Genomic DNA, 56,606 nt, shown 5'->3' with positions numbered 1-56,606 from the left:
GAAAAAGAATATCCCGCGTTTGTTTGAGCGGTTCTTCCGTGTTGATAAAAGTGGTGCCCGAACCGAGGGTGGTTCAGGCCTTGGGCTTGCTATCGTAAAACACATTATTGAGGCGCACGACGAAAAAATGTATGTGGAAAGTAAATTCGGCGTAGGTTCAGAGTTTTCATTTACGCTCGAAAAGACAAAATAGGTCTTTCCATTTCATATCTCCTGCAATGTTTTTGAGGCCTTTATACTGGTTTACTTTTTTAAGGTCGCTTATCTTAAAATCATTTTGTGTTGCATAAGGCACCAATCCTGATTTTTTTAGTTTCTTAGCCAGGTATTCCTGCTCATAACGGCCGGGAGTAGGTATAAAAAAAGCTTTTTTGCCCATTTGGGCTAAATCCATAATGGTACTGTAGCCTGATCGGCACAGTACCATTTCGCTTTCATTAAAGGCCTGTTCCAGTGCAGCGCTGTTCATAAAGTTATAATAGGTAATGTTACCATCGTGGGTAATGTGCTCTTCCTGTTCAATTATACCTCTTACAAACAATATCTTTCCTTTAAACTTAAGCAATTCGGGTTTTAGTTTTTCTTCCAGCTCTGTTCGCTGCGGTTCGGTGCCCGAAAGTATAACCATAAGGTCATATTTCTTTTCTACCGGCTTTTTGTACAGGCGGCTCAATGGCCCTATATATTTAAGCGGAAGAAAACTCTCATAGGCATGGCCCAGCTTGCCCGATAGGTTAGGGGCATGCTCGATATCCGGAACCCAGCACTCATTGTACTTTTTTATAAAACGCTGGTGCAGCGGGGTAGTTATAAAAGTAGTTGTGCCTGTAAGCACATTAAGCTGGTGCGTGATAAAAGCGCAGGGTATAGACTTAGACCTCGCGCCAAGCCTGTTGTCAGATATTATGCCTGCAATGTTATGGTCTTTTATAATTTGGCGTACGGCTCTTTTTTCTTCGCGCACGGCTTTAAGCATTCGCGGCAGCAGCCTGAATATTTTCAGTTTAAAGAACATTCCTTTTTTGGTGTATTCTATATGATAGGCCGGAAGCTCAAGTGCAGTAAGGTGCGGAAACTCTTTTTTAAGGAATGCCAGGGCGCTGCCGTCTGATGCGATAATGGGTTCGTATCCGTGGTTTTCAAGAGCGTCAATAACAGGGATGCATCGGGTGGCGTGGCCAAGCCCCCAGTTGAGCGGGGCAACAAGTATTCTTTTAGGGTGCGACAAAGTGGTTGGTTTTTAATAACTATTTAATAAGTGCAATCTAAAATTATTTCCATTGTCGTATATTTCCCTAATTTTACCAAAAATTTAAATTAAGACGTGGGAAGCAAGAACAAACTGAAGAGGTTTAGGGAAAACGAAACATTTGACAACGTAATGCAGCCAACCAGAGAAGAGGCTGTGTCGGGCAATTTTGCGCTAAAAGGCAAATGGAATGAATTTTTTAAGAATGATAACCCAATAGTGCTGGAGCTTGGCTGTGGTAAGGGAGAGTATTCGGTGGGGCTCGCAGAGCGCTATCCCGATTCTAATTTTATTGGTATAGATATTAAAGGGGCGCGTTTTTGGCGTGGTGCCAAAACAGCTGTAGAAGGCGGTCTTAACAATGTTGCCTTTATACGTACGCAGATTGAGCTTATAGAGCATTTTTTTGCCGAAGGCGAAGTGTCTGAAATATGGATAACCTTTCCTGATCCGCAGATAAAATACAAACGTACAAAGCACAGGCTTACCAATTCTGAATTCCTTCAGCGTTATAAGAAGATACTTAAGGCAGAAGGTTTTATGAACCTTAAGACCGATAGCGAATTTATGCATGGCTACACATTAGGCCTTCTGCATGGCGAAGGGCACGAGGTAGTTTATGCTAACCATAATGTGTACCATAACGAGGGTGCTCCTGAGGTTGTTACGGCTATTCAGACGTTTTATGAGCAGCAATACCTTGAACAAAATAAGGCTATTACCTACATAAGGTTTAAAATAAAATAATATATGGATATCGTCCTTCCCCTGCTTTTAGGTATTGTTATTTCGGCTGCCGGCATTATGCTGCCGGGGCTTATAAATATGACCGCAGCAAAAATTGCTATAAAAGAGGGCAGGAGAAGGGCAATTGTTTTTGCCTTAGGCGCTACAACAATAGTGTTTTTTCAGACCTATGTTGCGGTGTCGTTTGCAAAATTCATCAACAGCAGGCCTGATATCATCAGCATACTTGAAGAAACCGGGCTTGTAATTTTTTCGGCACTAACCATCTTTTTTCTTTTTATAGCCAAAAAGAAAAAGCCAAAAGCCGAAAAAGAACTTATAAAGCAAAAGAGCTTTACGGGTAATTATTTTTTAGGAGCGCTGCTTTCGGCGCTTAACTTTTTTCCCATTCCCTATTATGTATTTGTAAGTGTTTCGTTGTCGTCTAACGGCTACTTTCATTTTACGCCGCTATTTGTATTCTTTTTTGTAATGGGAGTAGTAATAGGATCATTTTCGGTGTTCTACCTGTACATTGTCTTCTTTAAAAAGATTGAGAATAAAACCGATTTCTTTATGCAGAACATCAACTACCTTTTAGGTTCTGTAACAGGGCTTATCTCTATCATCACACTTATCAAGATATTCCGCAACCATTAATATAGCACCATGCCTGACAAAGACAATTTTTTTGAAAGGGTATATGATGTAGTAAGGCTGATACCTGAAGGCAGGGTAACCAGCTACGGCGCTATTGCCAAATTTTTGGGTGCTGCGCGTTCGGCAAGAATGGTGGGGTGGGCAATGAATGCCTGTGGAGGCCGTGACGATGTTCCTGCACACCGGGTGGTAAACCGTGCAGGGCTCTTATCTGGCAAGCATCATTTTGAAGGCACTAACCTCATGCAGCAATTGCTGGAAAGCGAAGGTGTAAAAGTAAAAGAAAACAAGATCGTGAAATTTGAGAAATACTTCTGGGATCCTGCAAAGGAACTGGAGTAGGTTTAGGTTGTTGGATTATTCAATTGTAGTTTGAGGCTGTCTTGGTTATAAAACCTATTTAATTATAAATTAAAAGTTTATGAAAAATATACTCGCTTCTCTTTTATTCGGTTTGTTCCTTACTGGCTGTAAAAAAGATGTTCCCGCAGAACAGGATTCTATAGTTACTGATAGTATTGCAGGTACGGATGCAGAAGCTGAACCTGATCTGAAAGTTGAAGACAGTAATGCCGCAGAATTTGCAGGTGGTACTGTTACTGCATTATTAGACGGATTTAAAAAAAGCACACATAAGCCCGACACATTGCTAAAACCGCCCGCGGTAATTAATACCCAGAAGCAAAAGCTTGTTTTTAAAAACATCAATCCGTATGCCCAAAAAGGATATCATGACGAAGATGAGATGTTTTATACAAATCTTGGCTACAGTAAAAAGATAGACAAGCATTTGTTGTTTGTAGAATATTACGAGGGGGACAGTTATTTTTTGATAGACCACGCTACCGCTAAAACAGACACTATTAACGGTATGCCTAATTTTTCTCCTGATGCTGGTAAAATGATCAGCTATTACATAAGTCCCTACAATGAGCGCAAATATCTTTTAAGTGCCGAGGTTACAGTTTTTGATCTCGCAAAAAATGGAACTGTACGACTGCATAGTGACACGTATGACTATATACCCTGCGAGATAAGGTGGAAAGGAAATAATACGATTTTGATAAAAGCACTTGAGGGGGATGACTATGATAAAATGCAGTCTGATACCATCTCTAAAAACAATTACAATTATCTGTATAAAAAGATAATACTTAAGTGATTTGAATAAATAAGCAGACTTGGATAGGCTAATTGTTTCAGCATTTTCTAAAAGTGAAGCCAAGGCCTTAAACTTTGATGTTAAGCAAATTATTGAAGGAGGTATTAAAAAAAATCCCTGTCTGAGCGCAGCGGTGCCCGCGCGGCGATAGAAAGGTTCAAATACTTTAGCCGATTGAGATGATTTGCAGCCTAAGAAGTTGGAGCCTTGAATTTTTGGCTCTTTTGTTTCAAGACAAAACAGCATTAAAGCTTTACCATATAAACTTTTCATACTATCTTTGCAATTTGAAATCAGTCTTAATAAGAGGCTGTTAGACTAATATAAATCATGAAGTTAGATAGAAAAGAGATACTAAGCGCCCTTGAAACTATAACACTTGCCGGAGAAGGGCAAAATATGGTAGAAAGCGGTGCTGTTAAGAATGTGCTTACCTTTGGCGATGAAGTAGTTGTAGAACTTGTAATGAGTACACCTGCTATGCACATACGCAAAAGGGCAGAAGCCGATATTGTAAAAACGATACACGAAAAAGTATATGCTGATGCCAAGGTTAAAGTAAACGTAAAAGTTGAAACACCGGAGAAAGCAGAGATCAAAGGAAAAGCCATACCAGGTATAAGCAATGTTATTGCAGTATCATCGGGTAAGGGTGGTGTAGGTAAATCTACCGTTACGGCAAACCTTGCTGTTACCCTTGCAAAAATGGGCTTTAAAGTAGGCGTGCTTGATGCCGATATCTACGGGCCATCTATGCCTATAATGTTTGATGTAGAGCGCGAGCGCCCTATATCGGTACAGATAGATGGCAAGTCTAAGATGAAGCCTATTACCAGCTACGGTGTAGAGATACTTTCTATAGGTTTCTTTACAAGCCCGGAGCAGGCCGTAATATGGAGAGGGCCTATGGCGTCTAAAGCGCTTAACCAGATGATTTTTGATGCCGACTGGGGCGAGCTAGACTTTATGCTGCTTGACCTTCCGCCGGGAACAGGAGATATCCACCTTTCTATCATGCAGTCGCTGCCTATTACCGGTGCGGTTGTGGTAAGTACACCACAGGCTGTGGCACTTGCCGATGCTAAGAAGGGTGTGGCGATGTTCCAGCAGGAGACAATTAATGTTCCTGTGTTAGGAATCATTGAGAACATGGCTTACTTTACGCCTGAAGAACTTCCTGATAATAAATATTACATCTTTGGTAAAGAAGGTGCGCGTAACCTGGCCGAAGATCTTGATGTGCCATTCCTCGGAGAAATTCCGTTGGTACAGAGCATACGCGAAGCCGGAGATTATGGCCGCCCTGCTGCATTGCAGACAGGTACGCCGCTTGAAGCTGCCTTTGAGGAGCTTGCCCGTAACGTAGTGCAGGAAACAGTAAACAGAAATGAGAACCTTCCGGCTACAGAGGCAATTAAAATAACTACAATGGCCGGATGTTCGGCTGTTAAAAAGAATTAAATAATGACTACAGAAGAAATTACACTTAATGTGGAGAAGGCACTGGATGAGATTCGTCCGTTCCTGGAATCAGATGGAGGCAATATTACGCTTATCGGTATAGAAGATGATAAGCATGTAAAAGTGCGTCTTGAAGGTGCTTGTGTGGGCTGCAGCGTAAACCAGATGACGCTTAAAGCCGGTGTAGAGACCACCATTAAAAAATATGTGCCACAGATAGAAACTGTGGTAAATGTTGCCTAAATAGCTTCATGTCATACGGCTTTGTATAGAAGCTGATAATTATCATAAATATAAAGAACAGTTTTAAAGACCTTTGAGCCTTTAAAACTGTTATCCTATATAAACAATGATCACAACCGATATACTTATTATAGGCGCAGGCCCTACAGGCCTTTTTGCCGTTTTTGAAGCAGGACTGCTAAAATTAAAATGCCATATTATAGACGCGCTTCCGCAACCGGGGGGGCAGCTGTCTGAACTTTATCCTAAAAAGCCCATTTTTGATATCCCGGGATATCCGTCGGTACTTGCCGGCGACCTGGTAGATAATCTAATGGAACAGATAAAGCAGTTTGAGCCGGGTTTTACGCTTAACGAAAAAGCAGAAACCATTCAAAAGCTGGAAGACGGCACGTTTATAGTTACCACAAATAAAGGTACAGAGCACCATGCCAAAGCTATTGCCATAGCGGGAGGCCTTGGCAGCTTTGAACCGCGCAAGCCCCTTATTGAAGATATTGAATTCTATGAAGATAAAGGGGTAGAATATTTCGTTAAAGACCCTGAGCTTTTCCGCGATAAGCGTATTGTTATTGCAGGTGGAGGAGACTCAGCACTTGACTGGAGTGTTTTCCTTGCCGATGTTGCTTCTCACGTTACCCTTATTCACAGAAGGAATGAGTTTAGGGGAGCGTTAGACTCTGTAGAAAAAGTACAGGAACTTAAAAAAGCAGGTAAGATACATCTTGTAACACCTGCGGAAGTAACAGGAATTGTAGGTGCGGAGAAGGTGGAAGCTCTTGACGTAGAAATTGACGGCGCGCACCAGCGCATTGAAACTGATTATTTTATTCCGTTGTTTGGGCTTACACCAAAACTTGGCGCCATTGCTAACTGGGGGCTTGAAATAGAAAAGAATGCTATTAAAGTAAATAACGCACTGGATTACCAGACAAATATTGAAGGTATTTATGCAATTGGTGATATCAATATTTATCCCGGTAAATTAAAGCTTATCCTTTGCGGTTTCCACGAAGCCACATTAATGTGCCAGAGTGTTTTCAATAAACTGAATCCGGGTAAAAAATACGTACTTAAATACACAACTGTAAGTGGTGTAGATGGATTTGACGGCACACGTAAAGAAGCCGAAAAACAAGTCGTTAAATCAATAGATTAGTTTTTAAAAGTCATAAAGTCACGAGACTGTAAACTGACTATGGTAAACTATTAGCTAAAGAATGGATATTACAATAAAGATAACCGATCGCGAAGGTGTAACCCACGAAGTACAGGCACCTACAGATATGTCTATGAATATCATGGAACTTTGCAGGGCTTATGAGCTTGCTCCAGAAGGTACAATAGGCGTATGCGGCGGTATGGCTATGTGTGCATCGTGCCAGTGCTATGTGCTTAACGATGTTGAACTGCCCGAAATGGGTCCGGATGAAGACGCTATGCTTAGTGAAGCTTTTAATGTAAAGCCTAACAGCAGGCTGGGCTGCCAGATCGTAATACTTCCTGAACTGGAAGGGCTTGAGCTGGAATTAGCGCCGGAGTAAGAATACAGATTAGATAAATCAAAAAAGGCGTCCTGAATTTCAGGACGCCTTTTTTGTGGTTTTATATCAAATTAGTTCTTGATGAACTTGATTGTTTTTGTTTCTGCACCTTTATCTATTTTGATGAAATAGATACCGTTGCTGTAAGAAGATGTATCAACTGTCAGATTAGCATCTGAAGTAACTTTGGTGTTTGCTATAAGTTGTCCTATGCTGTTGTAGATAGTGTAAGTATCAGGCAGCTCTCCATTTTCTACAGTAATGTTCAGCACATTTTGCGTTGGGTTAGGATAAACTCTTGTGCCTAGCAGTAATTCACGATCAGGAGTAGAAAGTATTCCGCATACGCCAGAGGTAAGTAATGAAGCTCTTCTAGGGGCATTTGCAAGGATAACGTGCATCCTGTCTCTTTGATTTGCTGTAAATACGCTCATACAGCCGTCGTTAGAGTAATCCATATAATCCTGGTAAAGGTCAAATCCTGCTTGCGGGCAAGTGTCAGTACCTTCGCCCGGGCATCCTGTCGTTTGATTAATTTGAACGGGTGTGTCATTACAATAGTCAGTACCCTGGCAGTTTGTCTGGTCTCCCCATATATGTCTCAATCCAAGAAAATGTCCTATTTCGTGGGTAGTTGTTCTTCCCAGGTTATAAGGAGCATTTCCGTTAAGGCCGCTTACCTTTTGCGCACTACCAAAGTTTCTGTAATTAATTACAACACCATCGGTCGCTGCGTCTGTACTCATCCCGCCCTGTTGTAATCCCGGGATGTTATAATCCGGGAATTGTGCGTAACCAAGAAGGTTGCTGATTGATCCGCTCATAGCTACAGTCCATATATTAAGGTATTTTTCAGGATCCCATATTGTAGCCGATTTTAGTAAATCTATATCATCCTGGCTTGTGTATGCAGCAACGTTTGATGGTTGTCTGTCTATCCCGTTTGTTATATTACCTTCCGGATCTATTTTTGCAAGGCAGAATTGGATTTCTGTATCAACCCCGTCTTCTAAATTTGGGTCATTGCCGTTTGTGCCTTCCATTTTTCTGTAATCCTCATTCAATACGTCAATTTGAGACTGGATTTGTGCCACAGACAGATTTCGTCCGAAACCTTCAATCTCAGAGCTGCCATGTATTACGTGAACTACAACAGGAATGATCATTATCTCATTTCCTGATTTTTGGGTAGAAGGCCTTCCTTTTCTTTCTTCCAGTTTTTTAGCCATCCATTCTTCAAACTGGGCTTCGGTAGGAAGTTTAGGGTTGTTGTCTCTGCGAATAAATTCATATTCTCTTGAGGCACAATTTACAACTCCGTTTTCATTAGGAGTTAAAGGATATTTACCAAAACTCTTTGGTTTTTCCTGGGCGTTTGACGCCAATGCAGCCGTTAAGAGTATAGTTGTAGCTATACCATTAAAAGTAATTTTTCTTTTCATTTTTTTCGTAGCATTTATTGCGTGCAATATATTTAAAATCTGTTAATTACAGGCAATAAATTGATGGATTTTTAAAAATTTGTCGGAGTTGTTGTTTTTAGCAATGATATTTTTGATAAAATTAACTGTTAACACTAAAAGTGTTTGCTTATTTCATCTTTGTAGGTATCACCGATAGGGATAACAAATTCTTCGATTTGTATTGTCTTGTTGTATAGTGTCTTAACCTTCTTTATGGGTATTATGTACGATCTGTGTACCCTTATGAATAACGCTTCGGGTAATTTTTCTAACGTAGCTTTCATAGAAAGGCGTGCGGTAATTGATGATTTATTTTTCAAGTGGATCTTAATATAATCATCAAGGCCCTCAATAAGCATAATATCGTCAAAGTCTATGCGGTGAAGCTTATAATCAGCCCTTATTACCAGATGATTATGGCTAAGTATGTGGTTACGGCTCTGCATTTCTTTTTTTGCCCTTTCGGCAGCTTCTAAAAAGCGCTCCTGAGAAAAAGGCTTAAGCAGATAATCCAGTGCTTTTATATTGAATCCTTCTACAGCATATTCGCTATACGCAGTCGTGAAAATTACCATCACGTCAGAATCAAGCTGCTTGTAAAAATCGATGCCATTTTTACCGGGCATCTGGATATCAAGAAAAAGAAGGTCTACGGGATATTTTTTTATATGGCGCAATGCCTCATCTGTCTTAGTGAAAGTTTTTTCCAGTTGAATAAAGTCTGCCTGCCTGCAAAAATGCTCAATGATTTTTAATGCAAGGGGTTCGTCGTCTATAGCTATGGCCTTTATCATTCCAGAGTGATTAAAAGATTAACAGTAAATGTGTTTTCATCTTCAAAGATAATCAAATTATGCTTGTTTGGGTAGAGGTAGGCTAATCGCTGACGGGTATTTTCGATACCCTGCTCGGTTTTCTCGTCAGACGGCACCTGCACCGAAACTTTACTGTTTTTTACATTAAGGGCAATGTCATGGGCAGTGATATCTATCTTTATCTCAATGTCTGATTTTTCTTCGGGGTTGATACCGTATTTAAATGCATTTTCTATGAAGGGGATAAGGGTAAGCGGAGAGATGCTTTTGCCAAGGGGATTGCCGGTTATAACGAACGAAAATGCAGTAGCTGAATCCATACGAAGCTGTTGTAAGCTTATAAAGTTTTTCACATACTCGATCTCTTTCTCAAGAGATACCTGATCGCGGCTGCTCTCTGTAACTACATACCGCATCATCGACGAAAGCTTCAGGACGGCCTGTGGCGCTGCATCAGATTTTTCAAGTGTAAGTGCGTAAACACTGTTTAACGTGTTAAACAAAAAGTGCGGATTTATCTGTGCCTTTAAGTATGCTACTTCTGCCTTTAGTTTTTCGTTCTGTATGTGTACTAACCGCTGGTTTATCTTTAAAAGATAACCAAGAACCAGTACTAATAAAAAAGTAAATAACGAACTGTTTTGGCCCATTGGAGGTATATTGGCAATGGGGCCTCCGCCCGTAGGCATAAACATAACGGCGCCTGCATCACCAGGAGGCAATGGCATTTGCCCTGTTTGCGAGTGTATCAATATAGCAGGTACTGTCGCCACAACAAAATAGGCAGTAATTATACAGCAAAAATAAAGAAACTGTTTTTTTGAAAAATACAATTTGGGCAGCAGGAACAGGTAATTGGCGTAAAAGAAAAGCAGCAGCAATATGTAGCTCAAAAATATCCTTTTAAAAGGCGCAACATCAAATAAATGCCGTGCAGTATTAAAATCAGGCGATGAAAACACAGGGATGCTTATAAAGAGAAGGCTTCCTAATATGTATAGTATGTAAACAGGTGTTTTTTTATTTGGTAACTGCATAATACCATCAAAGTTATCTATAAATAAGAAATTGCTTTAACTTATGAGGTAAACGGGCAATTTGTTGCGGTAAACTTTTAAGGGAACAAAAAAAAAGCCTCCGTTATGGAGGCCTTTATGTTTAAATACACATACAGTTATTGTTTAATAAACTGCAGCGTTGTTGTTGAACCTCCTTTAGCAAGCTTAACAAAGTAGACACCGTTTGCATATTTCGCTACATCTACAGATTGTGTTTCCGCAGTAACTTTTCCGCTGTCAATAACCTGACCTAAACTGTTGTATACGGTATAGCTCTCAGGCATGTTTGCAGCATCTGCACTTATGTTAAGAATGTTGTTTGCAGGGTTAGGGTATAAGGTAATAGTGTGTGCCTTAACTACCTCATGATTGCTAAGAACAGCATCAATAGCAAACATTTTCTGATCGGTTTGAGTGAAGTTACCACCTTCGGTGATCACTACGCCCTCGTTAGTCTCTATCTTGTAGTAGCCATTTCCGGAATTACAGCACATTCCATCTGCTCCAAAGTCAATTATAAAGAATGCATAGCAGTCGTCTACAGATACAGGAACATCTGTAACATGAAGTTCGTTATCACCGTAAAATTCGCTCTGGCCAATATTGTCAATGTTTATATTACCTGCAATGATGTTGTCCTCATCGCCTTCTCTTGCAATAAACCATAATGTTTGGTCTCCGTTGTCATCTGTCTGGATCGATACCTTAAGGCTGCTTGTAGTAAATAAACCTGAAACATCTATTGAAAGCGATTTAGAGCTGTTGTTTGGTGCAACGTCTGCGGTGCCATTTACAGTAACAATATTTGCACTAAGTATGTGCTGTCCTGCGGTTAATGTCATCGCAGGAAGTTCTATAGTAGCAGATGCGCCCGCAGCGAGTGACCCTGTCCAGTTGTATGTTACTGCAGGCTGGCTATCCAGCTGGTAAGATATAGAGGCAGAAGTTAACACACTGCTTCCTGAGTTAGTAAGCACTAATTCCGGCTCAACAGCTGTTTCACCACACTCAAGGTCAACCGGGTTTATTTGCAGCGATCCGTCATTTTCAAGAACGATGCCCGGCGTACATCCTACAGAAGTTATAAGCGAATGTCTTCTTGGCGAATTCTCAAGAACCGCCTGCATCCTGTCTTTTTGATTAAGTGTAAAGATATTTACGCAGGCATCATCTGTATAAGCCATGTAATTCTCGATCATGTCTAAAAGATCGTCATCGGTACATGTGTCAAGCCCAGTCTGGCAGCCATAATTTGGCCCAAGCATTGGCGGCGTATCTGCACAGTAGTCTGTAGCAGAACAATCTTCGCCATCTCCCCAAATATGCCTTAAGCCAAAAAAGTGCCCCACTTCGTGAGATGCAGACCTTCCCAGATTTCTTGCTTCGTCATATTCCCCCTGAGGATATTTTTCTTCAGACCCTACATAACGGTGGCCAAGTGCCACACCGTCTGTATTTGCTTCTGACGGCAATCCATCTTCTTCAAGACCGTCAAGTCCGGAATCTGTAGGGAACTGTGCATATCCTGCAAGCCCGATAAGTTCGTCAAATACCCAAATGTTCAGGTATTTTTCAGGATCCCATTGCGTTTGCGTCTTTATAACTTCTGCCTGTTCCATGCTCCATCCGTCGCCGTTTCCAAGCTGGTAACGTACTATACCTGTAGAGAGAACTCCGTCCGGATCCTGCTGGGCAAGGCAAAAATTAATTTCCATGTCACCGCCTACAGCGCTTTCGTTATGACCGTTAGATCCTTCAAGCCTTCTGTAATCTTCATTTAGCACGTCAATCTGAGAGATTATCTGCCCATCGGCGATATTCTCTGCAACGCCTATTGGGCTTCCGTTATGAATAATATGGAATACAACAGGAATAGTTACAATTGCATTGCTGTTTTTTTGTATCCTGGCTTTTTTTGCAGCGGCGACCTTAGGGGCAATCCACTGTTCAAATTTTTCTGTGCTGTTTCTTGCCGGATTTTTTTTCTTTAATAAGGTTTCGTACTGTACCGTAGCACAAGGAACAGTCTCTATTGCCTTACCAAATTTTTTAGCTGCTGTTGGTTTTTGCTGTGCACTTGCCGCAAGGGAAAGCATACCTGCAAAAACAAACAGGGAAGCCTTAAAGGTAAATTTCTTCATGAATGTTTTTTAAAATGGTTCATTGATCTTTTTATTAGACTATTACTGACTAATATTGTTACAAAACAATATAAAAAAAGCCAAAGTAAAAAGTTGTAGCTGTTAAAACCTTTAGGAGTTAGATATAAAGCAACAAAAAGCCCATGCATCCGCATGGGCTTTAAAAAGTACGCTTATATACCTTAGTATTTAATAAACTGAAGTGTTTGAGAAGCGCTGCCTTTAGCGAGCTTTACAAAGTATACACCGTCAGTATAACCTGCAATGTCCAGCGACTGAAGTGCAGTATTAATTTTTCCGCTGTCTATTACCTGGCCAAGGCTATTATAAATGGTATAGCCTTCAGGTGTATTTGCGGCATCGGTAGTGGCAATGTTAAGAATGTTATTTGCAGGGTTAGGATATAAAACAGTTGCGTTAAGACCTCTTTGTACATCTTTGTTCCCAAGAAGTACATTTACCCCAAACGGAACAACATCTATAACGTCGATGTCTTCGCCGTCAAGCTGCTTGATAAGTGTATTGTCGGTCGTTTCCAATGTATAATAACCGCCCGGCATTCCGTCCTGCCCGTTGTCAATAATGGCAAAAAGGTAGCATGAATTGCTGTTTACTGCAATTTCCTCTTCGATAAGCACTCCGCCCGGCGTATCCTCATAAAGGGTTCCAAACCCTACTGTGTTTTGGTCAGAATCCATTAAAATCCACGTTATATCAGATGCTTTCTCGTCTGTCTGGATGGTAATTTTAACCGTATCTGTATTGTAAATAGATTCCGCAGGAATAGTGTCAAATGTAAAATCGTTAGCCCTGCTGTTGTTAGATGCCAATGCATCTGCACCACCGTTTACAGCAGCTATGGTTACACTAAATGAATGATCGCCTTCTGCAACAGATAGCTGGGGAAGAATTATCCTTTCATCTGTACCCGGTGTAAGTGTTCCGCTCCAGTTGTATGTTACGGCTTGTCCGCCGTCAATGCTGTAGTTTATCACGGCAGAAGTAATATCGTTTGTACCTCTGTTAGCAAAAGCGATTACCGGAGAAAATGCATTGCTGCAATTAGTGTTAAATGGTAACAGGTAAACAGCTCCGTCATTATCAAGCGACGCAGTACCCGGTATAAGGCTGTCTGCGGTAGGTAATGTTTTTCTTCGTGGCGAATTTGCCAATACAGCCTGCATCCTGTCTTTTTGATCTGCAGTAAATGTGTTAAGGCAGGCATCTTCAGTATAATCCATGTAGTTTTCTATCATGTCTGCACCGTCACTTTCAGGGCATGAGTCAAGCCCGGTCATACAGCCATAATTTGCCATAAATGCAAGAGGTGTATCGTCACAGTAGTCTGTTCCTGTACAGCCTACAGTATCACCCCATATATGCCTTAAGCCAAAAAAGTGGCCTATCTCGTGGCTGGCAACTCTTCCCATGTTCCTTGTTTCTTCGAAAGGCCCGTCCGGGGCATAATTTTCAGAGCCTACAAATCTTGATCCTAAAGCAATACCATCTGTATTGGCTGTAGATGTTTGGCCATCAAGGCCATCAAGCTGCGAACCTACAGGGAACTGTGCATACCCCGAAAGCCATCCGCCGCTAACAACAATTTCGTCTACTACCCAAACGTTAAGGTATTTCTCAGGATCCCATTGTGTTTGCGGTTTTAAGAGCTCAACCTCTTCCATAAGCCATCCGTTATCGTCGCCTATGTTGTAACGCACAATACCGTTGCTTGGCAGCCCGTTAGGAGTGCGCTGTGCAAGTGCAAACTCAATTTCCATGTCTGCGCCCACAGGATTTTCGTTAAAACCCGGAGTATTTGCAGCTTTCCTGTAGTCTTCATTTAATACCTGGATTTGAGAAAGTATGCGAGCTTCAGACAGGTTTTCGTTTTCTCCTACTGCATCGCCATTATGAATGATGTGGAATACTACCGGGATGGTTACTATCTCGTTAGTCCCATTGCCATCTTTTTTGATCCTGTTTGCTTTTGCTTTAGCCACTTTAGGCGCAAGCCATTGCTCAAACTGCTCTTTAGATGCTCTTTTAGGGTTGTTTTCTTCTAAGTGCTTTTCATACTCTGTCGTTCCACAGTTTTTAGAAGCTGTAATAAATGGTTTTCCAAATTTTTTTGTGCCAGCAGGCTGCTGTGCATTTGCCGTAAGGGCAAACATTCCGGTTAAAAGCAGGAATGAGACCTTGAAGGTAAATTTTTTCATTTGTACTCTTTTAATGTTGATTGTTAAGATTAGACTTACGGATATTGATTTTGTTACAAGTCTAATTGAAAAAATCCAAATAAAAAAGGGCAAATGGTATAAAGTACCTTTTGTAGGTTATATGACTAAAAAAACCGGCATAAGCCGGTTAACTATTATATTGATGCCATATCGGGCTGCAATATATTTTCTTCTATCGCATTCCACAGGCCTATCCTTTTTTCAAGGGCAAGAACAGATATTTCTTCTACCTCTTTCCATTTTTGAGCATCTTGGCCGCAAAGTTCTTCTATCATCTGCATGGCCATTGGCCCGTGCTCATCTGCATCAAGTTCTATGTGCCTTTCAAAATAATAGATCAGCTTGCTAAGATCAGTTTCAGGAAAATTCTCCTGAAAATTTCTCAGGATCTCTGTAAACATTGAAGGTATAAGGTCTTCACGGCCAAAGGTGAAGGCAGCCGCAATTTCGTGCGGTTTTCCCTGCTCAATTACCTGGAATGTAAAATCCATGAATGCTTTTATGTCTTCATGCAGGTTGCTTGTCCTTATAGATACAAAGATATTTTGGGTAGACTCTACGTCTTCAAGAAATGCTTGTATGGCCGTAACATCTGCGCCGCAGGCCTTCATGGCATCTACATACATTTCATAATGGCTTTGCCTTTTGCCTTCATTGTTAATATCTGTTTCTTCGGCAAGTACAATCTCATTTATAAGATAACGAATCTCCGGGTTGCCTACAGGCAGCCATGGGGTAGACGTACAGGTTAGCTTTGACTGTAACGCTTTAAGCAGCGACATGAAATCCCAAACGGCATATACGTGCCCTTCAAGAAAATGTCTTAAATCTTCTACGGATTTTACTTTTCCATATAGTGAGTGTTGTAGCAGTAGTTCCTTTTGGGGGCGAATACTACTGTTGATAGTAGCGGTGTTCATAGCGGTAATTTTTTCAAAATTAAAAAAGCTGCGGCATTATACTTAGCTTTTTATATTGATATTCTCGATACAAAAATAGTGCCTTTTTATTAGTGCCTTTTATTTTGTAAACGCAAAATTCAAATAAATATTGAACGCAGCTCTTATAACCATATACGTTTTATGCGCCGCAAAGGTTTTCAGTTAATAACTTTAAAACAAAAGCGCGGCAAATACCTGCCGCGCTTCGTGAATATAATTTGAGTAAGTTGCTGTTTCTTATTTAAATGCAGCGTGGCCTGTAATGTCCATACCTGTAATAAGCAGGTGTATATCGTGAGTACCTTCGTAAGTGATAACACTTTCTAAGTTCATCATGTGGCGCATTATAGAGTATTCGCCTGTAATACCCATACCGCCTAATATCTGGCGTGCCTCGCGTGCTATGTTTATAGCCATGTCCACATTGTTACGCTTTGCCATAGAAATTTGTGCCGATGTTGCTTTGCCTTCGTTTCTAAGAACGCCAAGCCTCCATGTAAGCAGCTGCGCTTTTGTGATCTCAGTAATCATCTCGGCAAGTTTCTTTTGCTGAAGCTGTGTTGCTGCAATTGGCTTGTCAAACTGTATACGCTCCTGTGCATAACGAAGTGCCGTATCATAGCAGTCCATTGCTGCCCCTATAGCGCCCCATGCAATACCGTAACGTGCCGAATCAAGACAGCCAAGCGGCGCACCAAGGCCTGATTTGTTAGGCAGCAGGTTTTCTTTGGGAACTTTTACATTATCAAAAATAAGCTCGCCGGTAGCCGAAGCCCTAAGCGACCATTTGTTGTGCGTTTCAGGAGTTGTAAAGCCTTCCATGCCACGCTCAACAATAAGCCCGTGTATACGGACTTTTTCGTCTTTTGCCCAAACTACAGCGATATCTGCAAATGGTGCATTAGAAATCCACATCTTAGCACCGTTTAAAAGATAATGGTCACCCATATCTTTAAAGTTGGTGATCATACCGCTTGGGTTAGAGCCAAAATCAGGCTCTGTAAGGCCAAAACATCCCATAAATTCGCCTGAAGCTAATTTAGGAAGGTATTTTATTCTCTGCTCTTCGTTACCATACTTCCATATAGGATACATAACAAGAGATGATTGTACTGATGCAGTAGAACGAACACCGCTGTCGCCGCGCTCTATTTCCTGCATGATAAGTCCGTACGAAATCTGGTCAAGGCCTGCGCCGCCATATTCTTCGGGGATATAAGGGCCAAAAGCGCCTATGTCTGCCAGACCTTTAATGATCTGTTCAGGAAACTGGGCTTTTTGGGCATAGTCTTCTATAATAGGAGAAACTTCGCGCTTAACCCATTCGCGGGCAGCGTCGCGTACCATTTTGTGTTCGTCAGACAATAGTTCGTCTAATAAGTAATAATCAGGGGCCTGAAATAGATCCGGTTTCATTTGCTATAATTTTAAACAGGGCAAAAGTAACTAAGTATTCTAACAAAACCGCAAAAAAATGTTGTATTTTTTAAAACTAAATCGTTTTCGCGAAAACAGCTTAATATAATTTGCTATGCAGGTGAAAAGAGATTAGAAAAGGAAAAGAGCGATTACATCTTTAAATAGAAATCCTGCGTTAGCAAAATATACTCATCGGTATATTTGTGGCGTTCCAGTTCTATGGTCAGCTCATCTATGGCAGTTTCTTTTTTAAAGCGGCTAAAAGCAATAAGACTGCGTTTAACTTCGGTAGCTGGAGTTCCTTTTACGTGTGTAATCTTAAAAGGATAAAGTTCGTCTTGCTTTGCAAGAGCAATTAATTTTTCTTCTTCCTTAAAAGGAATGATTACAGCAAGCACGCCATGTTCTGACAATAGTAGTGCAGATGCCTCAATAAGGTCTTCAAAGGGAAGCGATTCCGTAAAGCGGGCTTTGTCGCGCTGTTCGTCGCCCGAAAAATACCCATCGGTATAAAAAGGAGGGTTAGAAACTATCAGGTCGTATTCATCTTCGGGTTCGTCCATAAATTCGTCAAGTCCTGCATGGTAGCAAAACAACCTGTCACCCCAAGGCGAATTCTCAAAATTATCTACTGCCTGCTCATAAGCATCATCGTCAATTTCAATACCGTCAATCTGTTCGGCATGGCTGCGCTGTGCAAGCATCAAAGCGATAAGGCCGGTGCCTGCGCCAATGTCCAGTATGCTGAAAGGCTTATGATCTACGGGAGCCCATGCACCAAGCAAAACACCATCTGTACCTACTTTCATGGCACATTTATCCTGCTGAATAGAAAATTGCTTGAACTGAAACATTTTTAGACTGGAGTATTGAGTAATGAGATTTGAGACAGGAGATGATAGAAAATAGTTAAGCTAACTGACAACCATCAATTGGCAGCCGATAACCAAACTATATATTAAGGTACATTTCAACAAGCCCTTCAGGCGTGTCAAGCACTACCTTTTTGTTTTCACGGTCTATCTTAACGATAAAGTCGTCAATCATTGGGACAAGGATTTCTGTTTCTCCTTTAAGTATTTCAAAAAGCGGCTGTGCAGAACTGTCGTTTATAGATACGATCTTGCCTATGTTGCCCAGGCGCTGGTCTTCGGCATCAAAGCCAATAACCTCATGGAAATAAAATTTATTGCCTTCCAGTTTAGGAAGTGCAGAAAGTGGAAGGTAAACCGCATTGCCCATTATAGCATCGGCATCGTCTTCGTTGTCGATGTCTTCAAAACGGGTCCTTAAAAAGTCACCCTTGTGCAGTGACGATGAAACAATAAAAAATGGAACCAGGTGTTTGTTTTGTTCAACAAACACCGATTCCATGTTTTCATACAACTCAGGCTCATCCGTATCTAACCAGATAAGGACTTCACCCTTGTAGCTAAATTTTTTAGCGATTTTACCTAAATAGAAACAATCTTCTTTACGCATATACCGCTGTACAAAAATTAAGCTTGAGTTTCTTCGTTGTTTTCTTCAGTAGCTTCCGTTGCAGCTTCTTCAGCAGGAGCTTCTTCTTCAGCTGCAGGAGTTGCAGCAGCGATAGCGTCAGCTTCAGCTTGTTTAGCAGCAGCAATACGGTCTGCGTTAACTTTCTGTTCAGCAGCAAATGCTTTAGCTTTAGCATCAGCTTCAGCTTTAGAAAGTCCTTGTTTTTTTGCATCAACTTTTCCGGCTTTCTCATCAAGCCACTGTGCTAGTTTAGCATCAGCCTGCTCCTGAGTAAGTGCACCTTTACGCACACCTCCGTCAAGGTGGTGTTTAAGTAAAGCACCTTTGTAAGAAAGGATAGCTTTTGCAGTATCTGTAGGCTGAGCTCCGTTATGAAGCCATTGTACAGCGCTGTCAAGATTTAGATCTATCGTTGCAGGGTTTGTGTTTGGATTGTAAGTTCCTAGTTTCTCAAGGAATTTACCATCTCTTTTAGAGCGGCTGTCAGCTGCTACTACCCAGTAAAAAGGTTTTCCTTTTTTACCGTGTCTTTGTAATCTGATTTTTACAGGCATAATCTTTAGATTAATGTGAGGTTCCCGACCTCGTTAAAATTAGGGTGCAAATATATAAAAGATTACTATACAAACTGAAGTAAATGCTATATTTATGATTTGTTACCCTGAATTTTATCACGTTTTTTAATTTTTATTGTGATTTCTTTTATTTTGATTAGGATATATTCTATAAAAAACTATTTTTGTCGTTGTAAAATTTGATTGACCCTTTCTAACTATTTAATAATGAAAAAAATTTTATCACTTTTAGTATTGCTGGTAGCGTTCGCCTCGTGTGAAGAAGATGTAAAATTCAACACCCCGGCGGTGCAGGCTTTTAGAGGTAATACAGATGGTACTTCTGATATATGGAAAGCCAGGGAATTTTCTGCGGTCAAGTCTGGAAATTCTGTGATAGTTACAGCTAAGAATGATGTTGAGACAATAGTATTAAGGATCAATAATCCTGTTCCGGGAGAAACTGAGGGGTCTATACATCCGCTAGGGGTAGACGAGCTTAATAAAGCTACATATGCACTATCTGTAGACGGTATCGATCAGTTTTACCAAACGGGTACAAATATAGGAGACGGTCAGATCCAGATAAGAAGGACGCTTGATAACAATATTAATGCTACAGATGGTAAGGGTTATATATCTGGAACATTTTATTTTAACGCTAAAAACGATGCCGGTGAAACCGTTAACTACCATTCGGGAGTTTTTTATAAGGTGCCGATCGTTGCAATACAATAAATTACAAATAGTTTGAAATATAGTAAACCGCCTTTTGGGCGGTTTTTTATTACCTTTTTGTGCGTGAACTCTTAAATTTGTATTAAAAAAAAATAATAAGTTGTTTTATAACTAAATAAGGTTACATTTGTAAGAAGTATAAACACCGAACAAATTTTTTTTTATGAACATATTCGTAGGGAGCCTTCCATTTAGTTTAGAGGAGGCAGATTTAAGAGAGTCTTTTGAGGCTTATGGAGCTGTAGAATCTGTAAAGATTATTACAGATAAATTTACAGGCAGAAGTAAAGGTTTTGGCTTCGTAGAGATGTCAAACGACGACGAGGCTCAAAAAGCTATCGACGAACTTAACGGTGCTACTGTAGCTGGAAGGACTATTGTTGTAAACAAGTCTGAGCCAAGACCGGAAGGTGAAAGAAGAACTTTCAACAACAACCGCAGCGGTGGTGGAGGTTTCAACAGAGACAACAACCGTAGTGGTGGAGGTTTCAACAGAGACAACAACCGTGGTGGTGGAGATTACAACCGTGGAGGTCGTTACTAAAAAATAGATATTTACAAGTACAATATATATTTTATCCCGGCTCATTTTTATGAGCCGGGATTTTTTATGCGTTATACGTAACGCTGGATTTTAACAAACGGATTGTTTATAACTTATTGTAACCTTGTTTTTAAAAATCGTATTTTTGGGGTGCATGCTATTACGTGCGTGCATCAAACAAAAAACTTTCTCTAAAAATCCCTAAGTTGGTATGTACCTGATATTTGACACTGAAACAACCGGATTACCCAAACGCTGGGACGCCCCCATTACCGACACAGACAACTGGCCGCGCTGTATACAGATAGCATGGCAGCTGCATGATGAGATGGGCAGGCTGATAGAACATCAGGATTATATGGTAAAGCCCGATGGCTTTAATATTCCGTATGATGCTGAGCGCATTCACGGTATTTCTACAGAGCTTGCCGCTGAACAGGGAATAGACCTTGGTGAGGTATTGGAGAAATTCAACATTGCGCTCTCTAAATCAAAATTCATAGTTGGGCAGAATGTAGGCTTTGATGTTAACATCATGGGCTCTGAATTTTACCGTATGGGTGTAGAAAGCCCTATGGCAGCCATGAAGGTGCTGGATACCTGTACTGAAATTACCGCAGATTTATTAAAACTTCCCGGAGGACGTGGGGGCCGTTTTAAACTACCTACGCTTACCGAGCTGCACCAATACCTTTTTAACGAACCGTTTGCCGAAGCCCACAATGCTACTGCCGACGTTGAGGCCACTACACGTTGTTTTCTTGAACTTGTAAAAAGGCAGATATTCACGCCGCAGGAGCTTGATGTTGAGTCAGGATACTACAATGAATTTGCAGTAGCAAATCCGCAGCCGATACAGCTTATCGGTTTAAAGCATATTAACCTTAAGCAAGCTTCAGAAGAGGTGCGCAAGCACCTTGAGAAACTGAAATCTGCCGAGGCTGTACCTACCCACACTACGGGCGAGGTACATAATATACAGGATGTAGATTTTGTACACCTGCATAACCATACACAGTTTTCTGTACTGCAGTCTACTATTTCGGTACCGGATCTTGTAAAGGCTGCTGCCAAATATAAGATGCCTGCTGTTGCCATGACCGATCACGGTAACATGATGGGGGCCTTTCACTTTGTGAGCAATGTGCTTAACCATAACAAAGCTGCCGAAGCAAAAAACAAGACTGCCGTAGAAAACGGGGAAGAACCTACGGAGGTTATAATGAAACCTATTGTGGGGGTAGAATTCTTTGTGTGCGAAGACCACAAAGATAAATCCAGAAAAGATAACGGTTATCAGGTGGTGTTGATGGCCAAGAACAAAAAAGGCTATCATAACCTGGCAAAAATGTCGTCTATTGCCTTTACAGCCGGTTTCTATTACGTGCCGCGTATCGACAAAAAAGTTATAGAACAATATAAAGAAGATATTATTGTATTGTCGGGTAACTTGTATGGCGAGATACCGAATAAGATATTAAACATTGGTGAGAACCAGGCAGAGGAAGCTTTGCTGTGGTGGAAAGATATGTTTGGCGATGACTTCTATATGGAGGTGATGCGCCACGGGCAGGAAGACGAGAACCGTGTTAACCAAACCCTTATTTCATTGGCGCGTAAGCATGATGTTAAACTGGTAGCTACCAATAACACCTATTATGTAGATAAGGAAAACTCGCATGCGCATGATATTTTATTGTGTGTAAAAGATGGCGAGAAACAGGCAACACCTATAGGCCGTGGCCGTGGTTTCCGTTACGGGCTTCCTAATACCGAATACTATTTTAAATCGGGTGATGAGATGAAGCAGCTCTTTAAAGACCTGCCGGAAGCTATTGCCAATATTCAGCAGATAGTAGATAAAGTAGAGATATACTCCTTATACAGGGATGTACTGCTTCCTAAATTTGATATTCCTGAAGAATTTGTTAATCCGGAGGATGAAACTGATGGAGGCAAACGGGGAGAGAACAGTTATTTGAGGGATCTTACTTATAAAGGTGCAAAGATAAGATATGGAGAAATTACCGATGATATACGCGAACGCCTTGATTTTGAGTTAAAGACCATTGAGAACAGTGGTTACCCGGGATATTTTCTTATTGTACAGGATTTTATCGCCGAAGCCCGCAACATGGGGGTATCGGTGGGGCCGGGAAGGGGATCTGCTGCGGGATCTGCAGTAGCGTACTGCCTTTGGATCACCAATATTGACCCGATTAAGTACGACCTGCTTTTTGAGCGTTTCCTTAATCCTGACCGTGTATCCATGCCCGATATTGATATCGACTTTGATGACGAGGGGCGAGGAAGCGTAATGGATTACGTTATTAATAAATATGGCTCAAGCCAGGTGGCACAGATTATTACCTACGGTACCATGGCGGCAAAATCGTCTATACGTGATACTGCTAGGGTACTGGATCTTCCATTGTTTGAAGCCGATAAAATTGCTAAGCTTATTCCTAACCTTAAGCTGGCAAAAATATTTTCTCTTGATGCTAATGCGCTTAAAAGTGCATTGCGTGCAGAGGAATATGAAAAGGTTGTAGAACTTATTGCCATGGCCGATGGCGGCGACCTTACCGGTGAGACCATCCAGCAGGCAAAAGTGCTTGAAGGATCGCTGCGCAATACGGGTATCCACGCTTGTGGTGTAATTATTACACCCGATGATATTACGAATTTCGTTCCGGTATCGCTGGCAAAAGACTCCGACCTATATGTTACCCAGTTTGATAACTCGGTGGTCGAGAGCGCCGGACTCCTTAAGATGGACTTTTTGGGTCTGAAGACCCTAACCCTGATCAAGGATACTGTTAAGCTGGTAAAATACAAGCATGATATAGACCTCGACCCTGAGTCGTTCCCTATAGACGATGTAAAGACGTACGAGCTCTTTCAGCGCGGTGAGACTGTAGGGGTGTTCCAGTATGAGTCGCCCGGTATGCAAAAGTACATGAAGGACCTTAAGCCAACTGTATTTGCCGACCTTATTGCCATGAACGCGCTGTACCGTCCGGGACCGCTGGAGTATATCCCGAGTTTCGTTCGCAGGAAAAATGGCGAGGAAGAAATAAAATATGACCTTGATGCCTGCGAGGAATACCTAAAGGAAACCTATGGTATTACCGTATACCAGGAGCAGGTGATGCTGCTGTCGCAAAAGCTGGCGGGCTTTACTAAAGGTGAGGCCGACGTTTTGCGTAAAGCGATGGGTAAAAAACAAAAAGACGTACTGGATAAGATGAAACCTAAATTTGTAGCCCAGGCTGCAGAAAAAGGACATGATGCCAAAGTACTCGAAAAGATATGGAAAGACTGGGAGGCGTTTGCAAGTTACGCCTTCAACAAGTCGCACTCTACCTGTTATGCGTGGGTAGCCTATCAAACGGCTTACCTGAAAGCGCACTATCCGGCAGAGTATATGGCGGCTGTACTTTCTAACAACATGAACGACATCAAACAGGTTACCTTTTTCATGGAAGAATGTAAACGTATGGGCTTAGAGGTTCTTGGCCCTGATGTTAATGAGTCGTTTTATAAATTTACTGTAAACGACCGTGGCGCTGTACGTTTTGGTATGGGGGCTATTAAAGGTGTAGGGGCAGGAGCTGTTGAGACTATTGTTGAAAACAGGAAAGAAGCAACTTATAAATCTATATTTGATCTTGCGAAGCGTATTGATCTGCGCGCTGCCAACAAAAAAGCATTTGAAAACCTTGCCCTTGCAGGAGGGTTTGACTGTTTTGCGGCCACACACAGGGCGCAATATTTTCACATGGATTCCAGCGAGAATATATCGTTTCTTGAAAAGGCGATGCGCTATGGTTCTAAATTCCAGGAGAATGAAAATTCGTCTCAGGTAAGCCTTTTTGGAGAGGCAAGCGAAGTACAGATTCCGGAGCCGGTTGTGCCTCCATGCGAAGAGTGGAGCACTATGGAAAAACTGGCTAAAGAGAAAGAGGTGGTAGGTATCTATATATCAGGCCATCCGTTGGATGACTATAAATTTGAGATGAAATATTTTTGTAATGCAAAACTTGAGGCGCTTAAAAACCTTGAGCAGCACGTTACAAAGAATTTAAGCTTTGGTGGTATAATATCAAACGTGCAGCACAGGGTAGCCAAAAATGGCAAAGGCTGGGCGTCGTTTATGCTTGAGGGCTATGATGAGAGTTACGAGTTCAGGATATATGGCGAAGAGTATCTTAAATTCAGGCATTTCCTTATAGGCAATAATTTTACCTTTATGAAAGTGCTTGTAAAGGAGGGCTGGACCAATGCCGAAGGTAAAAAGGGCGAGCCAAGGCTGCAGTTTATAGCCATACAATACCTTCAGGATGTGTTAACCACTTTTGCGAAAAAGCTTATTATACAGTTTAATATTGCCGAGCTTCAGGATCAGGTTATTGAAACCCTAAATGAAATCTTTCGGAACAATACCGGCGATAATACCGTAACGTTTGAAGTAATGGAGTTGCAAAAGATTATGCGAAAAGTAGAAATTGCCGCTGCGCCGCCTGTTAAAGAAATAACTGAAGATTCCGACGAGCTGGATGCAGAGGTTAATGAGCCTGTTATAAGCGAAGTAGAAGATATTCAGGTAGTGACCAAGCTGATAATGCCAAGCAGGAAGCTCAAAGTAAAGATTAGTAACGAGTTATTGCAGGAACTGGAAAAACTTCAGGTAAATTTTAAACTGAATTAAATTTCCTAATAAACTGACTCTATAGGGGTATAGGTAAAACTAATACATCTTTAACAGAAATATTAATATAAATATGTAAATTTGTTACCTAAAGTTAATCTAAAAAAGAAAATATATAATGGCACAAGCAATAACAGATGCTACTTTTGAAGAAGTGGTATTAAAATCAGACAAACCGGTATTAGTAGATTTTTGGGCAGCATGGTGTGGACCTTGTCGTATGGTAGGTCCAATCATCGACGAGATCAATACAGAGTACGAAGGTAAAGCTGTAGTTGGTAAAGTAGATGTAGATGCTAACCAGGAATTTGCAGCTAAATATGGTGTGAGAAACATCCCAACCGTACTTGTTTTCCAAAATGGAGAAGTTGTAGGCCGCCAGGTAGGTGTTGCTCCTAAAAAAACATACACTGACGCTATTGATGCTTTATTATCATAAGTAAGCATTTAAAATAGAAAAAGCCCACTTTATTTAAAGTGGGCTTTTTTATTGGTAATTGGTTTGTGTTTTTAAAAAGTGCAATTGCACTTTTTAATGCAGCATCAGGTAATCATGATGTTGTGCCTTTTGATGTAAATTACCGTTCGGTTTTTTTGATTTGATTGCGCAAATATAGTCAAAGTCACTAAATAGTGACTTTATAATAGCTATTTTTGTTTTATAATTTTATGGCATGGAAGAGCAGGCTAAAAAAACGCAGGAAAGAAATAAGGAGAAAAGTAAGCAGCGATTCCTTGCAGCTGTTGGAAAACTCCTTAAAACAAAAGGATTTTCGGCGCTAAAGGTTAATGATATAGCTGCTGCTGCGGGCCTGGATAAAAAGCTTATCTATAAATATTTTGGCGGAAAAGACCAGCTTATAGATGAGTATCTGGTATCTATAGATTTTTGGAGCAACATAAAAGAAGGCGATGCCCCACCGGTAATTACCGATGGCGGGCAGGAATTTGTAAAACAGATGCTGTTACAGCAGTTTGACTATGTTGGCACTAATGAAGAATTCCAGAAGATACTTTTATGGGGGCTTTCTGAAAAAAGAAAATCACTTCAAAATCTGGCCGATGAACGCGAAGTAGCGGGTGAGCTACTGCTTCAAAATATAACCGATCCGTTTTTTGGCGCTAAGGCGGTAAATTTTCGCGCCAGCATGGCAATAATTATTTCCGGGATATATTACCTTAATATGTATTCTAATTCCAGCAACAGTACTTTTTGCGGCATAGATCCTGCAAAAGAGGATGGAAAAGAGTCTTTAAAAACAGCTCTGTCAGGTCTGGTGGATATGATCTATAAGGATAGTGAATAGAGTTTAACCTACACTTTCAATTTCTTCTTTTTCGGCTATTTTTTGTTCGTAGTGCTTATTGTCCCATTTGGCAAGGTCAACAATAATAGGAACAAGAGAGCGTCCTTTATCGGTAAGGTTATATTCTACCCTTGGCGGTAATTCTTTAAATTCTTCTCTGGTTAAAATACCATCAGCTTCCAGTTCTTTTAAGGAAGAGGTGAGCACCTTTTTAGATATCGTACCTATAGAAGCATGCAGCTGTCCAAAACGAGCCTTACGGCTGCGAAGGGCATATATTATTACAGGTTTCCATCGCGATCCCATGATCGCCATAGTACGGTGCATGGGGCATTCGGCATATCTAAAAACATCATTTTTCAAATCAGGTTACTTTAGGGTTACCACTATATACTATTAATGGTTACAAATGTAAACTATTATGAGTTACTTTGTGACACTAAAATGATAAATATCAGATGAACAGGCTTCATCGTAATAAAACTAAATTACACTATGAATTTTGATGCTCTTTTTCAGCCCTTCCAATACAAAGGCTTAAACCTGAAGAACAGGTTTGTTATGGCTCCAATGACAAGAACTTTTTCGCCTGACGGTGTGCCTACACAGTTCGTTGCCGATTATTATGCCCGCAGGGCAGCAGCCGAAGTTGGTTTGATCATTACTGAAGGCACGGTTATAAACCGCCCGTCGGCTAAGAATCAAAAGGATATTCCTGATTTTTATGGGGATGCAGCCTTGAATGCATGGGGTAAAGTTGTACAGGATGTACACGCTGCCCACGGTAAGATTGCACCGCAGTTATGGCACGTAGGCAATACACCGTACGGATGGGAAGCTCCTGCTCCGTTTGAAAGCCCGGATGCAATGACACTAAAAGATATTGAAGATACTATAAAAGCATTTGCAGATGCGGCCCGCAATGCTAAGGCATTAGGTTTTGATGCTTTTGAAATACATGGTGCGCACGGGTATCTTATAGACCAGTTCTTTTGGGAAGTTACTAATAACCGTACCGACGAATATGGAGGTAAGACCATTAAAGAAAGAAGCCGTTTTGCAGTAGATGTGGTCAAGGCAATGAGAGAAGCTGTAGGTCCCGATATGGTTATAATCCTTCGTGTTTCACAATGGAAACAACAGGATTATGGTGTTAAGCTGGCATCTGACCCATCAGAGATGGAAGATTGGCTGCAGCCATTGGTAGAAGCCGGTATTGATATTTTTCATGCTTCGCAACGCAGGTATTGGGAAAGCGAATTTGACGGCAGCGACCTTAATTTTGCCGGATGGATCAAGAAAGTAACGGGTCAGCCTACCATTACAGTAGGTTCTGTAGGTTTATCTACCGATGTTATGGAGCTGTTTACAAAAGGCGGCGGATCTGAAACGGCAGAGATGAGTGAGATGCTTCGCCGTTTTGAGCGTGGCGATTTTGACTTGGTTGCCATAGGTCGTGCACTGCTTCAGGATCCTGAATGGGTGCAAAAGGTAAAGATGAAACGTTTTGACGAACTTAAAGCATTTGATACTGCCAGTCTTCAGCAATTGTATTAATAAATTATTTAGGTAATAAACAAACCTGTATAGCGAACGCTGTACGGGTTTTTGTATTTATAATCTGTTAGTATAATTTATGTCAATTGCTTACATTTGGAATTATGAAGTTAGAAGGACAATTAGAAAAAATATCGAGCTTTTCGCATCTTGAGTTGTTGGCCAACCAAATTGTGGAGGGTTTCATTTCGGGTATGCATAAGAGTCCGTTTCACGGATTCTCTTCAGAATTTGCAGAGCATAAGGTGTATAATCCCGGTGAAAGCACCAGGCATATAGACTGGAAGCTGTTTGCCCGTACCGACAGGTTGTATACCAAGCGTTATGAAGAAGAAACAAACCTGAGGTGCCATATCATTATAGACAATTCATCGTCTATGCACTACCCTAAGCTTAAGCAAGGGCAGCAGTTTTATGAAAATAAGATAGGATTTTCGGTTTTAGCGTCTGCGGTATTGATGGAGCTGCTAAAGCACCAGCGCGATGCCGTAGGGCTTAGTGTGTATTCAGACACTTACGAGTTCTATGCGCCGGAGAAAGGCAGCGGAAGACACCACAGGATGCTTTTAAACAAACTTGAGGGTGTGCTGGAATCGCCGGGGCAGAGCAAAGCTACTGATACGACGACATTTTTGCATCAGATAGCGCAAAAGATGCACCGCCGCTCTATGATCATATTATTTACAGATATGTTTCAGCCGGGCAATGATGAAGCGCTGTTTAATGCGTTGCAGCATTTAAAGCACAACAAGCATAAAGTGGTATTATTTCATGTAATGGATAAGAAAACGGAGTTCAGTTTTGATTTTGATAACGCCCCAAGGAAGTTTATTGATGTAGAATCGGGCGAAGAAGTGAACCTTTTTGCAGAAAATGTAAAGTCGGAGTATGAAAAATTAGTGAATGCCTACTTTAAAAAGGTAGAAGAAACTTGCATGTTGTACCGAATTAAGTATGTTCCGGTTTCTGTTGATGAAAAATTTGAAAAAATATTAACGACATACCTCGTTGAGAAACAAAAGTTTGGCTAACGTTAAGAGAAAAACATCAAAAAAAATTTTCTGAACACTTGCAAATCTCAAAAAGAGCCGTATATTTGCACTCGTAATAATGAAACAAACAACGGCAACGTTAAGACATCATTAGAAACGCTGGTTTGGTAGTTCAGTTGGTTAGAATACATGCCTGTCACGCATGGGGTCGCGGGTTCGAGTCCCGTCCAGACCGCCAGTAAAGGAGAAACAGCCTCGCAGATATGCGGGGCTTTTTTCGCCTAAAATATTTACGATAGTTGTGTTGTTTACGCTATACTGCTGTATAGCACGGTTTAGTAGTTAGACCGAATGAGAAGCTTTCCATTTAATTGGAGGGCTTTTTTGATTTAATACCTTTTCGTTTTCTTAAAAAAAAGGCATATATCTTTTCCCTTTATTGCTTTGGTTCGCCTATTCTTATACCCCTATTAATACCCCCGTTTTTTTATGAATCCCTTTGTTTATAAGGTTTGGTAAATTTTGTTTACTTCTTTCGTCTTTTGTTGCTTATAAGGAGTTGTAATTATAACAAAAGCCGTATCTATTGTGATTCGTTATGTTTAGCTATTTTTTATTTGTTGTAAATATAACACCAGTTCAATATCTTTTTATTGTTAGTTGTCATTAAATCAATTAGTTGAATTTTATTTTGTAAGAAAAAATTTATAATTTAGTACTGAAAAATACGACTTGAAATTTCGCTTCCCGGAGTTACTAGAAGTATTAATTCTAATTTTTATTACAATGAAAAACGATTATTACAATGTTAGGGCTGATATAAGAACTGACAAGAAAAGAAAAGATGGATACTACCCAATTTATCTATTTGTTTACTGTAGCGGTGTTACTCAGAAGCTGTCTTTAGCTGAATACATTCCAAAAAATATTTGGGATAAGGAAAAGGAACGTGTAAATGCAAAGGGTTATGGTAATGTTAATAGTATCATTCTTCAGAAGAAAAATGATGTTCTAAATTTTATTAGAAAGTGCTTAGCGGAAGGAAATAATGTGAGTCAGAAGGATATTACTAATTACTGGAACGGTAAGGCTGATCGTGAAGTTGATTTTTATAAGTTCTATGCTTCTTTTTGTCAAAGCCACTTTAAAAAAATAAAGCCTGCGACCCAATCTCATTATAGAACTTTAGAAAAGAAGCTAAAAATGTATAGCCCGAAGCTGAAGTTTAAGGATATAAATTATGTTTTTACCGAAGGGTTTAAAGAATTTCTTGAAGATACTGGAAGTGGGACTTATAATATGATTAAGTTTTTGAAAACTACTCTTGACCAAGCGATGAAGTTGAAATTACTTACCGATGACTCTTGGCGTGAAACTTCGGCTAAAAGCCCTGAAGGGGAAAGAGTATTTTTAACACCAGCCGAAGTTAAAAGGATTCATGAGCTTAAATTGTATGAATTTGATAAAAGATTAAGTGAATCAAGGGACTTCTTCTTGTTCTGTTGTTATTCAGGGTTGAGGTATAGTGATGCTAATAATCTAACGCACGATAACTATAAAGAAGGTATGCTATGTTTTAATCATCAGAAAACTGGAAATAGACAGGAAACGCCTATGACGATTGAAGCTAAATTGATTTTTTATAAGTATTTAGAAAAAGCAAAACCCCAAGAGAAAATTTTACCTGATATTTGTAACCAGACGTTAAATCTTGATTTGAAAGTTTTGGCTAAGGAAGCTAAGATTAATAAAAATCTGACCTCTCATGTCGGGCGTCATACTTTTGCTGTAACCCTCTTAGGTAATAATGTAAATCCTTTTAATATTACTTATCTTATGGGGCATAAAAAGCTAAATCAATCCTTTAGTTATACCCACATAATGCCTGAAAATTTAAGAGGTGTTGTTAAGAATGTGTCCTTTGGTCAAAGCCCTTTGAAGAACTCTTCCAAGGATAAATCGTGAATTGCTAAAATTCTAAGGAGGGTTTTAAGAGTGATGTTCTTCCCGGCTTCTACTCTCCAATACTGAACGCGGTTAAGCTCGTGTTCGAAGGCGAAGGTTTCATGACTAGTGAAGCCTTTTTCTTTGCGTAGTGTTTTTATCTTTTCAGCAATGGCTAGAATTTTATCGTCGAATACTGTATCTGTAGTTTCCATAGGCTGAAATTGCGTATTTATCCGCTTTTATGTTACCTACTAATAACGAACCGTATTAATTATCCCTATTTAAATAGGATTTTATATATTAGCTGAAATTATGTATAACCTTACAAAACTAATTTTGGTAAATGGAAAATTTAAGTAGTTCTGTTGTCTTTTGTATCCTTCTTTTCCTTTTGGCTTTTTTTGTCTTTATATGCTATGTTATTGCTGAGATGGCAAGACAGAGAGGCAGAAGTGGATTGATGTGGGTATTGCTATCGTTTGTATTCTCTCCATTTTTATGTATGGTGTTTCTTTACTTCTTAGGAGAGACGGACGATAAAAGAGAAGAATGGATTATAACTGCTGAACAAATTAAAATGCGTTATAAAAATTAATCGTTATGAAGTATATTATTATCATTGTTGTATCTGTGTTTCTTTTCTCTTGTGATGGTGTTTCTAATAGAAAAGAAGGAAATCTGTCTACTGACGGCAAAACTGCTTCTAAAGGCAGGGAGGGTGATACAGTAGATTTTTCTAAAACTAAGTTTACTGATAGAGGTGAAGAACTAATATACATCCGCAACTATATTGAATATAGGTTGCCTAAAGTGCTTATTGAGGCAGAACCAGCGAAAATGGAAGAAGCTCTTGAGGATTTAGTCGGAAGGGGTAAGGATGTGACCTTGGAAGAAGCGGCAAAATATACGTGGATGTATGACGGAGCATATAATCGTTTATGGTATTTGGTTACCCAGGACAATTTAAGTTTTGATGCTGTGAAGAAGATGCTGTATTCTTATGATACGCTATATCCTAAAGGGAAACAAAAAGCAAAAAAAGAAGCTGAAATTTTGCCGGTGATTGATGAAAAAGAAGTAGAAAGACCTCCGATTGTAGAAGGTAAGTATAATCCTGATGATGAAAGGATCAGGGGAGATTTCAACGGAGACGGTAAAGAAGAATATGCTTATCGTGTTTTAATTAAACAAGGTCATGGTAACCCGGTTGAAGATGGTACGCCCGATGAATATGAAGTGCATTTTTCGGATAAAAATATAGAATATGTAAAAGCTGATTGTTGTGGGTTTAGGATAATTAACGAAGGAGATTTGAATAATGACGGTTCTGATGAATTTAGTATTGCCCAAAACCCAATGAATGGATGTATAGGTACTTTCAGAACTTTTACTTGTAAAAGAGGTAATTGCTTTGAGCTAATTGAGCCATTTGTTTTTTATAGATGTAATGAATTGTCAATTGAGGAACTTAAAGGTTTTGTTAGTAGGGAAAATGGAGTTGTTTACTATCGTGAAATGAATCCTGATGGTGGACGATTGATAAAAAAAAGAGCTACTATAACAAATTGAAAAAAATGTTAAAACTAAAAATCATGCCCTCCTCTGAGGGTATTTTTTTTTTTTTGAAAATAAACGCCTGTAAATCTGTTACTTAGTTTTTATTTGTAGAAATATCACAAAATAGTTGCCTTTTTGCCTGACAAAATTTACGCTTACCCGCTATAACTATAATATGTAACGGGTAATTCCGCCCGTTTTAAATTTACATATTATGAAAAAATCAAGAGGCGAAAAGATTGAGATTAGTGCTAAAGTGTTAGGTGCTGTGTTGAAAACTAACTTACGAATTCAGAAAGCAAACGCTGAGCTTAAAGAACTACTGTCAGAACTATTGGAGAGACCCGGTTTGGCTAAAGAGAACCTGACTGTAAAACAGGTTAAAGATGAGTACGGAATTAGTCGCAAGCAATTAGACGGCTTTAGAAAAAAAGGTTTGAAGGTAATCCAAAAGAAGCCGAACGGGACAATATGGGTTAAGAGAAGCGAGATTGATAAGTTTTTAATGAAAAAATAAAGTCATGGAAAAGGAAATCATTTTTACTATATATGAAAAATCTATAGATAGATTAGGTGGAGACTGGGTTGAATATAGACCGAAGCGCCTTAAGTCTATGGATGAGAAATATATTTATTTTAAAAAAAAGGTTTGCGCTAATAAGAGTGTCACAGATATATTTTTGTATTTCAAGTTGCGATATAATATTGAGACGAAAGTTTTTAAATTAGTTATACGTGGCAATTTTATAAACTGGGTTTATGGTGGTCGTACGGATTTAAAACCATGGTTAATAAACCATGAAAATTGTATAAAAAGGTTGGCTATGAGAACCGGTCTGTCAGAAGAAATGTTGTGGAAAGCAAATCAGAAATTGTAAAGAAAATACCCGGTGCTAAAGCCGGGTTAATTTAAAATTTAGAATTATGATTGATAAAACTAAAGTTTATATACAGAACTTTGTAACGGTTTGTTTAAAGAGCTGGAAATACCGGGGCAATGGAAACTACCCCGGTCAAAAACTCTACACATTGAAAATTTATAATCCTGAAGTCGCAAAGAAAAGGTACGCGATATTGTTGTGTAAAGTTGTAAATGAAGACACGGGCGAAGAATTTATAATGTTTGAAAACAGCCTCCGCAAATGGTATTTTGGGCGTAATACTAGGCAAAATTTAAGACAAGCTCAATTCAACGATTGTATAAGATTGCTTAGTGAAGGAATCGGGGTGCGTGAAAAAGATTTGTGGAATGCCCGGGTAACAACTTTTGAGATAGGTATAAACCTTTTACTTAATAAGAAATTTAAAAATATAAATGATTGTCTGGTGAGGTATAGGGGTTTGCCTCGTGAAATTAGGTTTGGTTCTGTTTACTTTCATGGTAAAAAATTTAAGATAACGATTTATGATAAATGGAATGAAATTTTCAAGTCTAAAAAAATGAATATTTATCAGGAACGTTTTGCGGCTAATTTTCACTTAGTAAGAATTGAACTTGGAGTAGAAAAGATGCACGGCTTCTTCAAAGAAAAAGCGTCTACTTTAGCTGATATAAGGGATAACTGGGATGAGCTTTTTGCTAAGTTAGTTTGGTATATTAAAGGAATTGATTTTGTAGATAGGATTTCTCCAGCACTAAGTTTGGAAGATGTAAAAACTGTTGCCGACTTCTACGGTTATCATTTTTACCGGAGAATAAATAAAAATTTCTTTAAGAACCTATACAAGTTTGAAAAGCTAATGTTTACTCAAAATAATAAGTCGGGCGATATTGATAATTTTTTTAGTTCATTTGAACGTGGAATATCTAAGACGCACGATTTTAAAGTAGAGTTTGACTTAGTTTTAGATAAGAAAGTCGCCGATTTATATAATAAAGGTACTTTATAGTAAATACTTACTTATATAACTCTATAAATAGATTATAAGTAAGTATAAGTAAATTTAAGCGCGTTGGTACAAGCCCGGTGATAAATAATATAAATAGCCGGGCTAAGTACAAATGCATTAAGTTGAAGTAATCTTATTTGCGGATATATTCTTCTATTATCTTTCTATTGGTTGAAATCGTTGATTTAAGGCGTTGAATTGATATATGTATCTTAAGGGGCGCATTAGTGTTAAATAAGTTCTTATATCGCTTGTTTTCCATATCTTAGATTTTGAATAAATGAAGAAGGATGGATAGATGGTCAAAGGAGAAGCGCAGTGAGGTAATGTCTAAAATTAGGTCTAAAGACACTAAGCCTGAAAAGAAGTTAAGATCATTACTTTTTAGTAGGGGTCTACGGTATAGAATTCATTATAAAAAACTACCTGGAACTCCTGATATAGTATTCCCGAAATATAAGACTGTAATTTTTGTCCATGGCTGTTTTTGGCATCATCATGAGGATTGTAATGTTGGGCGTGTGCCTAAATCTAATCGGGACTTTTGGTACACTAAGCTATCCCGAAATATTGAAAGGGATAAAAAAAATCAAAACGATATTTTAAAATTAGGGTGGAAAGTGATTGTTGTATGGGAGTGCGAACTGAAAAAGCCTAATGATGAATTCATTGATTTGCTCATTTTAAAAATTCATTGTGAGTAGTCTGACTTCTATGTAAATATAGGGTTGTGGATAATTTTGCTAATAAAGTTTGATGTTAATTATTAATGTTATCTACATATTACTTTTCTTTACGATTAAATTATTGCTTATGATGACTTTTGGTAGTGTATGCTCTGGTGTCGAAGCGGCACAGTTAGCGTTTACAAGATTTAACTATAAACAATTGTGGAGTTCGGAAATCGCTGAATTCCCGTCTAAAGTCTTGGAACACCACTATCCACAAATTCCAAATCTCGGCGATATGACTTCAATTCCAAAAAAAATTTTAGAAAAAAAGATTGAAGCACCGGATTTATTTTGTGGCGGAACCCCTTGCCAAGCGTTTTCTTTGGCGGGTTGGAAAAATGGATTAGCTGATGAGAGGGGGCAATTAACAATTACTTTTATTGATATAGCAAACGCAATCGATAAGGTTCGAAAAGAGCAGGGTAATAACGAAGCGATAATATTATGGGAAAATGTAGAGGGCGTTTTAAACGATAAAACCAATGCTTTTGGTAATTTTATTGCAGGTCTTGCCGGATTAGATGATGAACTAAAGCTGAAAAAGTGGACTAAAGCAGGTTATTTAGAAGGGAAAACACGTAATGTGGCTTGGAGAGTTCTTGATGCTAAATATTTTGGACTACCCCAGCAAAGAAAAAGATTATTTGTGCTGGCAGGAGGTAAAAATTTTAGACCGGATTTGGCTCTATTTGAGTTTGGCAAGAAAGATTTAACCATTAAGAAGCGCACAAAAGCTAAAATTCTTCAGGACTTGTTTTCTGAGAATGAGCCGGAAGCTAATCAGAATTATGACAGGGTTTTTTATAAGGATGGACATAAAGTAGAAATATTTAGAGAATATACTGATTGCTTGTACGCCGCGTACGGAACCAAATGGAATGGTAACGCAGCTGCATATAACGGTTCGCTGTATGTGTCTCAAAATGATAAATTGAGAAGATTGACACCTCTTGAGTGCGAAAGATTAATGGGGATGCCAGACAATTATACTTTAATTAAAGGGAGTAAGGATACTACACGTTTTCAATCCATCGGTAATTCTTGGGCAGTACCAGTTATTTCTTGGATAGGGGAGCAGATTGAAGCCTATCGGAATCAGAAGCTATTTGTAAAAGATAATTGGCAGAATTATTTAGAATCTGTTGGAAATAATTTAGATGCGAAATTATATCTACTTGGAGACGTGAAAAGGATTTCGTCCACTCACTATTTGAATACAACTGCTTCACCGTATGATATGAAAGAAGGTTCTTTGGAAGAAGTAATCGAAGTTCATGGGATAAATGAGAAATTTTACTTGAGTTCGGCTGCTTGCTCTGGCATACTCAGGAGAAAAGAAGAAAGAAACATGAAGATGAACCCTGATTTGGAGAGAATCCTTCATATAAATAGTATAGAGGTGAAGGATGAAGAAGTAGTTAGCTCAAAAAATAGCTTAATTTATACTCGTATCTAAAAAGTCAAGAATAAAAAAGAGCGGTTTAACCGCTCTTTCTATTGCTGTAATTTTTCTGCTAATTTCTGTTTCCATATAGCTGTATCATACCATGGGCAACCGATGCATCCTGCTTCATCGTATTTATCCTTTCCGCGCCACTGCTCGTCACCTTCATAGAACCATTGGATACCCATAAAGTCCCCACGAATATTGTTTTTTACGCAATTGTCGCAATATCTTGATTTCCATAAATTTGTTTGGTTGGAAAGCAATTGGAATTTTTCTTTAATTAATTTTAAGCTCATGTCGTTTGGATTATCGCTTTCAGGTTTTCCCCAACGCTGTGAAGGAAACTTATGGTCAATAACAAGTTCTTGGGAAGTTCTTTTAACGTTAAAGCAAACCTCGTGAAGCCCCAACTCTCTCTTGATGCGCAATTTTAATATGTCTGACATTGGCTTGCGCAACTCGTTTCCGTGATCAAAACGTTGTTCTAATCTTGGTAGCATTACTAATATGTCATGCATTGTTGTTTTCCCGCAATTATTACAAAACCTCCTTTTTGACCCAATAATGTAGCCGAATCTTTTTAGTGCGCTTAAACGGGCAGATGGTTGAGGGTTTATTTCTGGAACTGGCCCACACACTCGACATTCCCACTTGCCTGAATGTAATGCGGCAAGTACCTTGTAGGTCTCGTTCGTATCTTTTTTTAACCAATGTGAATCACTTTCTTCAATCCACTTATTACGTTTAGAAGGATGAAGCAATTCGTAGTTCTTTCCGATGGAATCTTTAAAACCATCATCATCCAATTCTAGTCCCTGTTTTTCTAAGTACTTTGGAAGTACGCCTTGCCAAGTCCCTTCTTCATAATCAAATTCTACCTCTTGGTAAATGTCGCTTGTTTTTTCTCCGACGAAAAAGCCTTTTATAAGACGGATTGGGGATTTAGGAAATAGTTCTTCACTCATAAGTAAGAATTTGGTATTATATTGGTTTGTAAATGTATCACAAAAAGATATTTAATCCAATAGGACTCTTGAGCAGATATAAGAGCGAGTAGGTTGCTGGCACACTAGGTTATGTTAATCCGGAAAGACGAAATAATATAAAACCGAGTTTAGTACAAATGCAACCTAAAAGAGAAAATTTACCTGTGAGTTGTTTGTTTCGTGTTTGTTTAATGGCTCTAATTTTTGGTTTAAGCCAATTAAACTGTTATTTAAGCTTCTTCTCTATTAATTAAAGACTTAAGCTTTATATGCTTTGTTTGACTGTATAGACTTGCGTTACTGTCATGTTGTCTTAAAAATATGAGAAATTAGAATCTTAGTTGTTAAATGATTAGCACTGAAATAAGATTTTTTAACTGAAATTAAGGAAATTTTAAGCGAAATTTATGACATTTTGACGTATGCGTATGTTTTGGTATGTATTTTGGAAGATTAATATTAATAAAAAAAAGCCCTAACCTCTCACCGATAGGACTTTTTGAAACTTTGTTTGGATGGTTATTAGAATAGGAAACCGTCCTTATATGCGGGTGCAAAAGTATTACTTTATTTTAGTTATCCAAATCTCACTTCCTTTCTCGGTAACGTAGCTCCGTAAGCTATTAATTAAAATTCATTGTAAAAATGGAAAATTATCATTTAACCCATGAAGATGGAAAGTACAAGTTAACTAAAGAGAATGGAGAAAGAGCTTCTAAAGTTTTTGAATCAAACAAGGATGAGGCGATAAAGAGCTCTAAAGATTTTATTCAAAACCAAGGAGGGGGTTCTTTGAAAATCCATAAGAACGATGGAGGTTTTCAAGAAGAAAGAACTTATCCGAGAGCGAATGATCCCAAAAAAAGTAAAGGTTAATAAATAAAAAAATTAGTGCTTATGCAACAACTGTACAAAACTGAAATTAGTAAATTTTTAGAAGAGTTAGGTAAAGAACTTGATATTACTAGAACTGAATACGAAGGTATTGTAAAAAGCTATGGAGCTGTTGGAGATTGGTTGTCACACGAGGAATCATCTTTAAAGAAATATAGCCCTAATATATTGCCTCAAGGCTCATTTATGTTGGGGACTATTATAAGACCAGTTAATCCGGAAGAAGATATCGATATTGATTTAGTTTGTAAGTTAAATAAAAAGCCTGATTCTTGGACTCAAAAACACTTAAAAACTGAAGTTGGTAATAGGCTTAAATCCCATGGCGACTATAATAGAATGCTCAAAGATTACAAGGATGGTGAATACTATGATGAAGGTGGAAGAAGATGCTGGACTTTAAAATATTCTGATGCCGCCGGATACCATATGGATATCCTGCCTGCTGTAACCTGTAATGATTTGGCTGTGCTAATGGAAAGGACTTTTAGTGCCGACACCAACATAGAGGTAGATAATCTTGCTATTAGATTAACTGATAAAGAAAAGGATAATTACTCTAACGATAGTAATGTAGATAACTGGAACAAAAGCAACCCTTTTGGTTATGCGGAGTGGTTCTTTAGGAGAGCATTGATTAGTAAGACAAGAATGTTTTCTCTCAATGAGTCCGTTGATCCCGTCAGAGTTTACGAAGAAGAAAAATTACCACTTCAAAGAGTAGTGCAACTCTTAAAAAGGCATAGAGATATAATGTTCTCTTCTAAAGAATACGATTGTGAAAATAAGCCAATTTCTATTATTATAACAACATTAGCAAGTATGGCTTATGACAAAAGTCAGAGTTTGATTGATGCCTACTCTGGAATTGTTAGTAGGATGAGAAGCTTAATTGAAGAAAGACATAATCCTGAAACTGGTAAAACAGAGAAGTGGGTAGCAAATCCTATAAATAAAGAAGAAAATTTTGCTGATAAATGGAGTGAAGTTAAGCAAAAGCAAGATTATTTTTATAAGTGGCTTGATAAATTAGAAAAAGACTTGGCAAGAATGACACAGGGTGAAGGTAGAGGTTTGCAGTTCTTAAATGAATCGTTTTCCAATATGTACGGTAATGAAGTAACTAAAAAGGTTTTTTCTAATTACGGTAATAACAACACACTGTTAAGGAACCAGGGTCAAAGAGTAATGGCTCAAGGAACGGGTATGCTTGGAGCTGGCAGTGTTGGAGTTAAAGTCCCTAAACACGATTTTGAAGGAAATAATGGGGAGTAATTACTTTAAACGAAAAGCGAAGTTATTAGGTATGCCTGCCGCTCTACAATTAGCAGCAATTAAAAAAGCGTTTCCTGAAACTAAAGTGATAACAAAGACATGGAGTAATTTTGAGATAACTATTGATTTACAACCATCCCCTTTTAGCGAAGTTTATAAAATAAAGATAGTATATAAAAATAATTTGTTTGTAAAAATTTTTGTTGTAGATAAGATATTAGAGATAGCTCCTAATAGGAAAAAGCTCCCACATATCTATAACTCTAAAGAGCAACAGTTATGTTTGTATTCCCCTTCTAAAAAGGATTGGAAAGCAACTAAGTATATTTCCGATACTATAATTCCATGGGCAAGTGAATGGTTGTTTTATTATGAGTTATGGTTGCCATATGGTGAGTGGTATGGTGGCGGACATAATGAATATCCTAGTGAAATAAATACGATATTAACAGATGAATAAAGATAAATTTAAAATACTATCAATTGATGGAGGTGGGATAAAAGGAGTTTTTCCCGCCTTCTATTTAGCTTTGATAGAGCAAGAACTGGCAAAGAGGCAAGATGGTAAAACTAAAATAAAGGATCATTTTAATTTAATTACTGGAACTTCAACAGGTGGAATAATTGCGTTAGCTTTATCTCTTGGAATTCCAGCTAAGGAAATTTATGATCTTTATCTTAAGAATGCCAAAGATATTTTTGGATATAAAAAGAATTTTATTGGTAGATTATTTTATTCTTCTCACGAAAGAGATTTTTTGGAGAAATTAGTAAGAGATAAGTTTAAAGACTATTTTAAAGGTCAGGACCCAAAAATAAAGGATAGCCTGACGAATGTAGCGATACCTATCTATGATTTGATAAAAGGCAATCCAAGTGTAATAAAATCTCCCTATCATCCTAACTTTAAAAGGGACTTACATATACCAATGTATAAAGTTGCGATGGCTACCTCAGCAGCGCCGACGTATTTTGAACCCTATTCTTCTGATTATGTCGATTTAGAAAATATGGAAAGACCTTTTAGGAATAAAGTTGATGGGGGCGTTATGGCTAATAATCCGACAATAATAGGCTTGTTAGAAGCTGTTAAGGCATTTGGTAAAGAGTTAAAAGATTTAGAGATATTATCATTAGGGACTGGGTATAAAAAATTTACCGAAGGCGATTCTAAAAGAAAAAAGTGGGGATTAATCTATTGGATGATGAAAGATGATAGGAAAAGATTAATTGAGTTATTTATGCAAAGCCAATCTCAACTCGTAGAGAATTATATTAGCCTCCTATGTCAGGGAATAGATAAAACCGAAATGGATAATCCGAATTTCGTATATGATAGGATTAATGTCTTATTATGCGAAGATGATCTAATCGAAATGGATGAAAGCGATCACGACAGAATAAAAAATTTCGCTGAACTTGCTTTAGCTGAATTTCACGAAGGAGGGACTAGGATTTTAAGTGCTCACTTTTATTAGATTTTATTGGGTATAAAATGAATTATTCCCCTAATACGACCCCCGTTCTTTTTTTACTGTTATAAAGGCTTGAAAATAACATGATTATGGGCTTAGGTTCGAGTCCCGTCCAGACCGCCAGTTAAGGAGAAACAGCCTCGCAGATTTGCGGGGCTTTTTTCGCCTAAAATATTTAAGATAGTTGTGTTGTTTACGTTATGCTTCGGGCATAACAAGGTTTAGTAGTTAGACCGATGAGAAGCTTTCCATTAGATTGGAGGGCTTTTTTGATTTAATGACATTTCATGAATTTAATTTTCTTGGCAATGGCTTTATGGCAAATATCTTTTTTTATTGTTACTAAAAAATCATTAGAAGCCTATCCTCTTCCTGCTAAAGATGAGGAGGGGTTGTTTGACGATTCAAATTATTGGATCGAAGATTTTGATTTAATGCTTTTTGATGTCTTAAATGACTTTTTACCCAAGGGCGAATCATGGTCCAGGGATATTGTAATGTATGGAAATCTTGAATCGAACGTGTTTGAAATTGGTACAAATGCCCACAGAGTTGAATCGGTTTCTTTCAGAATAGATTTTACTTCTGATTATGAAGATATTTTAAGGGGAATAATTGAATTTTGTATCTTGAATAATCTTGCAATACTTACAACAACTGATCTGGAAATAGTGTCTTTAAATTTTGAAAGTGTAAATCAGCACATAATAAAGTCGCCACAAGTAATTCGTTACAATAGTTTTCTGTATAAGTAAAATTTATAGATTGAAAAAATGATGATTATGAAAAGGATTTCTGTGTTTTGCGGTTCCAGTTTTGGTACCGATCTCATTTTTGAAGAATATGCGTATAGATTAGGACAGGTATTGGCTCAAAAAAGCATTGGCCTTGTATACGGAGGTGCCAATGTAGGCCTTATGGGTGCAGTGGCGAATGGCGCGCTTGAAGCGGGAGGAGAAGTGATTGGTGTATTGCCGCGTTTCCTGCAGCAGAAAGAAATTGCACATTCCGGACTTACTGAGCTTGTTCTGGTAGAATCTATGCATGAACGTAAAACAAAAATGAACGACCTTTGCAATGGCGTGATTGCCCTGCCGGGCGGTTTTGGAACGCTGGAAGAGTTTTTTGAGATGCTTACCTGGGCACAACTGGGCCTGCATCAAAAACCTGTTGCAATTTTAAATGTAAACGGTTTTTATGATGCGCTGGTTGCTTTTTTAAACAATATGGTTGACAACGGCTTCCTGAAAGAAATAAACCGCGATATGCTTATAATAAGCAGTAATATAGATGAGCTCCTTAAGCTTATGGAAAACTATCAAGCTCCGCAGGTAGGTAAATGGATAAATAAAGAGACTATATAAAAACTAATTAAGCGCTACTGTAACGAAGGGCTTCTAAATATTTTCCTTATTTTTGGGCTTTACCTAAGTTTTATACCTTCTGAATGAAAAAAATTGCGGCTTTATCTATTCTTGTTTTTTTTAGTTCCTGCCGTTTTTTTGATGGGCAGGTACCTAATGAGGAAGAACTGCTTCAAAAACGCCTTAAAGAAATAAACTGGAAAGAGGTAAGCAGTTATCCGACGATAGCCGAATGTGACGCTATTATAGATAAACAGATGAAAAAGGATTGCTTTTTTGCACAAATGGTACTGCTTATCCAGCAAAAACTTGATCTTGATACTATTGGGCTGCTGTATCCTGAAATGGATACCATACAGTTTAAAGTAACAGTTTTTTCTAACTCCAGTCTTAAATTTGAGCCACAGATACCTATAGATGGCGCTGATCTTACACGAATAAAGGTAGACAGTATAATCAGGGCAAGGCTGGTAGATTTCCCTAAGATTGAACCTGCTCAAAAAGAGGGAGTTCCTGTCACTACCCAGTTTTTACTGCCGGTTATTATCGATATGACGAAGTAGGCTCTTCTTTCAAAGTCTTGAATGTAAATACAAAATAGCTCCCTATAGTTACCGGCAGCACTGTATTAAGCAGCCATATAAGGGTTGCCGTAAAAACGACTACCCATTCATTTACGCCTAATATCCCGAAGAAAAATACTGCCACACTGCCTTTAACGGCGAAATCCAAAAACTGAAAACTTGGAAGCGATGAGCCTAAAAAGTAGGTTGCGGCTATGGTGCTTATCATTATGGCGTAGGGCAATTGGATATCAAATAACAAAAACAAAAGGTAATACTGGTGTATAATGGTAAGGTAGCGCAAGATGGCTAATATTATGTTTTTACGGTGTACTTCTTTCGGCATGGTATTTAGCTTCTCTCCGAATTTCTTTATCGAATAGCCTTTTATCGTGATTTTTCGGGCGAAAGCCAATACGAAAACCAAAATTACAATTGCACTTAAGATTCCAAGCGCAAGGCTCCCCGACACTGCCGGATAGGTGTAATTGAAATAAAATAGTCCTGCGAGCCCTGCCACTACAGCAATGATAAGCTGTATTCCATTACATATCAGGTTCAGGAAAACAATCTCTCCGGCCTCACTCTTTTTGTAATACAGGGCTTTGGCGGCATATTCTCCTATGCCATTTGGTGTAAAGAGTGCAGTAGTTACTGCAGCCAATACCTCTTTTGCAGACCTGCCCAATGATATAGAATATAGTGCAGATACCAGGTTTTTCCATTTCACGATTTCTAAAAAACGGTTCATGAATGTAAGGAAGAGAATAACCGAAATGATGAGGTATGCACTCTGTCGCTCCAGCGTTTGGGCGAAACGGCTCCAGTCCAGCTGCTCGTTATTGGCAAGCCTGTCGTATATGAAATAAAAAGCCCCGCCTACTATCAAAAGTTTGATAATGACAACGAGGAATTGTTTAGCTTTGCGTGTTGCAGACATGCTGCAAAAGTAAAGAAAATACATTGGCAAACGAACGCATTATATTAGGTATAGATCCGGGTACGACCATTATGGGTTTCGGCCTCATTAAGGTTATAAATAAAAAGATGGAATTTCTGCAACTCAATGAGTTGCTGTTATCTAAATATGATGATCATTACGTAAAACTGAAAATTATATTTGAGCGTACCATTGAGCTAATAGATACCCATCATCCTGACGAAATCGCTATTGAGGCACCTTTCTTCGGTAAAAACGTGCAGTCTATGCTTAAGTTGGGCAGGGCACAGGGTGTTGCTATGGCGGCCGGGCTTTCGCGCCAGATACCTATTACCGAATATGAACCCAAAAAGATAAAAATGGCAGTTACCGGAAACGGAAACGCCAGTAAGGAACAGGTTGCCAAGATGCTTCAGCAGTTGCTGGGGCTTAAAGAACTTCCCAAAAATCTGGACAGTACTGACGGACTTGCCGCTGCGGTATGCCATTTCTTTAACTCAGGTAAAATCGTGGCCGGAAAAAGCTACAGCGGATGGGATGCTTTTGTAAAGCAGAATGATGGCAGAATAAAATAATCTAATTTATCTGTTAATAATGGGTATAGAGAGCTTTTTTGAATGGTTAAATGGAATTAACAATAAAGAATTTTATTTGAGAGATGAGCATACAAATTCTGAATTTAAAATACAGTTAAGTAAAGAAGATAATGGCTTGTGCTTTGAACTGGAATATCCAAATTTTAAATTGTTATATGATAATAACTCAAAATTTTCATTAAATGACGGTTGCTGTGAAATCCGAATTAATAATTATATAGAAGCTTATACAAGTTTACTAACTAAAAGAAAGTGCAGGTCTTACATATTTGAAAGTGTTAGTTTTAATTCCGAAATTGACTTTTACCACAAATATTATTCGAAGATTGATGGAGATTTATTTTACTTTTTTTTTCTTCAAGGAAACAGAGATAAGGTAAGTATCAAGATTGGCGAAGAAATTTATGGTCTGAGTATATATTTAAACCCATATTCAAAAGAAAGATATTTAGTAATTGAATGTTCGAATAAACTTACTTTCCGACAATTTAAACACGTAGCAAATAATATAATTGTAGGGATTGGTTTTATTTCGGGATATTATTATCGCTTAGAGGAACATTATTTTCAGTCATCAGACATTACTTTTCAATCAATAGATTTTTTCTGTAGGTTTTCGAATCAAAAGTCTACTATATTTGAACCTATAAGTAGTTATCCTAAAAATTATATTGGTGTAGAAATAAATGATGAATTACTAAATAAGTATTCTGGTCAATTGTCAATTGATAATTTCACAGATTTAATAAACTTTCTTCTTTCGAGGACTGAAATATATAGTGCAATCATTAATCTATTTAAAATATATAAAGGATATCCTTTGTTCACATTATCAATGCTGTTTGTGATTTTGGAAACCATATGTGTGCAAATTAACAAAGAGTGTGCCTCCGAATATCAGGATATGATATTAGTAAAACAAAAAGGTTTAGAAATTATTAAAAAAATACAATCTCAAATTTCGATTCGAGATTATGACGATCTATCTGAAGTTATTGATCAAGTTGATAGTAAGTTAATTGAAAACCTTATTAATTTTGAGAGAGCGTGTCAAGCGCTAGGAGTGAAACTATCTAATGAAGAGCGAAAAGTTTTAAAAAAGCGAAATGAATTATTTCATGGACGAATAATCCCTGTGATTGAAAATGTAAATTCGGAGGAAGACCATCAAAAAATTGAGTTAGACTATGCTTTTTATTCTGATAGGATTTATGTAATAATTGCAAAGCTGCTATTAAAGAAAATTAATTTTACAGGCTTTATTTTAAATCATCCTAAAATTAGAGAAAGAGAAACAAACAGATATCTTAACGAGAGTTACTTTATTAAAATATAATGGCCGGTATTTACATACATATTCCTTTTTGCAGGCAGGCTTGCCACTATTGTGATTTTCATTTTTCTACTTCCATGAAAAAGAAAGACGATATGGTTTTGGCATTAGCCAAAGAAATTACCATGCGCAAAAATGAATTTGCCAATGAAACCGTCGAGACGATCTATTTTGGCGGAGGGACACCATCTGTACTGACAAATGAGGAAATACAATTGTTGATCGACGCCGTGTACCAAAATTTTTCTGTAGGTTCAACTCCCGAAATTACACTTGAAGCTAATCCCGATGATTTATCCAGTGACAGGATAATCGAATTATCAAAATCGCCAATAAACAGGTTAAGCATAGGCATACAGTCTTTCTTTGAAGATGACCTCAAGATGATGAACCGTGCCCACAATGCTGCCGAAGCCGAAGCCTGCCTGGCCGAGGCGGTTAAGTATTTTGATAATATTTCCATAGACCTAATTTATGGTGTCCCGGAAATGACAAACGAACGCTGGCTGCACAATGTAAATAAGGCATTGTCTTTTGGTGTCCCACATATCTCAAGCTATGCACTTACAGTAGAACCAAAGACAGCGCTGGATAAGTTTGTTAAGAAAGGGATCATCTCCCAGCCAAGTGATGAAGCGGCACAGGAGCATTTCCTGCTCTTGGTAGATACGCTCGAAGCCAACGGTTTTGTACATTATGAACTTTCAAACTTTGGTAAAGAGGGTTACTTCTCAAAAAACAATACAGCTTATTGGCTGGGTAAAAAATACATTGGCATTGGCCCATCGGCGCACAGCTATGATGGCATCCGCCGGAGCTGGAATATTGCCAACAATGCGCTATACCTTAAAGGTATTGAAGAAAATCAACTGCCTGCCGAAACAGAAAAACTTACTCCGGCCGACCGTTATAACGAATATGTTATGACGGGCCTGCGTACCATTTGGGGTGTTTCGATACAAAGAATACACGATGAGCTGGGCAAATTGTTCAGTGATTATCTACTGAAGGAATCAGCTAAATTTATAAATCAGGGGCTGCTTGTTAATGATAACGGTGTTATTAAAACGAGCCGCAGCGGAAAGTTTTTAGCCGATGGGATTGCATCTGACCTGTTTTTTATAAATTTGGACTGAAACATATTTTCATGAAAGCAACCGTACATTATAATGGAGCAGCGCTGTCGGCTGATCTTACACTGCCTATAGATATTTCTATTCCGCTTACTAATAACGAAGACAACCCAATAGCCTGGTATCTTGATAAGCCGGTTATTAAGCCGGTTATAATGGGCGACTGGACAGGTAAAGTAAGCGAAGGATCGTCTACCAACTTTAATAATATCTTCTTTAACCCTCACGGACACGGTACACATACCGAATGCCTGGGGCATATAACCCGCGATTTTTACAGTGTAAACCAGGCTTTAAAACAGTTTTTCTTTACTGCCGAACTTATTTCTGCTACTCCTGAAACTCAGGGCGAAGACCTCGTTATTACTAAGGCACAGATACAGCAGGCGCTTAACGGCAGTAATCCGGAAGCTATTGTTATCCGTACGCTGCCTAACGAGACGGTTAAGAAGTCTAAGAACTACAGCAATACAAATCCGCCGTACCTTGACGAGGCTGCGGCAACGTTCATCCGTGAATGCGGTATAAAACACTTACTGATAGATCTGCCAAGTGTAGACCGCGAACAAGACGAGGGCAAACTTGTTGCGCATAAAGCATTCTGGAATGTAAAGGATGTTAATAACCTCAACGACGATGCACGCCACGATGCTACGATTACCGAAATGGTATATATAAACGATACCGTTGCCGACGGTAGTTACCTGCTGAACCTGCAGATCGCTTCGTTTGAAAATGATGCCAGTCCCAGTAAACCTGTTCTATATAAGCTATCATGAAAACACTGATTCAACTTGAAGAGGCTGCAATATTCGGTTTAGGTATTTTCCTTTTCAGCCTGCTTGACTATGCATGGTGGTGGTTTCCTGCATTACTTTTGGTACCCGACTTTTCAATGATAGGTTATGTTTTCGGTAATAAAGTTGGAGCATGGGCATATAATATTGCGCACCACAGGGCACTGGCAATTGCAATTTATCTATCAGGAATTTATTTAAATAACGAAGCAATTGCACTTACAGGCGTAATATTGTTTGCACATTCATCTATGGACAGGATGTTTGGCTATGGGCTTAAATATGAAAAAGGATTTAAATTTACCCATTTGGGAGAAATTGGAAAGAAGTAGTGAGATTATAGAATTGAGTATTAAGCCTTTTTACTAAGCTACTCAGTACCTAAGAAACTTTAATAAATGAATATACAGGCATTTTACGAATACTGCCTTTCTAAAAAAGGCGTTACTGAACATTTTCCTTTTGATGAAGATACTCTTGTGTTTAAAGTTGGCGGAAAGATGTTTGCCCTGTCATCGTTAAGTCAATGGGAAAAGGGAGAGGCATCTGTAAACCTGAAATGCGACCCTGAAAAGGCGCTGGAGCTGCGTGCTGACTACGAAGCCATACAACCCGGATTCCACATGAGCAAGGTGCATTGGAATACGGTTACTGTTGATGGTGATGTGCCTGCCAGGCTTTTCAGGGAAATGATAGACCATTCGTATGAACTCGTGTTTAAAAGCCTTACAAAAAAGCTTCAGGCAGAAGTTTTGGAACAACAATAATTAATTAGCAAATTAAACGGCGACTTTGTAACTTTGAACCTGTAATTACTTTGTAAACCAATATGAAAGAGCATATAAAAAATTTCCTGAACGAAGAGCAGGATCCTAAAGCAGTTGAAAAGATAACGTCTAAACTCAACGATATCCTTATGAGGGGCGAAGAGATAGGCTACATAGGTGTGCAGAAAAAACCGGCAATTACCGTTTTTCCTGATAGCATAGTGCTTACCAATAAGAGGATTATTATCTGCAGGCCTAAGAATCTTGGGCTGTCTATGGATTTTACAGATTACAGCTGGAGTATTATTCTTGCTACGTTTGTAAAAGAGAACCTGCTTGGTTCTGAATTTTCATTTAATACCAATACCGACCTTACAGTATCTATAGATTATATTCCTAAGATACAGGCAAGAAAGATAAATACATTTGCAAAAGAGCAGTTAGAAACACTTAAAGAAGCAAATGCAGCACCAAAAACCGAAACGTTTTTTGCAGAGCCATCAGTAGAGCAGCATCCTGTTGTGGAAGAAACTGCACCTGAAGCAGAGGAGATTGAAGAGGTGGAAACAGAAGAAGTAAACGATTATGCCGAGATTATCAGTCCGCTGTCACAACCTGTCGTGCCGGCATACAGCGAGCCTGCTCCTGTAGCCGAAGAAAAGAGCAGCAAGGATAAATCACTTTCTGAACTGAGCAAAGAAGAACTGTTTGATAAACTGCAGAATTATAAAAAACTGCTTGATAACGGTTTAATACTCCAAGGCGAATATGACGCCTTTAAAAAAGAGATATTAGCCTATCTATAATAAGAAATGCCCCGGTTATTACTGGGGCATTTTATTTACATTACGTCTTTCTGTTTATTGGAAAAACTGTCGGCCTGGAGCTCCAGTAGCTCAATGGCCTTTTTCTTCTTATAGTCATATAGACCGCGGTCTTCCCGTATCTCGGCATATACATCATCATAGATGCCTGCATCAGTAGTGCGAAGCAATTCACGCTGGTAGTTATTTTGTGCCAGGTTTGTTTTAAGCGCCATTTCAGCGTCTTCCAGCTTAAAGTCATATTCTCCCTTAGGTGAAAGCAGTTTCGCGATTATAGGCGATGTTTCTATCGCTAAGAAAAGTAGCATTATAAATATAGATGGCAGTGCCGGCAGCTTGTTAAGCGCATTAATACGCGCCATGAGTCCGTCAAAGCTGTCAATTATTGGGTGTGTTTCGGTAACTTTTTTGTCGAGGCCTGCCTGTAATACTGCTCCCTGTTTTTCTTTGGCAGCAATTTTCTCTAGGTTTGTTTTCTTAAGGGTTTCAAGTTCCTGTAAAGCGGCGTCGTGTTTAATACGCTTTTCGGCGTACACAGGGCCTTTGCCCAGTTTCATTGTGCCTTTAGTTCCTTCAGCTTCGGTTATATAAGTGCTGTACAGGTCATTCACCTCTTTCTCTTTTTTTGTGATCGCCGACTTTAGGCTGTCTACTTCAGCCTTGTTTTTATCAAGGTCGCCCTTAAAGTAATTGGCTACCTGTTTTTTGTTGGCAATGGCAAGGCTGTTCTTTTCCTTAAGCAGCACCGTGTCTATTTCCTTCTGGAAGATTTTTATTTCCAAAGGTTTGGATATCACTATGGCAATAATCATGGCGAGGATTATACGGGGTGTAGCCTGAAGGAATTCTTTACCAAACGTGTCGCGTTTCCTGATGGTTGAAACGATAAAACGGTCAAGGTTAAAAATAAGGAAGCCCCATACAAGCCCAAAGAAAGTGGCCGTGTATACATTGTCAAAAACAGTGTAAAGGGCATAAGAAGCGGCTATCCAGGCCATAAGTGCTGTAAAGAAAACCGTTGCGCCTATACCGGCATATTTGTTCTGCTCGCCGTTAGAGCAGCTGTAAACGAGGTCTTTGTCTACCCCCGAACAGGTAATGAAAAAACGTTTTAACATGATTATTTTGTTTTTTGATGATGATGATGTCTACAAAGATAACGTGTTTTTCATAATGTTGGTATAACCTGCTGATATGTTTTGTTTTAGGGTAACAAAAATCCGCCACGAGGGGCGGATTTCATTTTAACTAAAGAACTAATAAATATAGAATTGGTTGGTGGTTATACTTTGATATTTACGGTAATAGGAAGGTTGAATGATGCTCTGGCAGGTATTCCATTTTGTTGTGCCGGAATCCATTTTGTTTTATCCTCTTCAAGAACTCTTTTCGCTTCATTACCAAGTCCATATCCCGGATCCCTGAGTATTTTTACATTTGATACTGAACCGTCTTCTTCTACAATAAATGAAACGTATATTTTGACCATAAGATCTTTGTCTACTTTAGGCAGGTTAAATTTTTTGAGGATACTGCTCATGAGCGCATTCATTCCTCCCGGATATTCTGGAGTTGTGGAGGAGGTGGTGGTTTTTACTGAAGGCCCCTGATGAAGGTTAACTCCGGTTTCAGTTTCTTTATACTCCACAAGGTCATTATCGCCAATTGCAGGCAGTACAGCGGCAATTTTCTTTTTGTCCTCTTCAGTCAGTGTTCTGTAACCGATTTTTTCTGCTACATTTCCATTTTTATCGGTAAACCTGAATTTAGTCTTTTTATATTTTACATACGGGTCTTCCCTGTCTTCTTTTGCTTTAGCTGGTGTAGGTATTGCAGTTGTCTGCTCATCATCCTCCATTGTTAGGTCCATTCCAAACGTTATTGGTCCGTTAGCAACGACTTTCTTTTGTTTTTCATTGAGGTTTTTATACCCTGTCACTTCTGTTACCGTACCGTCTTTATGTTGAAACGTGAATTTTGTGTTTTTATAGCGGATATTTAAATCTTCACTGAACGCATCAGGATTTGCAGCTTTTAATGAATCGACTACACGGTCCGGCACAACCATTTTGTCAATTCTTGCCTGTGTTGCGGCATCAGTTTTTGGTTTGGTATGCTGTGCAACAGTTTCAGTACATAACAATATCATTAACCCTGTAACTACAGGTAGTATTGTAAGTTTAAGGATACCTGCTTTTGTTGTTGAGGTGGTTTTGGTCATCATAAGAAATCTTTTTTTAGTTAAGGAAAAAGTAAGATTGCTTGCTATGGAAAAAGTTGTGCCAACAGTAGCTTTTTCCAGCAGCAGGCTTTGGTAATAAATGGTGTTGGCAGTAGCATCTATAACCTTTTCATCGGCCAGGAACTCATGGTTAAGCTGTATGGCTTTTTTATAAAGATAGAGCAGCGGATTAAACCAAAATATGGTTTTGAGCGCTTCTATGAATAAAATGTCAAGCGTATGCCATTGTTTTACATGGGTATACTCATGCGTGTATAATTCGTCTTCAATCTTCTTTGCTTCGTATTCCTCACGGTTTAAAAATATATAATTGAGAAAGGTGTGAGGCAGTGTCTTTTGTTCCACTAATACCAGTTTTGCGCTGCCCATTGCAATTTTAGAATTTCCGGCAGCTTTTTTGGTAAAATGGCTTACATTCTTTATAAAACGGGCAATCAACAGGAGGGTCACGATGCCGTACAATCCCCAACTAATATAAGGCAGATAATCAATCGGTTGTTGAGATACTACGGTTACTGTGCCTGAAGTTTGTAAAGGTGTTGCAACCGAAGCTTCAATTTCTATTATGTAGGTTATAACAGTTACAAAAGGCAATGCCAAAGAAAATACCAGGGCGCTAAGCAGGTAGAACCTGTTGAAGCGGTGCATCTTTTCCCTTTCAAACAAGACGTGATACAGGCCTAGCAATACTGCCATTGTTATTGACGATTTTATAAGGAATTCGGTCATAACTAAGTAATTTAATGTTTTTTAAATCGGTCTCTGGTGCCTACCGGCTGCGGTACGTTTTTTTGCTGCATAGGAATCCATTTTGGAGAGGCCAGCATTACTCGTTTTATCTCTTCTACCAATAAGGGATCAGTACTTTCGTCCATGCTGACATCTGATATTTTACCGTTTGTGTTTACGGTAAAATCAATTACAAGTTCTTCAGGTATGTAAGACGCTTTTATATTAGAATAAAGGTATTCGGTAAACTTTTTTCTGCCACCAGGAAACTGCGCCTTTATGGTTGAAGTATCATTTTTCATCTCATCTGTGTATCCATAACGCCATGAACTGACCTCTACAGTTGTATTGCTGTCATCTGCATGCCCATTCCTCTCATAATTCTGCTTTTTAAGCAGGGGGCTGTCTGCTGGCAGGAGGTAGTCGCGAGCCTCATTGAGAATAGTTATTTTGTATTCCTTTTCAGGATAATGGTCTTTTAGATGTTCTATGTGCTTATTAAAATAGGCGTAAGTATAAAAGAAATAATGCTTTTCATTTTGAGATCTCTTACTTCCGCCACAGGCAAAATATTCTCTTTTATGTTTTAAGATTTCTTCCTTCGTTGTCTTTATATTGTCAAGAAAAAAAATGCCGGTCTCATTTGCTATAAATGAATTATAGTCGGCTAACTGTAAACCTCTTGCTTTTTCCTTTTCCGGAATGTTAGACAGGTAATATTCTTTTTCCTGTTAGAAAGCTTTTCATAAGGCTTATTTATAGAAACACTCGCAGGTTCATCTTCAATTATAATCCGGACTTCTTTAAAATACTCGTCTCTTCTTGCTTCTACAGTATCTGTTGGTTTGATTAAAGTATAGCTATCACAGTCATTTATGTGTCTATGCTCTTTTGTTGTTGCAGAAACAGGTGAATAGATAAAGGCTGTAAGGAATATCCCTAAAAAATTAAATGATAGATGCAAGCCGTGGCTGGTTGGTTTGGTTTTCATGGTAAGTCTTTTAGTTAGTGACGATATGAGGTGTTCTCTCAGTAACCTAAAGATAATGCATTGTTAAATGCAATCGACCTGGTAACACTTTTTGTAAGATTTTTAACCGTAGTAGTTATGCCGATAATTTTATTAAGCAGTTTAGTCATGAGTAGATTTGGTTTGGTTTAACAGGACATCATTTTTGCTTTTTCTGAATTTCTTTATCGATGATTTGTTTCAATTCTTCCAGTTCCGCAGCGCTCATGTCTGTTTCTTTGGTAAAGAAAGAAGCAAACTGCGCTGCAGAGTTATTAAAAAAACTCTTTATCATTCCGTTCATCTGTTTAGAAAAGTAATCAGCTTTTTCTACCATGGGGAAATATTCCCTTGACTTGCCATATTCTTTGTAGCCTACAAATCCTTTATCTGCCATGCGCTTTAAAAGGGTAGCTACAGTTGTTGTTGCGGGTTTAGGATCAGGAAAGGCATCAAGCAGGTCTTTCATGAATGCTTTTTCCTGTTTCCATAAATACTGCATAAGATGTTCTTCTGTTTTTGTCAATTGCATTTGCTCTACATTTTTAGAGTTGTTTCTACAAATGTAGAGTAAAAAATAATACGTTCGACACTGGTAATAAAAAAAATTCCGATTTTTTTTAATCGGATGTTCTTGTTTTTAGATAGTTAGGGTAATTCTATTATGATTTTTTCCTTTATTTATCAATGTTTTTAGTTTTAATACTGTCTTGCGTTTCTGTATGAAGGCTATTCTTTTCTTTTACGTATTTTATAGGCTCCGGCTCAAGTTTGTTATTATTTCCTCCTAACTTTTCGTTTGAACTTATAATCCTAAAGGCTATGGGTTCGGGTTTAAGAGCGTCTTTTGTTTTATAATTAAACGTTTTATGACCGGGTGCCTTGACTATGATTTGGATACCGGGTCTGTCTTTGTATTGTTCTACAGTTTCATTTATTAGTGCGTCAAAATCCTGATCACTCGTTTTGCCTGACGTTATAATAATCCTTTTTTCGGTGATCACAGTTTTGATTGATGGTTTATTAGTTTGTGCATGACATAAGGCAGTAAAAGCCAAAAATGTAATAAGCATGAAATTTTTCATAATGATAAGTTTTACGGTTATCATTGTAAGATGCCTACTATAGAGTAAAGGTTGGGACAGGTACAAAAAAATCCGCCACAATGGGCGGATTTAATTTTATATATATGAAGGGGCTGACAACTATTAACCATCAACCGTCAACAGTACTATTTCGACATTTCAGTAAAATGCTTGTAGAATAATGGAATGGTCTCAATGCCCTTAAGATAATTGAATACACCAAAATGCTCGTTAGGCGAGTGGATGGCATCACTGTCAAGGCCAAAGCCCATCATGATGGTTTTGCTCTTAAGTTCTTTTTCAAAAAGCGCAACTATAGGGATACTTCCACCAGAGCGTACCGGTATCGGCTTAATGCCAAAGCTTTCTTCATAAGCAGCGGCAGCAGCACGGTAGCCAACACTGTCAATCGGAGTAACATAAGCCTGTCCTCCGTGATGAGGTGTAACTTTTACGGTTACGCCTTTAGGAGCAATACTCTCAAAATGTTTGGTAAACTGCTCAGTAATTTCTTTCCAGTCCTGATCCGGAACTAAACGCATTGATATTTTAGCGAATGCTTTGCTGGCAATAACGGTTTTAGCGCCTTCGCCTGTATAGCCGCCCCAAATGCCGTTCACATCAAGTGTAGGGCGTATAGAGTTTCTTTCGTTAGTTGTGTAAGTAGCTTCTCCGTAAACATCTTCTATATTAAGGGCTTTTTTATAAGCGTCAAGAGAGAATGGCGCTTTTGCCATCTCGTCTCTTTCTTCGCGCGAAAGCTCTTCAACCCTGTCATAAAATCCCGGAATTGTTATATGGTTGTTTTCGTCATGAAGCTGAGCGATCATCTTAGCAAGAATATTGATAGGGTTAGCCACAGCGCCACCGTAAAGTCCTGAGTGAAGGTCACGGTTTGGGCCGGTAACCTCAACCTCTACATAGCTAAGTCCGCGAAGGCCTGTAGTGATAGACGGCTGCTGGTTAGAGATCATTCCTGTATCAGAGATAAGGATAACATCATTCTTAAGTTTTTCCTGGTTGCGTTCTACAAACCAGCTAAGGCTTGGTGATCCTACTTCTTCCTCACCTTCTATCATGAACTTAACGTTACAAGGAAGGTTATTGTTGGCAATCATATACTCAAACGCTTTTACGTGCATGTACATCTGGCCTTTATCGTCGCACGCGCCACGGGCAAATATTGCGCCGTCAGGGTGAAGTTCTGTTTTTTTGATAACCGGTTCAAATGGCGGCGATGTCCATAATTCAATTGGGTCTGCCGGCTGTACATCGTAGTGTCCGTACACTAATACCGTAGGCAGGGCAGGGTCAATATTTTTCTCGCCATACACAATGGGGTAGCCAGGTGTTTCGCAAAGCTCCACAAAATCGCAGCCTGCTTTTTCAAGGCTCGCTTTAACTGCTTCGGCAGTATTTATTACATCTTGCGAGTAAGCGCTGTCAGCACTAACTGATGGTGATTTAAGCAGTTCTATAAGTTCATCCAGGAATCGCTGTTTATTTTCCTGAACGTAGTTTTTTATGTTATCCATTATAAATTAGTGATATACGATTGAAGGACAAAAATACAGAAAAAATAATTTTAATTTTTTGTAGAATTTACTTTGAAACTTCAAAAACAGTCGTATATTTGCACCCGTAATAATGAAACAAATTATCGGTTTTATTATCAACCTGCGGGTGTGGTGAAATTGGTAGACACGCCAGACTTAGGATCTGGTGCCTCACGGTGTGAAGGTTCGAGTCCTTTCACCCGCACAACTTAAAAACCTCTGATGTCTCAGAGGTTTTTTTATGCTCTTTATTTTCTTTCGCAGTAAAAAATCTTTGCTTACTTGCTGTTTTTACTTTGAAGTTTAAAAACTAATCGTATATTTGCACCCTCTTAATGAAACAACTATTCAGTTTTGTTATCAGCCTGCGGGTGTGGTGAAATTGGTAGACACGCCAGACTTAGGATCTGGTGCCTCACGGTGTGAAGGTTCGAGTCCTTT

The 56,606-nt window shown here is 38.8% G+C and carries 60 protein-coding genes and 2 tRNA genes (1 of these 62 running past the window's edge); 40 read left to right on the top strand and 22 right to left on the bottom strand.

Annotated features, from left to right (window positions below):
- On the top strand, positions 1-193 hold the 3' portion of the coding sequence (locus R1T16_RS13285) for a sensor histidine kinase (RefSeq protein ID WP_317501600.1). The gene continues 851 nt to the left of window position 1, outside the view; the window shows 193 of its 1,044 coding nt (coding positions 852-1,044); its start codon lies off the left edge, out of view; its stop codon occupies positions 191-193.
- Here R1T16_RS13285 and R1T16_RS13280 read toward each other — a convergent pair.
- Positions 167-1,228 (bottom strand): glycosyltransferase, encoded by a 1,062-nt coding sequence (locus R1T16_RS13280; protein WP_317501599.1) that lies wholly within the window; start codon positions 1,226-1,228, stop codon positions 167-169. The two genes, R1T16_RS13285 and R1T16_RS13280, sit on opposite strands and share 27 nt — an antisense overlap.
- A gap of 96 nt (positions 1,229-1,324) precedes the next feature.
- Here R1T16_RS13280 and trmB point away from each other — a divergent pair, with 96 nt between their 5' ends.
- The 8 genes from trmB to R1T16_RS13240 all read left to right on the top strand — a co-directional run bounded on the left by trmB (position 1,325) and on the right by R1T16_RS13240 (position 7,045).
- On the top strand, positions 1,325-1,996 hold the full coding sequence (gene trmB, locus R1T16_RS13275) for a tRNA (guanosine(46)-N7)-methyltransferase TrmB (RefSeq protein ID WP_317501598.1): 672 nt from the start codon (positions 1,325-1,327) through the stop codon (positions 1,994-1,996).
- A 3-nt stretch (positions 1,997-1,999) separates the two neighbouring features.
- The gene (locus tag R1T16_RS13270) at positions 2,000-2,635 is read left to right on the top strand and encodes a LysE family transporter (protein ID WP_317501597.1); all 636 of its coding nucleotides are present in this window, start codon (positions 2,000-2,002) and stop codon (positions 2,633-2,635) included.
- 9 nt (positions 2,636-2,644) lie between these two features.
- Complete coding sequence (locus R1T16_RS13265; protein ID WP_317501596.1) at positions 2,645-2,977, top strand: MGMT family protein; 333 nt, start codon at positions 2,645-2,647, stop codon at positions 2,975-2,977.
- A 79-nt stretch (positions 2,978-3,056) separates the two neighbouring features.
- Positions 3,057-3,797 (top strand): hypothetical protein, encoded by a 741-nt coding sequence (locus R1T16_RS13260; RefSeq protein WP_317501595.1) that lies wholly within the window; start codon positions 3,057-3,059, stop codon positions 3,795-3,797.
- A 330-nt stretch (positions 3,798-4,127) separates the two neighbouring features.
- Complete coding sequence (locus R1T16_RS13255; RefSeq protein ID WP_317501594.1) at positions 4,128-5,258, top strand: Mrp/NBP35 family ATP-binding protein; 1,131 nt, start codon at positions 4,128-4,130, stop codon at positions 5,256-5,258.
- A gap of 3 nt (positions 5,259-5,261) precedes the next feature.
- Complete coding sequence (locus R1T16_RS13250; RefSeq protein WP_114756262.1) at positions 5,262-5,501, top strand: NifU family protein; 240 nt, start codon at positions 5,262-5,264, stop codon at positions 5,499-5,501.
- A gap of 106 nt (positions 5,502-5,607) precedes the next feature.
- Positions 5,608-6,660 (top strand): NAD(P)/FAD-dependent oxidoreductase, encoded by a 1,053-nt coding sequence (locus tag R1T16_RS13245; protein WP_317501593.1) that lies wholly within the window; start codon positions 5,608-5,610, stop codon positions 6,658-6,660.
- Between the two features lie 61 nt (positions 6,661-6,721).
- Positions 6,722-7,045: a ferredoxin gene (locus R1T16_RS13240; RefSeq protein ID WP_317501592.1), complete on the top strand. Its 324-nt coding sequence runs from the start codon at positions 6,722-6,724 to the stop codon at positions 7,043-7,045.
- A gap of 71 nt (positions 7,046-7,116) precedes the next feature.
- On the opposite strand, the gene R1T16_RS13235 is transcribed toward R1T16_RS13240, so the two are convergent.
- The 10 genes from R1T16_RS13235 to R1T16_RS13190 all read right to left on the bottom strand — a co-directional run bounded on the left by R1T16_RS13235 (position 7,117) and on the right by R1T16_RS13190 (position 19,176).
- A complete protein-coding gene (locus R1T16_RS13235) occupies positions 7,117-8,487 on the bottom strand; it encodes a M43 family zinc metalloprotease (protein WP_317501591.1) in 1,371 nt (456 codons plus the stop codon).
- Positions 8,488-8,621: 134 nt separating this feature from the next.
- Positions 8,622-9,302, bottom strand: a complete 681-nt coding sequence (locus tag R1T16_RS13230; RefSeq protein ID WP_317501590.1) for a LytTR family DNA-binding domain-containing protein — start codon at positions 9,300-9,302, stop codon at positions 8,622-8,624.
- Positions 9,299-10,360, bottom strand: a complete 1,062-nt coding sequence (locus R1T16_RS13225) for a sensor histidine kinase (RefSeq protein ID WP_317501589.1) — start codon at positions 10,358-10,360, stop codon at positions 9,299-9,301. Before R1T16_RS13225 ends, R1T16_RS13230 begins: the two co-directional genes overlap by 4 nt.
- Positions 10,361-10,497: 137 nt before the next feature.
- Complete coding sequence (locus R1T16_RS13220) at positions 10,498-12,522, bottom strand: M43 family zinc metalloprotease (protein ID WP_317501588.1); 2,025 nt, start codon at positions 12,520-12,522, stop codon at positions 10,498-10,500.
- A 182-nt stretch (positions 12,523-12,704) separates the two neighbouring features.
- Positions 12,705-14,738 carry a M43 family zinc metalloprotease gene (locus tag R1T16_RS13215; protein WP_317501587.1) on the bottom strand — a complete coding sequence of 678 codons (2,034 nt, stop codon included), beginning with the start codon at positions 14,736-14,738 and terminating at the stop codon, positions 12,705-12,707.
- A 155-nt stretch (positions 14,739-14,893) separates the two neighbouring features.
- Positions 14,894-15,679 (bottom strand): DUF3050 domain-containing protein, encoded by a 786-nt coding sequence (locus tag R1T16_RS13210; RefSeq protein ID WP_317501586.1) that lies wholly within the window; start codon positions 15,677-15,679, stop codon positions 14,894-14,896.
- Positions 15,680-15,937: 258 nt separating this feature from the next.
- Positions 15,938-17,116 (bottom strand): acyl-CoA dehydrogenase family protein, encoded by a 1,179-nt coding sequence (locus R1T16_RS13205; protein ID WP_317501585.1) that lies wholly within the window; start codon positions 17,114-17,116, stop codon positions 15,938-15,940.
- Between the two features lie 152 nt (positions 17,117-17,268).
- Positions 17,269-17,973 carry a tRNA1(Val) (adenine(37)-N6)-methyltransferase gene (locus R1T16_RS13200; RefSeq protein ID WP_317501584.1) on the bottom strand — a complete coding sequence of 235 codons (705 nt, stop codon included), beginning with the start codon at positions 17,971-17,973 and terminating at the stop codon, positions 17,269-17,271.
- A 97-nt stretch (positions 17,974-18,070) separates the two neighbouring features.
- The gene (gene rimM, locus R1T16_RS13195) at positions 18,071-18,601 is read right to left on the bottom strand and encodes a ribosome maturation factor RimM (protein ID WP_317501583.1); all 531 of its coding nucleotides are present in this window, start codon (positions 18,599-18,601) and stop codon (positions 18,071-18,073) included.
- A gap of 17 nt (positions 18,602-18,618) precedes the next feature.
- Positions 18,619-19,176: a 30S ribosomal protein S16 gene (locus tag R1T16_RS13190; protein WP_317501582.1), complete on the bottom strand. Its 558-nt coding sequence runs from the start codon at positions 19,174-19,176 to the stop codon at positions 18,619-18,621.
- A gap of 228 nt (positions 19,177-19,404) precedes the next feature.
- Between R1T16_RS13190 and R1T16_RS13185 the strand changes: the two genes are divergently transcribed.
- The 5 genes from R1T16_RS13185 to R1T16_RS13165 all read left to right on the top strand — a co-directional run bounded on the left by R1T16_RS13185 (position 19,405) and on the right by R1T16_RS13165 (position 26,476).
- Positions 19,405-19,914: a DUF6252 family protein gene (locus R1T16_RS13185; protein WP_317501581.1), complete on the top strand. Its 510-nt coding sequence runs from the start codon at positions 19,405-19,407 to the stop codon at positions 19,912-19,914.
- A 163-nt stretch (positions 19,915-20,077) separates the two neighbouring features.
- Positions 20,078-20,458: an RNA-binding protein gene (locus R1T16_RS13180; RefSeq protein ID WP_317501580.1), complete on the top strand. Its 381-nt coding sequence runs from the start codon at positions 20,078-20,080 to the stop codon at positions 20,456-20,458.
- Between the two features lie 211 nt (positions 20,459-20,669).
- Positions 20,670-25,169 carry a DNA polymerase III subunit alpha gene (dnaE, locus tag R1T16_RS13175; RefSeq protein ID WP_317501579.1) on the top strand — a complete coding sequence of 1,500 codons (4,500 nt, stop codon included), beginning with the start codon at positions 20,670-20,672 and terminating at the stop codon, positions 25,167-25,169.
- Positions 25,170-25,287: 118 nt separating this feature from the next.
- Positions 25,288-25,608 carry a thioredoxin gene (gene trxA, locus R1T16_RS13170; protein WP_317501578.1) on the top strand — a complete coding sequence of 107 codons (321 nt, stop codon included), beginning with the start codon at positions 25,288-25,290 and terminating at the stop codon, positions 25,606-25,608.
- Positions 25,609-25,843: 235 nt separating this feature from the next.
- Entirely contained in the window at positions 25,844-26,476 is a 633-nt protein-coding gene (locus R1T16_RS13165; protein WP_317501577.1) for a TetR/AcrR family transcriptional regulator, read from the top strand.
- 3 nt (positions 26,477-26,479) lie between these two features.
- Here the strand turns inward: R1T16_RS13165 and R1T16_RS13160 are convergent, their stop codons facing one another.
- The gene (locus R1T16_RS13160) at positions 26,480-26,839 is read right to left on the bottom strand and encodes a helix-turn-helix domain-containing protein (RefSeq protein ID WP_317501576.1); all 360 of its coding nucleotides are present in this window, start codon (positions 26,837-26,839) and stop codon (positions 26,480-26,482) included.
- A gap of 132 nt (positions 26,840-26,971) precedes the next feature.
- Here R1T16_RS13160 and R1T16_RS13155 point away from each other — a divergent pair, with 132 nt between their 5' ends.
- From R1T16_RS13155 to R1T16_RS13140, 4 genes are all read left to right on the top strand, one after another.
- Positions 26,972-28,033: an NADH:flavin oxidoreductase gene (locus R1T16_RS13155; RefSeq protein ID WP_317501575.1), complete on the top strand. Its 1,062-nt coding sequence runs from the start codon at positions 26,972-26,974 to the stop codon at positions 28,031-28,033.
- Between the two features lie 104 nt (positions 28,034-28,137).
- Positions 28,138-29,064: a DUF58 domain-containing protein gene (locus R1T16_RS13150; RefSeq protein WP_317501574.1), complete on the top strand. Its 927-nt coding sequence runs from the start codon at positions 28,138-28,140 to the stop codon at positions 29,062-29,064.
- 122 nt (positions 29,065-29,186) lie between these two features.
- A tRNA-Asp gene (locus R1T16_RS13145) sits at positions 29,187-29,263 on the top strand.
- A gap of 548 nt (positions 29,264-29,811) precedes the next feature.
- On the top strand, positions 29,812-30,990 hold the full coding sequence (locus tag R1T16_RS13140; protein WP_317501573.1) for a site-specific integrase: 1,179 nt from the start codon (positions 29,812-29,814) through the stop codon (positions 30,988-30,990).
- Here R1T16_RS13140 and R1T16_RS13135 read toward each other — a convergent pair.
- Positions 30,951-31,184 carry a helix-turn-helix transcriptional regulator gene (locus R1T16_RS13135; protein WP_317501572.1) on the bottom strand — a complete coding sequence of 78 codons (234 nt, stop codon included), beginning with the start codon at positions 31,182-31,184 and terminating at the stop codon, positions 30,951-30,953. The two genes, R1T16_RS13140 and R1T16_RS13135, sit on opposite strands and share 40 nt — an antisense overlap.
- A 131-nt stretch (positions 31,185-31,315) precedes the next feature.
- On the opposite strand from R1T16_RS13135, the gene R1T16_RS13130 reads away from it, so the two are divergent.
- From R1T16_RS13130 to R1T16_RS13100, 7 genes are all read left to right on the top strand, one after another.
- On the top strand, positions 31,316-31,567 hold the full coding sequence (locus R1T16_RS13130; RefSeq protein ID WP_317501571.1) for a hypothetical protein: 252 nt from the start codon (positions 31,316-31,318) through the stop codon (positions 31,565-31,567).
- 5 nt (positions 31,568-31,572) lie between these two features.
- On the top strand, positions 31,573-32,541 hold the full coding sequence (locus R1T16_RS13125) for a hypothetical protein (protein WP_317501570.1): 969 nt from the start codon (positions 31,573-31,575) through the stop codon (positions 32,539-32,541).
- 202 nt (positions 32,542-32,743) lie between these two features.
- The gene (locus tag R1T16_RS13120; RefSeq protein ID WP_317501569.1) at positions 32,744-33,046 is read left to right on the top strand and encodes a hypothetical protein; all 303 of its coding nucleotides are present in this window, start codon (positions 32,744-32,746) and stop codon (positions 33,044-33,046) included.
- 4 nt (positions 33,047-33,050) lie between these two features.
- Positions 33,051-33,407: a hypothetical protein gene (locus R1T16_RS13115; RefSeq protein WP_317501568.1), complete on the top strand. Its 357-nt coding sequence runs from the start codon at positions 33,051-33,053 to the stop codon at positions 33,405-33,407.
- A gap of 46 nt (positions 33,408-33,453) precedes the next feature.
- On the top strand, positions 33,454-34,419 hold the full coding sequence (locus tag R1T16_RS13110; protein WP_317501567.1) for a hypothetical protein: 966 nt from the start codon (positions 33,454-33,456) through the stop codon (positions 34,417-34,419).
- 290 nt (positions 34,420-34,709) lie between these two features.
- Positions 34,710-35,123: a DNA mismatch endonuclease Vsr gene (locus tag R1T16_RS13105; RefSeq protein ID WP_317501566.1), complete on the top strand. Its 414-nt coding sequence runs from the start codon at positions 34,710-34,712 to the stop codon at positions 35,121-35,123.
- A gap of 109 nt (positions 35,124-35,232) precedes the next feature.
- Positions 35,233-36,606 (top strand): DNA cytosine methyltransferase, encoded by a 1,374-nt coding sequence (locus R1T16_RS13100; RefSeq protein ID WP_317501565.1) that lies wholly within the window; start codon positions 35,233-35,235, stop codon positions 36,604-36,606.
- Positions 36,607-36,644: 38 nt separating this feature from the next.
- On the opposite strand, the gene R1T16_RS13095 is transcribed toward R1T16_RS13100, so the two are convergent.
- Positions 36,645-37,562 carry a hypothetical protein gene (locus R1T16_RS13095; protein WP_317501564.1) on the bottom strand — a complete coding sequence of 306 codons (918 nt, stop codon included), beginning with the start codon at positions 37,560-37,562 and terminating at the stop codon, positions 36,645-36,647.
- 666 nt (positions 37,563-38,228) lie between these two features.
- Here R1T16_RS13095 and R1T16_RS13090 point away from each other — a divergent pair.
- The 7 genes from R1T16_RS13090 to R1T16_RS13060 all read left to right on the top strand — a co-directional run bounded on the left by R1T16_RS13090 (position 38,229) and on the right by R1T16_RS13060 (position 43,154).
- Entirely contained in the window at positions 38,229-38,459 is a 231-nt protein-coding gene (locus tag R1T16_RS13090; protein ID WP_317501563.1) for a DUF2188 domain-containing protein, read from the top strand.
- A gap of 21 nt (positions 38,460-38,480) precedes the next feature.
- Entirely contained in the window at positions 38,481-39,752 is a 1,272-nt protein-coding gene (locus tag R1T16_RS13085) for a nucleotidyltransferase (protein ID WP_317501562.1), read from the top strand.
- On the top strand, positions 39,730-40,212 hold the full coding sequence (locus tag R1T16_RS13080) for a hypothetical protein (protein WP_317501561.1): 483 nt from the start codon (positions 39,730-39,732) through the stop codon (positions 40,210-40,212). The genes R1T16_RS13085 and R1T16_RS13080 overlap by 23 nt, the downstream gene beginning before the upstream one ends.
- Entirely contained in the window at positions 40,205-41,230 is a 1,026-nt protein-coding gene (locus R1T16_RS13075) for a CBASS cGAMP-activated phospholipase (RefSeq protein ID WP_317501560.1), read from the top strand. The genes R1T16_RS13080 and R1T16_RS13075 overlap by 8 nt, the downstream gene beginning before the upstream one ends.
- A 284-nt stretch (positions 41,231-41,514) precedes the next feature.
- Positions 41,515-41,982, top strand: coding sequence for a hypothetical protein (locus R1T16_RS13070; protein ID WP_317501559.1), 468 nt, complete (start codon positions 41,515-41,517; stop codon positions 41,980-41,982).
- Between the two features lie 27 nt (positions 41,983-42,009).
- Complete coding sequence (locus R1T16_RS13065; protein WP_317501558.1) at positions 42,010-42,591, top strand: TIGR00730 family Rossman fold protein; 582 nt, start codon at positions 42,010-42,012, stop codon at positions 42,589-42,591.
- Between the two features lie 83 nt (positions 42,592-42,674).
- Positions 42,675-43,154 (top strand): hypothetical protein, encoded by a 480-nt coding sequence (locus tag R1T16_RS13060; protein ID WP_317501557.1) that lies wholly within the window; start codon positions 42,675-42,677, stop codon positions 43,152-43,154.
- On the opposite strand, the gene R1T16_RS13055 is transcribed toward R1T16_RS13060, so the two are convergent.
- On the bottom strand, positions 43,135-44,094 hold the full coding sequence (locus R1T16_RS13055; protein WP_317501556.1) for a lysylphosphatidylglycerol synthase domain-containing protein: 960 nt from the start codon (positions 44,092-44,094) through the stop codon (positions 43,135-43,137). The two genes, R1T16_RS13060 and R1T16_RS13055, sit on opposite strands and share 20 nt — an antisense overlap.
- Positions 44,095-44,117: 23 nt before the next feature.
- Between R1T16_RS13055 and ruvC the strand changes: the two genes are divergently transcribed.
- The 7 genes from ruvC to R1T16_RS13020 all read left to right on the top strand — a co-directional run bounded on the left by ruvC (position 44,118) and on the right by R1T16_RS13020 (position 49,526).
- On the top strand, positions 44,118-44,669 hold the full coding sequence (gene ruvC, locus R1T16_RS13050) for a crossover junction endodeoxyribonuclease RuvC (protein WP_317501555.1): 552 nt from the start codon (positions 44,118-44,120) through the stop codon (positions 44,667-44,669).
- Between the two features lie 19 nt (positions 44,670-44,688).
- On the top strand, positions 44,689-46,026 hold the full coding sequence (locus tag R1T16_RS13045; RefSeq protein WP_317501554.1) for a hypothetical protein: 1,338 nt from the start codon (positions 44,689-44,691) through the stop codon (positions 46,024-46,026).
- Positions 46,026-47,159 carry a radical SAM family heme chaperone HemW gene (hemW, locus tag R1T16_RS13040; protein WP_317501553.1) on the top strand — a complete coding sequence of 378 codons (1,134 nt, stop codon included), beginning with the start codon at positions 46,026-46,028 and terminating at the stop codon, positions 47,157-47,159. Before R1T16_RS13045 ends, hemW begins: the two co-directional genes overlap by 1 nt.
- An 11-nt stretch (positions 47,160-47,170) precedes the next feature.
- The gene (locus R1T16_RS13035; RefSeq protein ID WP_317501552.1) at positions 47,171-47,935 is read left to right on the top strand and encodes a cyclase family protein; all 765 of its coding nucleotides are present in this window, start codon (positions 47,171-47,173) and stop codon (positions 47,933-47,935) included.
- Positions 47,932-48,285 (top strand): DUF4260 domain-containing protein, encoded by a 354-nt coding sequence (locus R1T16_RS13030; protein ID WP_317501551.1) that lies wholly within the window; start codon positions 47,932-47,934, stop codon positions 48,283-48,285. Before R1T16_RS13035 ends, R1T16_RS13030 begins: the two co-directional genes overlap by 4 nt.
- Positions 48,286-48,351: 66 nt before the next feature.
- Positions 48,352-48,720, top strand: a complete 369-nt coding sequence (locus R1T16_RS13025) for an MmcQ/YjbR family DNA-binding protein (RefSeq protein ID WP_317501550.1) — start codon at positions 48,352-48,354, stop codon at positions 48,718-48,720.
- Between the two features lie 62 nt (positions 48,721-48,782).
- A complete protein-coding gene (locus R1T16_RS13020; RefSeq protein WP_317501549.1) occupies positions 48,783-49,526 on the top strand; it encodes a PH domain-containing protein in 744 nt (247 codons plus the stop codon).
- Between the two features lie 35 nt (positions 49,527-49,561).
- Here R1T16_RS13020 and R1T16_RS13015 read toward each other — a convergent pair whose 3' ends face one another.
- From R1T16_RS13015 to R1T16_RS12985, 7 genes are all read right to left on the bottom strand, one after another.
- Positions 49,562-50,662: a DUF4407 domain-containing protein gene (locus tag R1T16_RS13015; RefSeq protein WP_317501548.1), complete on the bottom strand. Its 1,101-nt coding sequence runs from the start codon at positions 50,660-50,662 to the stop codon at positions 49,562-49,564.
- A gap of 164 nt (positions 50,663-50,826) precedes the next feature.
- On the bottom strand, positions 50,827-52,515 hold the full coding sequence (locus R1T16_RS13010) for a M56 family metallopeptidase (protein WP_317501547.1): 1,689 nt from the start codon (positions 52,513-52,515) through the stop codon (positions 50,827-50,829).
- A gap of 11 nt (positions 52,516-52,526) precedes the next feature.
- A complete protein-coding gene (locus R1T16_RS13005; RefSeq protein ID WP_317501546.1) occupies positions 52,527-52,817 on the bottom strand; it encodes a hypothetical protein in 291 nt (96 codons plus the stop codon).
- Positions 52,818-53,182: 365 nt separating this feature from the next.
- On the bottom strand, positions 53,183-53,506 hold the full coding sequence (locus tag R1T16_RS13000; protein ID WP_317501545.1) for a hypothetical protein: 324 nt from the start codon (positions 53,504-53,506) through the stop codon (positions 53,183-53,185).
- 178 nt (positions 53,507-53,684) lie between these two features.
- A complete protein-coding gene (locus tag R1T16_RS12995; protein ID WP_317501544.1) occupies positions 53,685-54,056 on the bottom strand; it encodes a BlaI/MecI/CopY family transcriptional regulator in 372 nt (123 codons plus the stop codon).
- Between the two features lie 145 nt (positions 54,057-54,201).
- The gene (locus R1T16_RS12990; RefSeq protein WP_317501543.1) at positions 54,202-54,609 is read right to left on the bottom strand and encodes a hypothetical protein; all 408 of its coding nucleotides are present in this window, start codon (positions 54,607-54,609) and stop codon (positions 54,202-54,204) included.
- Positions 54,610-54,755: 146 nt separating this feature from the next.
- Positions 54,756-56,144, bottom strand: coding sequence for a dipeptidase (locus R1T16_RS12985; protein WP_317501542.1), 1,389 nt, complete (start codon positions 56,142-56,144; stop codon positions 54,756-54,758).
- Positions 56,145-56,288: 144 nt separating this feature from the next.
- Between R1T16_RS12985 and R1T16_RS12980 the strand changes: the two genes are divergently transcribed.
- Positions 56,289-56,370: transfer RNA gene (locus tag R1T16_RS12980), tRNA-Leu, on the top strand.
- Positions 56,371-56,606: the final 236 nt, after the last annotated feature.

The sequence above is a fragment of the Flavobacterium sp. DG1-102-2 genome (genome assembly GCF_033042555.1).
Lineage (GTDB): Bacteria > Bacteroidota > Bacteroidia > Flavobacteriales > Flavobacteriaceae > Flavobacterium.
Note: the sequence above shows the minus strand (reverse complement) of the source record. Positions and strands in the feature narration are given on the sequence as shown.

What these genes read in the sequence shown, in the direction of transcription:
- R1T16_RS13230 (WP_317501590.1), bottom strand. Translation starts at nt 9,302, where the DNA reads ATGATAAAGGCCATAGCTATAGACGACGAACCCCTTGCATTAAAAATC.
- R1T16_RS13085 (WP_317501562.1), top strand. Translation starts at nt 38,481, where the DNA reads ATGCAACAACTGTACAAAACTGAAATTAGTAAATTTTTAGAAGAGTTA.
- R1T16_RS13000 (WP_317501545.1), bottom strand. Translation starts at nt 53,506, where the DNA reads ATGAAAACCAAACCAACCAGCCACGGCTTGCATCTATCATTTAATTTT.
- R1T16_RS13255 (WP_317501594.1), top strand. Translation starts at nt 4,128, where the DNA reads ATGAAGTTAGATAGAAAAGAGATACTAAGCGCCCTTGAAACTATAACA.
- R1T16_RS12995 (WP_317501544.1), bottom strand. Translation starts at nt 54,056, where the DNA reads ATGCAATTGACAAAAACAGAAGAACATCTTATGCAGTATTTATGGAAA.
- dnaE (WP_317501579.1), top strand. Translation starts at nt 20,670, where the DNA reads ATGTACCTGATATTTGACACTGAAACAACCGGATTACCCAAACGCTGG.
- R1T16_RS13185 (WP_317501581.1), top strand. Translation starts at nt 19,405, where the DNA reads ATGAAAAAAATTTTATCACTTTTAGTATTGCTGGTAGCGTTCGCCTCG.
- R1T16_RS13270 (WP_317501597.1), top strand. Translation starts at nt 2,000, where the DNA reads ATGGATATCGTCCTTCCCCTGCTTTTAGGTATTGTTATTTCGGCTGCC.
- R1T16_RS12985 (WP_317501542.1), bottom strand. Translation starts at nt 56,144, where the DNA reads ATGGATAACATAAAAAACTACGTTCAGGAAAATAAACAGCGATTCCTG.
- R1T16_RS13090 (WP_317501563.1), top strand. Translation starts at nt 38,229, where the DNA reads ATGGAAAATTATCATTTAACCCATGAAGATGGAAAGTACAAGTTAACT.
- R1T16_RS13205 (WP_317501585.1), bottom strand. Translation starts at nt 17,116, where the DNA reads ATGAAACCGGATCTATTTCAGGCCCCTGATTATTACTTATTAGACGAA.
- R1T16_RS13005 (WP_317501546.1), bottom strand. Translation starts at nt 52,817, where the DNA reads ATGAAAAATGATACTTCAACCATAAAGGCGCAGTTTCCTGGTGGCAGA.
- R1T16_RS13110 (WP_317501567.1), top strand. Translation starts at nt 33,454, where the DNA reads ATGATTGATAAAACTAAAGTTTATATACAGAACTTTGTAACGGTTTGT.
- R1T16_RS13210 (WP_317501586.1), bottom strand. Translation starts at nt 15,679, where the DNA reads ATGAACACCGCTACTATCAACAGTAGTATTCGCCCCCAAAAGGAACTA.
- R1T16_RS13065 (WP_317501558.1), top strand. Translation starts at nt 42,010, where the DNA reads ATGAAAAGGATTTCTGTGTTTTGCGGTTCCAGTTTTGGTACCGATCTC.
- R1T16_RS13045 (WP_317501554.1), top strand. Translation starts at nt 44,689, where the DNA reads ATGGGTATAGAGAGCTTTTTTGAATGGTTAAATGGAATTAACAATAAA.
- R1T16_RS13220 (WP_317501588.1), bottom strand. Translation starts at nt 12,522, where the DNA reads ATGAAGAAATTTACCTTTAAGGCTTCCCTGTTTGTTTTTGCAGGTATG.
- R1T16_RS13020 (WP_317501549.1), top strand. Translation starts at nt 48,783, where the DNA reads ATGAAAGAGCATATAAAAAATTTCCTGAACGAAGAGCAGGATCCTAAA.
- R1T16_RS13245 (WP_317501593.1), top strand. Translation starts at nt 5,608, where the DNA reads ATGATCACAACCGATATACTTATTATAGGCGCAGGCCCTACAGGCCTT.
- R1T16_RS13100 (WP_317501565.1), top strand. Translation starts at nt 35,233, where the DNA reads ATGATGACTTTTGGTAGTGTATGCTCTGGTGTCGAAGCGGCACAGTTA.
- R1T16_RS13030 (WP_317501551.1), top strand. Translation starts at nt 47,932, where the DNA reads ATGAAAACACTGATTCAACTTGAAGAGGCTGCAATATTCGGTTTAGGT.
- R1T16_RS13235 (WP_317501591.1), bottom strand. Translation starts at nt 8,487, where the DNA reads ATGAAAAGAAAAATTACTTTTAATGGTATAGCTACAACTATACTCTTA.
- R1T16_RS13120 (WP_317501569.1), top strand. Translation starts at nt 32,744, where the DNA reads ATGAAAAAATCAAGAGGCGAAAAGATTGAGATTAGTGCTAAAGTGTTA.
- R1T16_RS13070 (WP_317501559.1), top strand. Translation starts at nt 41,515, where the DNA reads ATGAATTTAATTTTCTTGGCAATGGCTTTATGGCAAATATCTTTTTTT.
- R1T16_RS13215 (WP_317501587.1), bottom strand. Translation starts at nt 14,738, where the DNA reads ATGAAAAAATTTACCTTCAAGGTCTCATTCCTGCTTTTAACCGGAATG.
- hemW (WP_317501553.1), top strand. Translation starts at nt 46,026, where the DNA reads ATGGCCGGTATTTACATACATATTCCTTTTTGCAGGCAGGCTTGCCAC.
- R1T16_RS13015 (WP_317501548.1), bottom strand. Translation starts at nt 50,662, where the DNA reads ATGTTAAAACGTTTTTTCATTACCTGTTCGGGGGTAGACAAAGACCTC.
- R1T16_RS13165 (WP_317501577.1), top strand. Translation starts at nt 25,844, where the DNA reads ATGGAAGAGCAGGCTAAAAAAACGCAGGAAAGAAATAAGGAGAAAAGT.
- R1T16_RS12990 (WP_317501543.1), bottom strand. Translation starts at nt 54,609, where the DNA reads ATGAAAAATTTCATGCTTATTACATTTTTGGCTTTTACTGCCTTATGT.
- R1T16_RS13095 (WP_317501564.1), bottom strand. Translation starts at nt 37,562, where the DNA reads ATGAGTGAAGAACTATTTCCTAAATCCCCAATCCGTCTTATAAAAGGC.
- R1T16_RS13010 (WP_317501547.1), bottom strand. Translation starts at nt 52,515, where the DNA reads ATGACCGAATTCCTTATAAAATCGTCAATAACAATGGCAGTATTGCTA.
- R1T16_RS13035 (WP_317501552.1), top strand. Translation starts at nt 47,171, where the DNA reads ATGAAAGCAACCGTACATTATAATGGAGCAGCGCTGTCGGCTGATCTT.
- R1T16_RS13180 (WP_317501580.1), top strand. Translation starts at nt 20,078, where the DNA reads ATGAACATATTCGTAGGGAGCCTTCCATTTAGTTTAGAGGAGGCAGAT.
- R1T16_RS13075 (WP_317501560.1), top strand. Translation starts at nt 40,205, where the DNA reads ATGAATAAAGATAAATTTAAAATACTATCAATTGATGGAGGTGGGATA.
- R1T16_RS13250 (WP_114756262.1), top strand. Translation starts at nt 5,262, where the DNA reads ATGACTACAGAAGAAATTACACTTAATGTGGAGAAGGCACTGGATGAG.
- rimM (WP_317501583.1), bottom strand. Translation starts at nt 18,601, where the DNA reads ATGCGTAAAGAAGATTGTTTCTATTTAGGTAAAATCGCTAAAAAATTT.
- R1T16_RS13155 (WP_317501575.1), top strand. Translation starts at nt 26,972, where the DNA reads ATGAATTTTGATGCTCTTTTTCAGCCCTTCCAATACAAAGGCTTAAAC.
- R1T16_RS13200 (WP_317501584.1), bottom strand. Translation starts at nt 17,973, where the DNA reads ATGTTTCAGTTCAAGCAATTTTCTATTCAGCAGGATAAATGTGCCATG.
- R1T16_RS13265 (WP_317501596.1), top strand. Translation starts at nt 2,645, where the DNA reads ATGCCTGACAAAGACAATTTTTTTGAAAGGGTATATGATGTAGTAAGG.
- R1T16_RS13055 (WP_317501556.1), bottom strand. Translation starts at nt 44,094, where the DNA reads ATGTCTGCAACACGCAAAGCTAAACAATTCCTCGTTGTCATTATCAAA.
- R1T16_RS13225 (WP_317501589.1), bottom strand. Translation starts at nt 10,360, where the DNA reads ATGCAGTTACCAAATAAAAAAACACCTGTTTACATACTATACATATTA.
- R1T16_RS13105 (WP_317501566.1), top strand. Translation starts at nt 34,710, where the DNA reads ATGGATAGATGGTCAAAGGAGAAGCGCAGTGAGGTAATGTCTAAAATT.
- R1T16_RS13130 (WP_317501571.1), top strand. Translation starts at nt 31,316, where the DNA reads ATGGAAAATTTAAGTAGTTCTGTTGTCTTTTGTATCCTTCTTTTCCTT.
- R1T16_RS13115 (WP_317501568.1), top strand. Translation starts at nt 33,051, where the DNA reads ATGGAAAAGGAAATCATTTTTACTATATATGAAAAATCTATAGATAGA.
- R1T16_RS13190 (WP_317501582.1), bottom strand. Translation starts at nt 19,176, where the DNA reads ATGCCTGTAAAAATCAGATTACAAAGACACGGTAAAAAAGGAAAACCT.
- R1T16_RS13135 (WP_317501572.1), bottom strand. Translation starts at nt 31,184, where the DNA reads ATGGAAACTACAGATACAGTATTCGACGATAAAATTCTAGCCATTGCT.
- R1T16_RS13150 (WP_317501574.1), top strand. Translation starts at nt 28,138, where the DNA reads ATGAAGTTAGAAGGACAATTAGAAAAAATATCGAGCTTTTCGCATCTT.
- R1T16_RS13260 (WP_317501595.1), top strand. Translation starts at nt 3,057, where the DNA reads ATGAAAAATATACTCGCTTCTCTTTTATTCGGTTTGTTCCTTACTGGC.
- trxA (WP_317501578.1), top strand. Translation starts at nt 25,288, where the DNA reads ATGGCACAAGCAATAACAGATGCTACTTTTGAAGAAGTGGTATTAAAA.
- R1T16_RS13125 (WP_317501570.1), top strand. Translation starts at nt 31,573, where the DNA reads ATGAAGTATATTATTATCATTGTTGTATCTGTGTTTCTTTTCTCTTGT.
- R1T16_RS13140 (WP_317501573.1), top strand. Translation starts at nt 29,812, where the DNA reads ATGAAAAACGATTATTACAATGTTAGGGCTGATATAAGAACTGACAAG.
- R1T16_RS13240 (WP_317501592.1), top strand. Translation starts at nt 6,722, where the DNA reads ATGGATATTACAATAAAGATAACCGATCGCGAAGGTGTAACCCACGAA.
- R1T16_RS13025 (WP_317501550.1), top strand. Translation starts at nt 48,352, where the DNA reads ATGAATATACAGGCATTTTACGAATACTGCCTTTCTAAAAAAGGCGTT.
- R1T16_RS13060 (WP_317501557.1), top strand. Translation starts at nt 42,675, where the DNA reads ATGAAAAAAATTGCGGCTTTATCTATTCTTGTTTTTTTTAGTTCCTGC.